Source organism: Clostridioides sp. ZZV14-6387, assembly GCF_020657835.1.
Lineage (GTDB): Bacteria > Bacillota > Clostridia > Peptostreptococcales > Peptostreptococcaceae > Clostridioides > Clostridioides difficile_A.
The window spans coordinates 1-57,671 of sequence record NZ_JAGWCW010000007.1 but is presented as its reverse complement, the minus strand read 5'-3'; the positions used below and the strand labels follow the sequence as shown (position 1 = coordinate 57,671).

Below are 57,671 nucleotides of genomic sequence, written 5' to 3'. Positions count from 1 at the left end.
GGAATACCCAAAAAATATAAAAATTTTAAAAAAGTAGGGGGTGACTCCATATGTTAAACATGAATTTACAATTATTAGCATCTAAAAAAGGGGTAGGTTCTTCTAAAAATGGTAGAGATTCTATATCTAAAAGATTAGGTGTTAAGAGATTCGATGGGCAATTAGTAACTGCTGGAAGTATAATAGTTAGACAAAGAGGAACTAAAATACATCCAGGAACTAATGTTGGAAAAGGTAGCGATGATACTTTATTTGCATTAGTTGATGGTACTGTTAAATTCGAAAGAAAAGACAAGAAGAGAAAAAAAGTTAGTATATATCCAGTAGCAATAGCTGAGTAATATACATAAAAGGAGTGTTGAGGCACTCCTTTTTCTTATAGTACTGATGAATTTATAATAGTGTTTTTGGTAATGCTAATTAAAAGTTTTTAATTAAGTAGGTGAAGAATTTGTTTATAGATAAGGCAAGAATATTTGTTAAGGCTGGAAATGGTGGAAATGGTTCGGTAGCATTTAGAAGAGAAAAATACGTTCCAGCTGGTGGACCAGATGGCGGAGATGGTGGTCGTGGAGCAAGCATCATATTTGAAGTTGATTTGGGTCTTAGAACGCTAATGGACTTTAAGTATCAAAAAAAATATCAAGCTCAAAATGGTGGGGACGGAAGCAAAGGTAAAAGAGCTGGTAAAAATGGAGAAAATTTAGTATTAAAAGTACCAGCAGGTACAGTAATAAGAGATGAGGCTACAGGTCTTATATTAGCAGATTTAAAGAAAGAAGGAGATACAGCTATAGTTGCAAAAGGTGGTATAGGTGGTAAGGGAAATCAACACTTTGCCAATGCAGTAAGACAAGCTCCAGCTTTTGCAAAGTCTGGTACAGATGGAGATGAAAGATGGGTAACTCTTGAACTTAAAATGATAGCAGATGTAGGTCTTTTAGGATTTCCTAATGTAGGTAAATCAACATTTCTATCTGTAGTAACTAAGGCCAAACCAAAAATTGCAAACTATCATTTCACAACATTGACACCAAATTTAGGTGTTGTCCAAACTAAGTTTGGAGATAGTTTTGTACTTGCAGATATACCTGGAATTATAGAAGGTGCTTCTGAAGGTATAGGATTAGGTCATGAGTTTTTAAGACATGTAGAGAGAACCAAGGTATTGATACATATTGTAGATATATCTGGACTAGAGGGTAGAGATGCTATTGAAGACTTTGACAAGATAAATGACGAACTTAGACTGTACAATGAAAAGCTTTCAAAGAGACCACAAGTTGTTGTTGCAAATAAATTTGATATATTAGAAGATGAAAGCAAGTTTGAGACATTTAAAAATGAATTAGAAGGCAGAGGGTATACAGTCTTTAAAATGTCTGCAGCAACTCGTGAAGGAATAGATGATGTAATAGCTTATGTCTCTAAACTTTTAAAAGAAGTAGAAGATGTAGAATTAGTTTCAGAAGAAGAAATGTACAGACCAGAGCTTGATATTGGTACTGAAGAAGAATTGAGTATAGATATTGAAGATGGAGTGTATGTAGTTACAGGTAAAGCACTTAGAAGAATAATGTATTCTGTAAATTTTGATGATATGGAATCTCTTCAATATTTCCAAAAAGCTATGGAAGGTCAAGGTGTGTTTGACAGACTTAGAGAGATGGGAATAGAGGATGGAGATGTAGTTAGAATTTACGAATTGGAATTTGAATTTTACAATTAATTTTAGTATAGAATTATAGAGGTGAGAATATGTTAAAAGGAAAACAAAGAGCGTATTTAAGATCTTTGGCAAATACTTTAAAACCTACTACACAAATTGGTAAAGAAGGTGTCACAGAAAGTTTCTTAGAGCAATTAGATGATATGTTAAGAGTTAGAGAATTAGTAAAGGTTACTATACTGGAAAATGCAGGCCTTGATGCTAAAGAAACTGCTAATGCTGTATGTGAAGCTTTAAGAGCTGAATTTGTGCAAGCTATTGGTTTTAAATTTACTATTTATAAAAGAAATGTTGAGGAACCTAAGATACTTTTCCCAGGACATGAACAGGCAAAAGCAAAGATTAAAAATAATAACGTTACAAAAAAAGGGAAACCAACTAAAAGAGCGGTTAGATAATAGCCTATATACTTTTAGGAAAATAAGTTAAAAAAATAGTGACAATTGGCAGAAATTGTATTATACTATTAAACATAAATTTAAATTAGCAATCTTATCAAGAGAGGCAGAGGGACTGGCCCTATGAAGCCCGGCAACCAGTATATTTTATTATACATTGGTGCTAAATCCTGCAGCAGTTATGCTGAAAGATGAGTATAAACCCGTCATATGGCTTGAGTTTATACTCAAGCTTTTTTAATTGGTATATTTATACATATAAATAATTTAATATAATCAAAATGATGGGGGTATGTAACAGTGAAGATAGCAATATTAGGGTATGGAACAGTAGGAAGTGGATTAATTGATTTAATAGAAAACAATAATTCAAAAAGAGATATAGAAATAGTTGGAATTTTAGTTAAAAATAAAGAGAAACATAAGTCTAAGAAGTATTTTGACAAGATAACAACAGATATAGAAGATATATTTGATAAGGATATTGATATACTGGTTGAATTAATTGGAGGATTGAATCCAGCTTTTGATTATGTGACAAGAGCGTTAAATAAAAAAATACATGTAGTAACAGCCAATAAGGACTTACTTGCAGAGAGAGGTAGTGACCTTATAGAATTAGCCAACCTAAATGATGTTAGTATTAAATTTGAGGCATCTGTGGCAGGTGGTATTCCAGTTTTAAAGCCATTGATAGAATCATTAGAAGGTAACAGTATAAAGAGTATAAATGCTATTTTGAATGGAACTTGTAATTTTATATTATCAAAGATGTATGATGAAGATTTACCATATGATGTAGCTTTAAAACAAGCTCAAGAATTGGGGTTTGCAGAAGTCAACCCAGATGCAGATGTTTTAGGATATGATAGTGCTAGAAAATTATCTATATTATCTACTTTGTCTTATGGAAAAATAGTATATTGGAAAGATTTATTACTAGAGGGAATAACTTCGATAGATGAAAAAGATATAGAATATGCAAAAAAATTAAAGTGTAAGATAAAGTTGGTTGCTAGAAGCAAGTATGAATCAGGAGAAGTAAGTGGATTTGTTAGACCAGCATTGGTTGATAACGATAATATGCTTTCAAAAATAGATAATGAGTTTAATGTAGTAATTTTAGTAGGTGATTCAGTAGGAGAACTTTCTTTTGTAGGTAAAGGTGCTGGAAGAGGGGCAACAGGTAGTGCTGTTTATGCTGATATCATAGATGTAATAGATAAGAGAAATGCCAATATAAAGTCATTCTCAAAAGGCAAATTGGACTTAAGTGGACTTATAGAAGATGAATGTAGTGCTGTAGTTAGATTTGATGGATATAATAAAGATGGAATTTTAAAATGTCTAGATAAATATGTAGATAGTTACGATATTATAGACGACGAAGAACTAGCAATTTTTGTAAATGCAAAGTCAGAACATGAAATTGATAGACTCTTGGAAGAGGTAAAAAGAAACAATTATAGTAAATCAGTCAAAAAATTATTAAAGATAGATTAATCTGTTTATATAGGAATTATAAAATTGAAGGTGAAGCAAAACAAAATATTTATTTTGTTTTGCTTCACCTTTTTAATATCTGGTGAATTAATAAGATAATAGAAAAATAAATACGTTACAATTAGCCAATAAAGAAATTTTCACTAGCTTCATTAATAGCTTGTTGAGTTACCCTTATATATCGCTGTGTAGTGGCCACAGAACTGTGATTTAAGAGCTCCTTGACTAACTCTAAGTTATTATTACTCTTTTCAAATTGAGTAGTAGCATAGAGCTTTCTAAAGCTATGTGTGCTTATATTATACAAATTTAAGTATCTGCAAATTATTCTTAACTGTTTTTGAATAGCTTTTGTTTTTATATTTACTAAGTAGTCGTTTGATTTAAGATTATACTTTCTTGCATGTTCATTTATAGATTCAATTATATTTTTATTAACTGGTCTATACTGTAATTTACCTGTCTTTTTTTCATTTATTTCTAACATGTTACCCTTAAAATTTCCTATTTTTAATCTTAAAATATCTGATATTCTTAGACCTAAATTAGCTTCTAACATTAGTGCCAATGCAACTTTAGGATTTTTTCTAAATCTTTTTTCAACGCCATTTTCACTATAAATAAAGCCAGTATGTAATAGTTCCATTATCTTTTTATATTCGTCTATCTCTATAGGTCTTGTTGCCATTTTCAACCACTCCTCTTATTTGATTTGTTAAGTTTGGGTCGGTATTTATTATATAATATAAATGAAATATTATATAATGGAAAAATATACCAATTAACTTATGCAAGCGTGATATATGTGATTAAGGAGAATTTTTTGAAAAATATTTACTAATAAAATTATAAAATTGTGATGAAATAACTGTGTTGTTAAACTAATTAAAAAGGTTATTAAAATTATGACAAATATAATAAAAAAATGGAAGTATTTAGTCAATTTTTGTGATTTTTATTTTTTTCGTAAAAATTTTTTAATGGAGAAAGTGTTTTTATATCTGATTAATTTTCCATCTGTAGATAAACTTTTCATATGTTTTTTAGCAATAAATAAAGCTGAGATTAGATAAATTATTACTACAATTTGAAGAATTGTGTCATAATAGCTAAGATAATAAAACCAAATTAAGTTATTATATATAACATTATATGTATCAGCAAAACTAGAAACCAATACAGTAGAGTTTGCAATAGGATAAAGTATAAATATGAAGAGAGCAGCTAAGATTCCATGAGCAAACTTACTTAGTATGTATAATTTTAAATCTATGTCTGTTTTTGATAAAAATGTACAGCATTGAGCTAGTATGGATAATCCACTAAATCCTATTAAAAAGCTAGCTAAAGATGCTCTTAGTATTTCTGGAGTACTTGTTATACTGGATACCTTATTGCAACCTATAGTAATTTCAAATAAACCACTTACAAATGCTTGACAGAGCTCTTTATTTACACCTAAAAATGAAAGGGGTAAATACAAAACTGATGCTATTAAAGATATTACATTAAAAAGTGATAGTATTTTAAATACTACTGAAAAAACAATTACAAATCCACCAACTGTGAGTAATGTGTTTACTCCATTAAATACAGCATTTCCAAATAGAACAAAAAATCCATTTCCACTTGAATTTCGAAGATTGATTATATTTTTTATGTTTGTTTTTAAATCTAATTTTGTCTTTGGAAGATTTTCATTACCATAATTTCTAAAAAAAAGACCAACCAATATAGTCCCTAGATAATGGCATAGAATCATTAAATAACCTAAATTTGAGTTTTGAAACATACCAGTGCCAACTGAACCTATTATGAATAAAGGTCCTGATGTAGAACAAAAAGAAACGAGTCTTTGTGCCTCATGTTTAGAAATTTGTCTATTATTTCTAAATTCAGAAGCCAAACTTACCCCTACTGGATAACCAGATACTGCTGATATTGCAAAAGCTAAAGCACTTTTACCTGAAACATTAAACACGAGTCTAGTTATGGGATTAATAATAAATCCTATAATATCCACTATTTTTAAATCGACAATCAGGTTTGCGCCAATTATGAATGGAAGTAGTGATGGAACTAGGACGTTAGACCATATAGAGAAACCCTCTCTTGCAGATTTTATAGCTTCATTTGGGTATAGGATAATGCCTAAAACTAGAACTCCAACTATAATAGCTGGAGCAAAAAAAGCAATAATTTTATTTTTTTTCATAATATCACCTATAAATTTGAGTTATAAGATATTATATTAAAAATAATAAAAATATATGAATGTAATGGCTTAAGATATATAATAGATATATATTACAAGAACGATTATCATATTGGAGGAAAAAATGTTTAATAGTATAGCTAGTAAGAAAGTTTATGAACAAGTGATTGAACAAATACAACATAAAATACTGAATGGAGAATTAAAAAAAGGAGATAAATTACTGTCTGAAAGAGAATTGTCTGAACAAATGAATGTAAGTAGAACATCTATTAGAGAAGCTATTAGAGTCTTAGAAACTATGGGAGTGATAGAAAGTAGACAAGGTGAAGGAAACTTTATATGTACAAATATAGAAAAAACTTTAATAGAACCATTATCTATGATTTTTAAACTTAATAATGGGACACTTGAAGACATATTAGAGCTTAGAATAATTTTAGAGATTGAAATTGCAAAACTTGCTTCAAAGAGAATAACTTCTTCTGAAGCTATAGAATTGAAAAATATAATAGATGAAATGAGGATAGAAACTAAGAGAAAAGATAATAACCAAACTTTAGTTTTGTTAGACCAAAAATTTCACAGTAAATTAGCTACAATAAGCAAAAATTATTTAATTCAAAGTCTTTTTATGACAGCATCAAAATTATTTGATGGATTTATAGAAGATGCAAGAGAAAAAATAATTGCAGAACCTTTAAATGAATATATATTACTTGACCAACATGAGGCTATATATAATGCAGTTGTAGAAAATAATTTAGAACTTGCATGTGAAAAAGCAAAAGAACATATGAAGTTTATAAGTAAAAACTATAGAAAAAATGAAAATTAAAAGTTTGTTATAAAATAAATTATTCTTGCAAATGGAATATAATGGTATTATCATATAAGTGTAAAACTGGTATGACCACATACCAATTTTATAGTTTATATAATGGGAGATTAAAAATGGTAAAGTTAAAAGTACCGTATTCAAAGCAAGGAATGATTTTAGAAATACCTGAGAAACGTTTTACTGGTGTTTTGGAAGCAAAATCGGATAATTGTATAGAACGTAAAACTCAAGAAGAAATTGTTGAAGAATCTATGAATAATCCAATAGGCTCTCATTCACTAGAAGTGCTAGCTAAGGGAAAAAAGAATGTTGTCATAATTACGAGTGACCATACAAGACCTGTGCCAAGTAAAATAACTATGCCAATTATATTGAAACGAATTAGGAAGGTCAATCCAGACATAGATGTGAAAATTATAGTGGCAACTGGATTTCATAGGCCAAGTACAAGGGAAGAGTTAGTTTATAAAATGGGAGAAGAAATAGTAGATAATGAGGATATAGTTATGCACATATCTACTGATGACGAATCTATGTGTAAAGTGGGAGTACTACCTTCAGGTGGGGATTTATATATAAATAAACTAGCATATGAGGCAGAACTTTTAATAGCAGAAGGATTTATAGAACCACATTTTTTTGCGGGTTTTTCAGGTGGAAGAAAAAGTGTACTTCCAGGAATAGCATCTGCAAAGACTATAATGTACAACCATTGTAGTGACTTTATAGATAGTGATAATTCAAGAACTGGAAAATTAAAGCATAATCCTATTCATGAAGATATGGTATATGCAGCTAAAGTTGCGAAGTTAGCATTCATACTGAATGTTGTAATAGATAAAGATAAAAAGATAGTTGCATCCTTTGCTGGTGATGTCGAAAAAGCACACACTAAAGGTTGTGAATTTGTAACAGAACTATCAAAAGTAAATTCCATAAAATCAGATATTGTTGTAACTACAAATGGAGGATATCCGCTAGACCAAAATATTTATCAAGCAGTTAAGGGGATGACAGCAGCAGAGGCAACTTGTAGGGACGGTGGAGTAATAATAATGATTGCAGCATGTAATGATGGTCATGGAGGTCAATCTTTTTATGAAAATGTAGCAAATGCAGATTCTCCAAAGCAACTATTAGAAAAAATTAGGAGTGTTGGTAGATGTGATACAATCCCAGACCAATGGGAGTTTCAGATATTAGCAAGAATATTATCTAAATATACTGTGATAATGGTAACGGATAAATGTAATCCTGAAATGATAAAGAAAATGCATATGAAGCATGCGTTTAATTTTAAAGAAGCTTTAGAAATGGCGACTAGTATAGTTGGTATAGATAGTAATATAGTAGTTATACCTGATGGAGTGTCAGTTATAGTTAAATAAAAAAGGAGTGTACTTTATGGAAATTTTGACATGTATAAAACAAGTACCTGGAACAACTTCAGTAGAAGTTGATGAAACTACAGGAGTACTAAAGAGAGATGGAGTAGATTCAAAAATGAATCCTTATGACCTATATGCTTTAGAAACAGCACTTAGAATAAAACAAGAAAAAAAAGCTAATCTAAAAGTACTTAGTATGGGGCCTCCTCAAGCAAAAAAAGTAATAGAAGAGAGCTTTATGATGGGAGCTGATGAAGGAGCTTTAATAAGTGATAGAAGATTTGGAGGTGCAGATGTACTGGCTACTTCTTATACTATATCACAAGGCATCAAGAAGATGGGAAAGGTAGATTTAATAATATGTGGGAAACAAACTACTGATGGTGATACAGCACAGGTTGGACCTGAAATAGCTGAGTTTTTAGATATACCTCATGTTACTAATGTCACAAAATTAATTGATGTCAAAGAGAAAAGTATAGTTGTTGAAATAGATATGCCAAACGATTTACAAGTATGTGAGATTGAATATCCATGTTTAATAACTGTAGAAAAAGATATTTTTCAACCAAGACTACCTTCATTTAAATTAAAATTAGATACTAAAGAAAGAAAAATACCTGTATATAACTTAGATGATTTTGAAGACAAAGACGAAAACAACTATGGACTTAATGGTTCTCCTACTCAAGTTGTAAAAATATTTCCTCCAAAGCCAAATACAGATAAAAATATTGTAAGAGGAAATGCAGATGATTTAAGTTCTGCACTCATAAATAAATTAGAGGAATTAAAATTAGTTTAAGGAGGATTAATAAATGTCAAAGATAATTGTAAATCAAGATAAAATAACTGATTTAAAAGGAGTATTAGAAATATGTCCTTTTGGTGCTATAGAAGAAAAATCAGGGATAGTAGAAATAAGTGCTGGATGTAAGATGTGTAAGTTATGTGTCAAAAGTGGGCCAAAAGGTGCATTTGAATTTATAGAGAGTTGCAAAGTACAAATAAATAAAGAGGAATGGAGGGGAATTGCAGTATATGTGGAACATCACAATGGAAGCATACATCCTGTGACATATGAGCTTATAGGAAAAGCTCGTGAGATGGCATCAAAGATAAAACAACCTGTGTATTGTGTGTTTGTAGGAAAAGATATAAAAGATAAGTGTAATAATTTGATTTCTTATGGTGTGGATGAAGTATTCGTATATGATGAGGATGAATTTAAAGATTTCAGGATAGAACCATATGCAAAAGCAATAGAAAATTTTATAAAGAATATAAAGCCAACAATAATGCTAGTAGGTGGAACTACACTAGGTAGGTCATTAGCTCCAAGGCTTGCTGCTAGATTTAGAACTGGTCTTACAGCCGATTGTACAATACTTGATATTCAATCAAATACTGATTTAGACCAAATAAGACCAGCATTTGGTGGAAATATAATGGCTCATATAAATACACCTAATAATAGACCACAATTTGCTACTGTAAGATACAAAATATTCTCAGTACCAGAAAAAGTGCAGAATGCTACAGGAAAGATTACTTTATGTCAAATAGAAAAAAAAGATCTAAGCTCTAAGATTAAAGTACTGAGTGTAAAAGAAAAAAATAAAGAAGTGGGTTTAGAAGAAGCTGAGGTAATAGTTGTCGCAAGTAGGGCAATAAAGAAACAAGAAGATATGGAGATGATATATAAGTTAGCTGATAAATTAAATGCTCAGGTAGCAGGAACAAGACCTGTAATAGAGGCAGGATGGATAGATGCCAAAAAACAAATAGGTCTTAGTGGTAGAACTGTAAAGCCTAAACTTATAATAACTTGTGGTGTATCTGGAGCTGTTCAATTTGTTGCAGGGATGCAAGGTGCTGATTATATAGTAGCTATAAATAAAGATGATAAGGCTCCTATACTTGATGTAGCGCATCTAGCTTTAATAGGTGATATTTATGATATTATTCCTAAATTGATTGAAAAGATAGAAAATAAAAAAGATGATAATCAAATATATATGGCATCAGCAGCCAAATAGGGGGATAGAAATGTACAAATTAATCGATAAAAAAGATATAGATTTTTTAATAGATACTTGTGGAGAAGAAAACGTAATAGTTGGAAGTGATATAAATGAAGATTTTTCACATGATGAACTTGGAGGGATTGAAAAATATCCTGAAGTTTTAGTAAATGTAGTTGAAACTGAACAAGTATCTAAAATAATGAAATACGCATATAAAAATAATATACCAGTTACACCAAGAGGTCAAGGAACTGGTCTTGTAGGTGCTGCTGTTGCCATAAAAGGTGGAATAATGATTAATCTGTGTAAAATGAATAAGATACTTGAAGTTGATTATGAAAATTTAACATTAACGGTAGAACCAGGAGTATTGTTGATGACAATAGGTCAATATGTTCAAGATAGAGATTTGTTTTATCCACCTGACCCAGGTGAAAAAAGTGCTACAATTGCTGGTAATATAAATACTAATGCAGGTGGGATGAGAGCAGTAAAATATGGTGTTACAAGAGATTATGTAAGAGGTCTTGAAGTTGTATTGCCAAATGGAGAAATTATAAATGTAGGTGGAAAAGTGGTTAAAAATAGTTCAGGATATAGTATAAAGGACTTATTAGTTGGCTCAGAAGGAACTTTAGGAATAGTCACTAAAGCTATATTAAAATTGCTTCCACTGCCAAAGAAAAGTATAAGTTTACTTATACCATTTCCAAATTTATCAATGGCAATCGAGACTGTTCCTAAAATAATAAAGTCAAAGTCAATACCAACAGCTATAGAATTTATGGAAAGAGATGTAATACTAGCAGCAGAAGAATTTTTAGGTAAGAAGTTTCCAGATAATACATCAGATGCTTATCTTCTACTTACATTTGATGGAAATAGCACTGAAGATATAGAAAAAGAATATGAAAAGGTAGCTAATTTATGTCTAGAAAATGGTGCATTAGATGTATTTATATCAGATACACAGGAAAGAAATGATTCTATATGGTCAGCTAGAGGGGCCTTTTTAGAGGCTATAAAGGCATCTACAACACAAATGGATGAATGTGATGTTGTTGTTCCAAGAGATAAGATAGCAGAGTTTATAAGATATACTCATGAGCTTCAAGATGAATTAAAAATAAGAATAAAAAGTTTTGGTCATGCAGGAGATGGAAATCTACACATATATATTTTAAAAGATGGTATGGATGATAATACATGGAAGACAAGATTAAAAGAAACTTTTGACTGTATGTATAGAAAGTCCAGAGAACTTAGTGGTCAAGTTTCTGGCGAACATGGTATAGGGTATGCTAAAAAAGAGTACTTACATGAATCAAATTCAGATGCTTATATGATGCTAATTAAAAATATAAAGTTAGCTTTTGACCCAAAAAATATTTTGAATCCAGGAAAAATATATTAAACATACCAATAATGTAATATTTTAAAATTTACTTTTAAATGACAACATAAATTGTAAAAGTTTTAGGATGGCAATATTTACTTAAATTTAGAAATTAGCATAATATTTAAGTTGATGTTGCCATCCTAAAAGTATGTGCAAATAGATTCAAATGAGATTATTGTGTTTATATAAAGTATTAATAAAATAGTTTTTTATAAATATTTTTTATTTTAAGAATCTATTTTACATAGACTGGATGAGTATAAAAATCCATAGGACCTTTTATTAAGTCTTTATTATTTTTATAATATACTGAGTCATATATATTTGTAGATTTTATATCATAATTTATGAGTGTTTTAAAAATTACATCATCTAATGAAAATGATATATTTGAAAATTTGTTTATTATTTCTATTTCAGATTTATTTTTTACTTCCTTTAGAACTTCTCTGCCTTTATCATTAAAAGCAAGTATTCTTACATAAGGAATAGCATCTATGTTTTTTACAAGTTGCATATCACTTTTTTTAATACCTAATAATATATTGTTTAAAGTTCGTTTAATTTTGGTTAAAGTATATCGTTTAGATTTAATTGATAATTGCAGTTCATATAAAGATTTAGATGTAAAAATATCTTTGTAGATTTTATTTTCTATACCTTCATTTACTTCAAAATAATCTTTTAAATTGTCTATATCTCTAAGTATAATGGTCTTTAAAGTATCAAAGAAAAAATCATCAAACATAGGCAAAAAGCCATTATCTATTTTTTCATTTAGGATACTATAAGTCTTTTTTGGAATAACATTTTTTAAGTGAAAAAGACTATTATTTTCTTTAAGTGAAGTTCTTATAGCAGTAGCAGAACAAATATTACTATTAATTTCTTCAGAATTGTATTCTGACTGAACTCTAGATATAGTAAATGGTTTTATATCACTATTTAGGTGAATAAGATTTTTTATATATTCTATACCAAGTATATTATTTGATGAATTTAATGTTTTTGATAATTGTTCTTTTGAATAACTCTGCATGAATTTATTTTTTTTGTATTGATGTATATAATCAAAAAGTGCATTAGTTCTAGCTGTTGGAAATAACATGCCCTCATCTAAATATTTTTTTAAGAATAGCTTAAAGTCATCTGGCTCACTTGCTAAAATTTCTGCAATATTGTAAAGAATTTCTGTATTTCCTTCTTCACTGCCAAAACATACAGAATCTATACAGTTTAGTGAATTTAAAATTGTTATGGCACCATGAGAAAAAATTTCAGCACTTTGGCAAGCAAATAGAGTTGGTAATTCTATAACTAAGTCTACACCATTTTCGACAGCAATTTTTGCTCTAGTATATTTATCAAATAAAGCTGGTTCGCCCCTTTGTAGAAAATTTCCACTCATTATTGCTACAGTATGTGTTGCATTTGTTTTTTCTATAGATTTAGATAAGTGATATATATGTCCATTATGAAATGGGTTGTATTCAACTATTAATCCAAGTACATTCATAAAATACTCCTTCTATCTTTAGTTATTTTTATATATATCTTAATTTATTAAAATGTATATAAAATTTAAATTTTTAATTATAAAACTAAAAAACGTAAAAAAAGTTATAAAAATGTAGAAATACTACATAATAAAAACCTAGTTAAATGTTATTAAAATAACTTTATTAGAGCTTTATATTATATTATTATAGCAAATGGGAAAGAATAATCTACATTAAGTTAATTTGTTAATAGATTATTAGGAAAATACACAAATTACCATACTATAAATATGATATAATATAAAAAAAAAGTATATACTTTTATATTAAAAGGTGATATATTATTTATGAAAATCGTTTAATGTATACAATAATATATCTATGACAAAATGATAAAAGATAGAGTTTTATTTAGACATTTATTACAAATCAAAATTTATTACATATTATTTATAAAAATCTAAGGAGGAAATAATAATGAAAATATTAGTATTAAACTGTGGGAGTTCTTCATTAAAATATCAATTAATAGATATGAGTAATGAAGAAGTTTTATGTATAGGATTAGTTGAGAGAATAGGAATAGAAGGTTCTATACTAAAACATGAAAAAGCAGGTAGAGATGATAAATACATTGTTGAACAACCAATGAAGGACCACAAAGATGCAATAGCATTAGTTTTAGAAGCTGTTGCTCACCCAGAATTTGGTGCAGTTAAAGAAATGAAAGAAATAGATGCAGTAGGACATAGAGTTGTACATGCTGGAGAAAAATTTGCTACTTCAGTAGTAATAACTCCAGAAGTAGAAGAAGCTTTAAAAGAGTGTATAGATTTAGCACCACTTCATAATCCAGCAAACATAATGGGAATAGATGCTTGTAAAGCTATACTTCCAGATGTACCAATGGTAGGAGTATTTGATACTGCTTTCCATCAAACAATGCCTAAATCTTCATATTTATATGGTTTACCTCATGAATTATATACTAAGTATGGGGTAAGAAGATATGGATTCCATGGAACTTCTCATAATTATGTATCTCAAAAAGCAGCAGAGATATTAGGAAAAGACATAAAAGATTTAAAAATAGTAACTTGTCACTTAGGAAATGGAGCTTCTATAGCTGCTGTTGATGGTGGAAAATGTGTAGATACATCTATGGGATTCACTCCATTAGAAGGATTAATAATGGGAACTAGATGTGGAGATATAGACCCAGCTATATTACCTTTCTTAATGAGAAAAGAAGGTTTAGATGCTGATGGATTAGACAAATTAATGAATAAAGAATCTGGAGTATATGGAATGACTGGAATTTCTAGTGACTTCAGAGATATAGAAGATGCAGCTAAAAATGGAGATGAAAGAGCTCAAGCGACATTAGAAGCTTATGTTAAAAAAGTACAAAAATATATAGGTGCTTATGCTGCTGAGATGAATGGATTGGATGTCGTAGTATTTACTGCTGGTGTTGGCGAAAATGGAAAAGCTATAAGAGCAGATATAGCTTCTAATATGGAGTTCTTAGGAATGAAGTTAGATAAAGAAGCTAATGATGTTAGAGGAAAAGAAACAATAATATCTACTGCTGATTCTAAAGTAAAAATGCTTTTAATACCAACTAATGAAGAATTAATGATAGCTAGAGATACATTAAGATTAGTAAAATAATTTAAGCAAACTTATGCCTATCAAGTAAAAATACTTGACAAACAAATGCTAGATTTGTATAATAAATTTGGTGATATGTTGAGGTGAACTTAATGAAAGTTAGCATAGAAAAAATAAATAGAAAAGAAACTGATAAAATAGACTTGAATTTTTGTGAAAAAATTGATACTATTAGTTATTGTGATGAGATTTACAAATTAGTATCACCTGTAAATTTAAAAGGGAAAGTGTCAAAGACTAATAAAGGTTTATATCTAGATATAGATGTCAATTTTACAATTGTTGACAATTGTTCAAGATGTCTTAAAGAAGTAGAGATACCACTAGAGTATTCTATACAAGGTTTTTTAGTAAAAGAAGAAGATTATGATGAAGATGAATTTGAGGAATTTGATCCTTTTATATTCGATGGCGAAGAAATCGACCTTATTGATATAATAGAACAGACATTAGATTTTAATGTACCTCATAAGGTTCTTTGTAGTGAAAACTGTGAAGGTCTTTGTCAAGTATGCGGAGCAAACTTAAATGAAGGAGAATGTTCTTGCAGTGAAATTACAAACGATGAGGAATACATAGATCCTCGTTTTGCTAAATTAAAAGATTTATTTAATTAAATTTTGACTAAGGAGGTGGCGTAAATGGCAGTACCAAAGCGTAAAACGTCTAAATCAAACACAAAAATGAGAAGAGCAGCTAACTCAAAGATGGAAGCAACAGGATTTGTAAGTTGCCCACAATGTCATGAGCCAAAATTACCACATAGAGTGTGTCCAGACTGTGGATATTATAAAGGTAAAGAAGTTGTGTCTAAGTAATAGCTTCTAAAAAACATGTAGAGTATACTCTACATGTTTTTTTTGTACATATAAAAATAAGATGATTTACTAGAGAAATAAGTGGATTTTATGCATATTAAAAAATAGAAAAATAATAATATAAGTATTGAAAATTTTTGTGTGTTACTATATACTACTATTAGTAGCTGGTACTAATTACAGCTATAAAATTTGGAGGGAACATGAAAAAGAAAAGTAAAGCCCAAAGACAAAAAGAGCTTATAGATATGCTAAAGACGGATCCTTTTTATACTGATGAAGAATTATCAAGTCTGTTTGATGTAAGTATACAGACTATAAGATTAGATAGAATGAGTCTAAACATACCAGAGCTAAGAGAAAGAGTCAAATCAATAGCAGAAACTCAGAGTTCAAAAGTAAAGACTTTAGGAGTAAAGGAAATTACAGGAGAAATCATTGATTTATCTGTAGGGCGATTAGGTATATCTATGTTAGAAGTTACACAAGACATGATTTACTCTAAGACTAATACTTTAAAAGATACGTATATATTTTCTCTAGCAGATTCATTGGCAATGGCTATAATAGATGCACCTAAAGTTATTATGAGAGTTGCAAATGTAAAAAGTTTTAAATTGATAGAACAACAAGATAGGCTTATAGCGAAAGCCGAAGTATATAGAAATATAGATAAAAAGCATTATGTAAAAGTTGTTATCAATAATAAAGCTCAAGAGCAAATATTTAGAGGAAAGTTTATCTTTGAAGAATTAGATTAGGAGGGTAATTATGAAAATAGTAATTGATGGAATGGGTGGAGATAATGCACCTAAATCTAATGTAGAAGGCGCAGTAAATGCTATAAAAGAATATAATGTTGATTTAATAATCACAGGAGATAAAGATTTATTAGAAAAGGAATTTTCAAATTATGAATTTGATAGAAATAAACTAGAGATAGTTCATACTACTGAGATTATAGAAAATGAAGATAAACCAGTAAAGGCTATAAGAAGTAAAAAAGATTCTTCTATGGTAGTAGCATTAAACCTCGTAAAAGAAGGAAAGGCAGATGCTATAATATCAGCTGGAAATACAGGAGCCTTACTTGCTGGTGGATTATTTGTTGTTGGTAGAATAAAAGGAATCGATAGACCTTGCTTATGCTCAGCAATACCGAATGTAAAGCGAGGAATGACACTTATAGCAGACTGTGGCGCAAATGCAGATTGTAAACCTAAAAATCTAGTTGAATTTGCAGCTATGAGCAATATCTATGCAAGAAAAGTTTTAGGTCTTGAAAATCCTAAGGTAGCATTAGCAAATGTTGGACTAGAAGAAGGCAAAGGCAATGATTTAGTTAAAAGGTCATACGAAGAAGTTAAAAAATTAGATTTAAATTTTATAGGGAATGTAGAAGCTAGAGAAGTTATAAATGCATACACAGATATAATCATATGTGATGGATTTACAGGTAATATATTACTTAAGTCTGCTGAAGGTGTAGCTCTTTCAGTTATGAGCCTTATAAAGGAAACTTTTATGGCTAGTACAAAAAGTAAAATAGGAGCATTACTTATAAAGGATGATTTAAGAAAATTGAAGAGTTTTATAGATTATTCTGAGTATGGTGGAGCTCCACTTTTAGGTCTAAATGGAGGCGTTATAAAAGCTCATGGAAGCTCTGATGCCAAAGCTATAAAGAATGCTATAAATCAAGGCATTAAATTTGCAAAAGGAAAAGTTGTTGAAGATATAAGTCAATTTATAAGCAAATATAATGAAGAAAATAAAAATAACGAAGATGAATAAACTCGTTTTGGAGGTTTAATATATAATGAATACAAAGGCTGGAATATTGGGAGTAGGAAGTTATTTACCTGAGAAATCATACGATAATTTTCACTTCGAAAAGATAATGGATACATCAGATGAGTGGATAAGTACTAGAACTGGTATTAAGGAAAGAAGATTTGCAGAAGAATCTGAAGCAACTTCTGACCTAGCATCTAAAGCTGCCCTAAAAGCGATAGAATGTGCAAAGTTAAGTGTAGAGGATATAGAGTTGATTATATTGGCAACAATTACTCCTGATATGTCTTTGCCTTCAACTGCATGTATAGTGCAAGATGCAATAGGAGCAGTGAATGCTACTGCATTTGATATATCAGCAGCTTGTTCTGGATTTGTATATGGAGTAACTATTGCAAAGCAATTTGTAGAAACTGGTTGTTATAAGAATGTACTTGTAATAGGAGCAGAAACTTGTTCTAAGTTTTTAAATTACGATGATAGATCAACAGCAGTATTATTTGGAGATGGTGCTGGAGCAGCTGTTATTGGACCTGTAAGTGAAGGTGGAATACTATCTACTCATATGGGGTCTGATGGTAAAGGAAAAGATTGTTTAAAAGTACCTGCTGGAGGTTCAAGACTTAAAGCAAGTAAAGAGACTGTAGAAGCTAATCTACATACAATAGAAATGGCAGGTAGTGATGTATTTAAATTTGCAGTTAGAAAGATGGCAGAAACTTCTTTAATAGCTCTTGAAAAAGCTAATTTAAATACAACTGACATAGACTATTTAATACCACATCAAGCTAATATAAGAATCATACAAGCTTCTTCTAAGAGATTAGAACTTGATATGAAAAAAGTTTATGTAAATATAAACAAGTATGGAAATATGTCTGCTGCATCTATACCAGTAGCATTAGACGAAGCTTACAGAGAAGGTAAGATTAAAAAAGGAGATAACGTAGTTTTAGTTGGCTTTGGTGGAGGTCTAACTTGGGGGGCTTCAGTTGTCAAGTGGACTTTATAGTAGAAAATATCTAAGATGCTTTAATTGACAAAATTAACTTTATATTAAGAGTAAGGTTGATTAATAATAAAAAGTTTACTTTTATGATTTCAAGTGAAGGAGAATTGTATGAATAAAATTTGCAAAATATTAAATATAAAATACCCAGTTATCCAAGGGGGAATGGCATGGGTAGCTACTGCATCATTAGCAAGTGCTGTATCTAATGCAGGAGGGCTTGGAATAATAGCAGCAGGAAATGCACCAAAAGAAGCTATAAAAAAAGAAATTATTGAGTGCAAAAAATTAACAGATAAACCTTTTGGGGTAAATGTAATGCTTATGTCACCATTTGTAGATGATATAATGGATTTGATTATAGAAGAAAATGTTCAGGTTATTACTACTGGAGCAGGAAATCCTGCAAAATATATGGATAGATTAAAAGAAGCTGGAACAAAAGTTATTCCTGTAGTGCCAACAATAGCTTTAGCTCAAAGAATGGAAAAGTTAGGGGCTACAGCAGTAATAGCTGAAGGTACAGAAGGTGGAGGACACATAGGAGAGCTTACTACTATGGTTTTGGTTCCACAAGTTGCTGATGCTGTAAGCATACCTGTAATAGCTGCTGGGGGCATTGTAGATGGTAGAGGTATTGCTGCATCTTTTGCATTAGGTGCTAGTGCAGTTCAAGTAGGAACTAGATTTATCTGTAGTGAAGAGTGTTCTGTACATTCAAACTACAAAAACTTAGTAATAAAGGCAAAAGATAGAGACGCGATTGTTACAGGAAGAAGTACAGGTCATCCAGTAAGAACATTAAAAAATAAATTATCAAAAGAATTTTTAAAGATGGAGCAAAATGGAGCTACTCCTGAAGAGTTAGATAAAAAAGGTACAGGTGCTTTAAGATTTGCAACAGTAGATGGAGATATCGAAAAAGGTTCATTTATGGCAGGTCAAAGTGCTGCTATGGTAAAAGAAATAACACCTTGTAAAGAAATTATAGAGACTATGGTAAATCAAGCAAAAGAGATTATGCCAGCAATAGAACTGTAAATCAGGAGGAGTAAGATGGGAAAAGTAGCACTAGTATTTCCTGGTCAAGGCGCTCAATATGTAGGTATGGCCAAGGATTTATACGAAAATAATGATGTTGCTAAAAATATAATAGATGAGGCTTGTGAAGTCTTAAAAATAGATTTAAAAAAACTTATGTTTGAAGGCAATGAAGAAGAACTTTCTAAAACTGAAAATACTCAACCTGCTATGGTTACACATAGTGTAGCTGTATTAAAAGCAGTACAAGCTCAAGTAGATTTAAAATATAGTGCATGTTTAGGCTTATCTTTAGGAGAGTATAGTGCATTGGTTGCAGCAGATGCAATTGACTTTAAAGATGCTGTATGCTTAGTCAAAAAAAGAGGTAAGTTTATGCAGGAAACAGTTCCAACAGGTGTTGGAGCTATGGCAGCAATTTTAGGTCTAGATAGAAGTATATTAGAAAATGTAGTTAAAGATATACAAGGAGGTATTGTAGAAGTAGCAAATTACAATTCTCCTGGCCAAATAGTTATATCTGGTGAAAATGAAAAGATAGAAGAAGCAATGGTGAAATGCAAAGAAGCAGGAGCAAAAAGAGCTGTTAAATTAAATGTAAGTGGGCCTTTTCACTCATCAATGCTAAAAGAAGCTGGAGTAAAATTAGGCAGTGAGTTAGAAAAAGTTAACATAACTAAACCTAAAATTGATGTAGTGGCAAATGTAAATGCAGATTATTATAAAAGTGAAGGGAAAGAACTACTTATAAAACAAGTAAGTTCATCTGTCCTTTGGGAAGACTCTATAGAAAGACTTTTAAACGATGGATATGATACTTTTATAGAAATGGGACCTGGAAAAACTTTAAAAGCATTCATCAAGAAGATAGCTTCTAACAAAAAAGCAAGTGTGAATATTTATAATATAGATGGTATAGATTCTCTTAATGAATTTGTACAAAATTATAGAAATGGAGAGATATAATGATAAATCTTACAGGACAAGTAGCAGTTGTTACTGGTGGCTCTAGAGGTATAGGAAAAGAAATAGCAAAAAAACTAGCATCTTTTGGGGCTGATGTAGTAATCAATTATACTTCTAAAGAAGATGAAGCACTAAAAACTAAAAATGAAATAGAAGGTATGGGTGTAAAGTGTACTTCTATAAAATGTGATGTGTCTAAATCTGAAGAAGTAAATCAAATGATAGATTCTGTTATAAAAGAATTTGGAAAAGTTGATATATTGGTTAATAATGCAGGTATAACTAAAGATGCTTTGCTTATGAGAATGAAAGAAGAAGATTTTGATAGAGTTATAGATATAAACTTAAAAGGTGTCTTTAATTGTACAAAAGCAGTTACTAAACCTATGATGAAAAAGAAGTATGGAAGAATAATAAATATGACTTCAGTAGTTGGAATTATGGGTAATGTAGGACAAACTAATTATTGTGCATCAAAAGCTGGTGTGATTGGATTTACAAAAGCTTCTGCAAGAGAATTGGCATCAAGAAATATAAATATAAATGCAGTAGCACCTGGATTTATAGAAACAGATATGACTAAAGTATTAAGTGATGATGTAAAAGAATCAACACTTGCAAACATACCAAAAAAATCTTATGGTAAACCAGAAGATGTAGCAAATGCTGTAGCATTTTTAGTTAGTGACATGTCAAGTTATATAACAGGACAAGTTATAAATGTAGATGGTGGAATGGTAATGCAATAATAAAAAATAATAATTTAAAAAGTAGAGAAATCTATTAAAATAAAAAATCTTAGGAGGTACACAATGTTTAATAAAGTTGTAGAAATAATAATAGAGCAATTAGGAGTAGAAGATAAAGAAATAACTATGGAAACATCATTAATGAAGGATTTAGAAGCAGATTCATTAGATGCAGTAGAAATAATAATGGCACTTGAAGATGAATTTGGTATAGAAATACCAGATACAGAAGCAGAAAACTTCAAATCTATAGGAGATATAGTTAAGTATATAGAAGCTAATAAATAGTCGAGCTTTAAAAAAGTGGAGGTATCCGATGAATAAAAGAGTAGTAATAACAGGACTTGGATGTGTTACGCCGTTGGGAACGGGAAAAGATGAGTTCTGGAGCAACATAAAATCTGGAGTATCTGGTATAGATAAAATAACTAATTTCGATGCTAGCACATATCAAACTCAGATAGCAGGAGAAGTTAAGAATTTTCATCCAGAAGAATATATAAGCAAAAAAGAATTGAAGAGATTGGATAAGTTTGCTCAATTTGCAATAGTATCTGCAAAATTGGCAGTTGAAGATGCAAACCTTGATTTAGATAAAACTGATAGAGAGCGTGTTGGTGTTATAATAGGTTCTGGAATAGGTGGAGTTGAAGCAATAGAAACTCAACATAAAATTCTTTTAGAAAAAGGAAATAAAAGAGTAAGTTCACTTTTTGTACCTATGATGATAGGAAATATGGCAGCTGGTCAAGTATCAATATTTTTAGGAGCAAAAGGACCTAACACTAATGTATGTACAGCTTGTGCATCAGGAACTCATTCAATAGGTGATGCTTTTAAAGTTATACAAAGAGGCGATGCAGATATTATGGTAGCAGGAGGTTCTGAAGCTGCTGTAACAGGTCTTGCATTTGCTGGATTCTGTAATATGAAAGCTATGTCAACTAGAAATGACGACCCTAAAACTGCATCAAGACCATTTGATAAAGACAGAGATGGATTTGTAATGGGAGAAGGAGCAGGTATTGTTATCTTAGAAGACTTAGAACATGCTTTAGCAAGAGGTGCTAAAATATATGCAGAAGTAGTTGGATATGGTTTAACTGCTGATGCATATCATATGACAACTCCAGCTGAAAATGGAGAAGGAGCAGCTAGGTCTATGAATATGGCTTTGAAAGATGGAAATGTTCCATTAGAAGAAGTGGATTATATAAACGCTCATGGAACTTCAACTTATTATAATGACTTGTATGAAACTATGGCTATAAAAACTGTATTTGGGGAAAAGGCATATGATTTATGTGTATCATCAACAAAATCTATGACTGGACATTTATTAGGAGCATCAGGTGCTATAGAAGCAGTTGTTTGTGCTATGAGTATAGAAGATAGTTTTGTACCTCCAACTATAAATTTACAAGAAGTTGGTGAAGATTTGGATTTAGATTATGTTCCAAATCAAGGTAAAGAAAAAAATGTTAGATATGTACTATCAAATTCTTTAGGATTTGGTGGACATAATGCTACAATTGTATTAAAAAAATATGTATAAATAAATCATATATATTAAATTTAAAGTCTCCTAAACTATTTTAGGGGACTTTTTTATTGAGATTTAATTCTAGCATATGTTGTAAATCATTTTGATATATTGTATTATTAGGTATTAAGAGGTTATTTATATATATGTAAGTTTCCATTCTACAATATACAGAAGGAGGACTAAAATTTTGAATTTTAGACTACCAAAGAAAAGATTACTAAAAAGTATAATTTTTATAGGTGTAATACTTATTAGTATTATTTTGTTTATAAATTACGACCAAAGTGGGCTGAAAGAAAGAGAAATTATAAATAAGGGAAAGTATATGTCTGAAAGTCTTGTGTCAGACAAGAAGTACAATGAAGCAAAAAAATTGGTTGAAAATTCTTTTGAAGCTATACCTGAAAAAAAATACAATAAAGTATATGATGAAGTGTGGAATATGTTAAAGACCATTTCATCTGTTCCAGATGGAACGAAGATAGTCATTGATTCATTAGAAAAAATGAGAATGTCAGATGAAAAGTTATCTGATGAGTGTAGATTTAATATAGAAAAAAGACTAGCATCAGTGTATATAATGGATAATAATTATTCTAAAGCAGTAGATTTAACTGTAAAGTCTATAAAATTGGCTGAGAAATTAGGGGATAATTATGAAAGAGCAAGACTAGATGTTGATTTGGCGAGCATACTTTTAAAGGTAGGTGCATATGAGAGAGCAGAGAAATTAATAAAAGATTCTTTTAAGATAGATGTTTATGAAGGTGAGAAAAATGGAATGGTTAGATTATATGCTCTTATAAATCTAGCAGAAATATATGTAGAATTAGGAGAATATGATAAAGCTATTGAAACTTGTAGTAATGTAGTGGACTATAAAAAGTTTGTAAATACAGATGATTACAATGATTTTGAGATAATGGCATCAATAATGAAGGCAAATGCATATATAGGAAAAAATGATACATCAAAGGCAAAGTCTTCTTTAGCAAGAGCTGATTCTCTTATAAAGTCTGATAAAACAGTTCATATATTAGATAAAGATATGTATTATTATATGGCAGTGGGGAATTTAGAATATAAAAGTGAAAATTATGATTCTGCATCAGATAATTATAAAAAAAGTTTAGAAATATCCACTAAAAGAAAGTTAACTCAAGAGAAAATAAAAAACTTAGAGAAAATATTAAATATATATGAAAAACAAGGAAATGTAAATGCTGTAAATAAATATCAAAAGATACTAATAAATGAATATAAAGAGAACAAAAGTATAAGAGATTCGGAGACCAGTTTCTATATAATTGATAAAGTATCAAATGAAAGTGCATTATTTGAAAAAACTAAAAAAGAAATCAAATATTATAAGATATTATTTACAGTGATTATAATTGCTATATTAGGGTCTACTTTTTTATATAATAGACTCAAATATTTTAAAGCACAAAATTTACATGATGGTCTTACGAATGTTTATAATCGAAAAAGTTTTGATATTATGTATGAAAAATACAGGGAGAAAGACAATAATTTTGCACTTGTAATGATAGATATTGACAACTTTAAACTTATAAATGATAATTATGGACATAAATTTGGGGATATTGTTATAAAAGGTATAACGAATACTATCTCTGTTATGTTGGAGCAAGAAGATAAAGTATTTAGGTATGGAGGCGAAGAGTTTTCTGTGCTGATAAGAAATAAATCTGGTGAAGAAGTAGTAAATATAATTGATAATATAAGAATTGCAATTGCCAATAAAAAATGGGGTGAAGATGTAACTGTAACTATAAGTGCAGGTGTAGCTCATATTTCTGATAGTAAAAATGTGCTAGAAGAAGCTGACAAAAATTTATACAAAGCAAAACAACTTGGTAGGAATAAAGTAGTATATAAGTAATTATATACTATATAAATAAGAGGTATAAGCATGAAACAATCAATAGCTATAGTAACTGATAAAATAACCAAATTATCATCTTTTTTAGAAGAAAATATACGTTTAGTTTTAGGCAATTACATTGATATAAATCATTATTATTTAGAAAATTTAAAAGATGATGATAAAATACAAGGTGACTTTGTGTTGGTAATGACTGACGATAGATTAAATAGTATGAGAAAACATTTGGTACAAGATAGCAAGATTATAGTGGTAAGAAGAACTCTTAAAGAAAATGAAATTTATGGATTATTTTCAATCCCAAATGGAACAGAAGTATTGGTTGTAAATGATACTAAAGAAACCACTTTAGAAACAATAAGTTTATTTTACAAGATAGGAGTAAAAAATTTAAAGTTCACTCCATACATTGAAGGAAAAATTTATAAAGACATAGATATAGCTATAACACCTGGAGTAAAAGAAAGAGTACCAAGTTATATAAATAAAGTAATTGACCTTGGGAATAGATATATTGATATATCTACTTTTATAGAAATAATAAATGGACTTAGAATTGATGTTAAGGAAATACGTAAAAACTTAATGGCTTATTCTGAACGTTTAATAAGTCTAGATAATGGAGTCAAAGATAATTATAGACAATTATTTCTAAAAATGGAAGAACAAGATGTCATATTAAACTTATCAAAAGACGGAATAATATTTACTTCAGCAGATGGTGTTATAAATACGTTTAATAAAGAAGCTTTAAAGATTTTAGGGATAAATGAAAATCCCCAAAGTAAAAACATAGAAGAAGTTATATCTAAAGATTTAAGTATTCTACTTGAAGACAAAGAAATAGTTGATGAAGTAGTATTTACAAATAAAAAATATATAAATGTAAATAAAAAAAATATATTTTCTATGGGGAATAAAGCTGGTATATATTATAATTTACAAGAGATAACATATATAAAAAAATTAGAACAAAATCTCACTAATAAATTGAGAGAACAAGGACAAATAGCCAAATACACATTTAAAGATATAAAGACTAAAAATAAAAATATGATAAAGTGTATAGAATTGGCTAAAAAAATATCTAAATCAGACCTTTCTGTATTAATAATAGGGGAAAGTGGTACTGGTAAAGAATTATTAGCTCAATCCATCCATAATACCTCTAATAGAAGTAATCAACCATTTATAGCAGTTAACTGTGCAGCGGTTCCAGATAGTTTATTAGAAAGTCAGTTGTTTGGATATGAAAAGGGTTCTTTTACAGGAGCTTTAAAAGAAGGAAAAAAGGGGCTCTTTGAACTTGCAAACAATGGGACTATATTTCTGGATGAAATAGGAGATATGCCTCCATTGTTGCAAACAAAATTACTTAGAGTACTTCAAGAGAAGCAAGTTATGCCTATAGGTTCTCATAATGTTATAAATATAGACGTTAGAATTATAGCAGCAACAAATAAAAACTTACCAAAGATGATTAGAGAAGGTAAATTTAGAGAGGATTTGTATTATAGACTGAATGTATTGCCAATAGATGTGCCATCATTAAAAAATAGAAAAGAAGATATAATAACGCTTATGAATTTCTTTTTGAAACATAATATAAGGCTTTCACCTGAAGTTGTAACTATTTTAGAAAAATATAATTGGCCAGGAAATATAAGAGAGTTACAAAATGTCGCTTCTTATGTAAGTCTAATGTGTGATAGTATGGTCTTTAAAGATGACTTACCACCATATATAAAGACAGATATTTCTAATTATGAAGATGGATTTGGTTATACAAAAAAAGAACTTGAGGATATATTAAGAGTCTTATATGAAAGAAGAGATTCAGCTTCTGGAGTTGGAAGAGGATTTATAATCGAGAAACTTACAGAGGAAGGAATTGAGATTTCTGAAAATAAAGTTAGAAAAGTGTTATCTTATTTAAGTGAGTGTGGATATATATCATCTAAATCTGGTAGATGTGGAAGTCAACTAACTCCAGAAGGTATAAATCTTTACAATAAAATGACTTAAGTATATTGATATTAAAATAAGCTATTCTGGACATAAATATTTGAATAAGTGCAAACTTTTACACTTATAAAATTTAAACTATATTATAGTAGATATATAATGTTATACATTTTAAAGGTTTTAAATTAAATATTAATAGGGTGAAAAAATAGGTTTAGATAGGTAATAGGTTATTATAAAATAACCCATTACCTATTTTTATTTTCCAAAAGATTGTATATAAGATAAACAATAAAAAATATAGTCAGCAAAAGCACTGAAAATACTAGATAAAAAATAAATATAAATAATTATAAATCTTGGCATGTATATTGCTAATTATAGAGATAAGACGACAAAATAATTGGGAGGTTTAGTTATGAAATATAAAACAACAGGGACTTGTGCTACAGAAATTGAATTTGAAGTAAAAGAAAATAAAGTTACAAATGTAAATTTTATTGGTGGATGTGATGGAAATTTAAAAGGACTAAAAATATTAGTTGAAGGTATGAATATAGAAGATGTAATTAAAAAATTAAAAGGAATTGAATGTAAGACAAAACCAACATCTTGTCCAGATCAACTTTCTCTAGCATTGGAAAATTATATAAATATAAAATAAATACACAAAACAATCGATTAGTTAGGAGCTTGATTATGAAACCAATAATAGGGATTTTAGGAAATTTAATAATAATGGAGAATGGAATGTTTCCAGGTCTTGAAAGGTCATATGTAAATAATGATTACATAAATGCTGTACTAAAAGGTGGAGGTAGTCCAGTTATAATTCCAGTAAATACAGATAAAGAAGTTATAAAAAAACAGATTGAGATGGTTGATGGAGTTTTAATATCTGGAGGTTGGGATGTTAATCCTCAATTATATGGAGAAGAAACAAGAGAAGAAACCACATTTATATATCCAGAAGTGGATGAGTTTGATTTAATAGCTATAAGTATAGCATTAGAACTTAAAAAACCTATATTAGGTATATGTAGGGGGCTACAAATATTAAATGTAAGTTTAGGAGGAACTTTATATCAAGATAATAATCTTATAGAAGGAAGTTATATAAAACATACACAATCTGCAAAGAGATATGTAGCTACTCATAAAGTAGATGTTAAAGAAGGTAGTATTTTAGAAGGAATCTTAGGAAAACAATTACTTACAAATAGCTATCATCATCAAAGTGTTAATGAGCTTGGAAAAGGATTAAAAGCCATAGCCTATTCAAAAGATGGTATAATAGAAGCTATTCAGAAAGAGGATGAAAATTTTGTAGTAGGAGTACAGTGGCATCCAGAAATGATGGTAGAGTACTGTAACAAGATGGAAAAATTGTTTGAATATTTTATAAATATTTGTTCAAATTTATAATATACCTTGGGGGGATTGAACATGAACGAAAAGAATAAAATGGGATTAATAAGTATTATACTTTTAGGTATTAACGCAGTTGTAGGAGCTGGAGTTTTCCTATTACCAGGAGATGCAATGAAATCATTTGGTGTAGCAAGTATATTTGTATATATGTTTGATATGTTATTGGTTTTATCAATGGCATTCTGTTTTGCTGAGGTGGCAGGTAAATTTAATAAAAATGGTGCGGCCTATGTATATACTAAAGAAGCTTTTGGAGATTTTTGTGGCTTTGAAGTAGGTCTTATGAAATGGGTAATAGGATGTATATCTTGGGGAGCATTAATAGTAGGTTTTCCTACATCATTGTCAGCAGTATGGGCTCCAGCAGGCGACCCTCATATACAGAAAATTATAATTGTAGCTATGATAGTTGGTCTTACAATTATAAACTTATTAGGTGTATCTTTATCAAAAATTGTACAGAATGTTATAACTGTAGGTAAACTAATTCCATTAATATTATTTATAGGAATAGGTATATTCTTCATAAAAGGAGTTAATTTTACTACTTCAACAATGGTACCTCCAGGAGCTGGGGTAACAGAGTTTGGGGCAGCAGCACTTTTAATGTTTTATTCATTTACAGGATTTGAATCTATAGCAGTTGCAGCAGAAGATATGGAGAACCCTAAAAAGAATATACCAATAGCAATTATAAGTGTAATAGTAATTGCATCAATAATATACATATTAAATCAAGTTGTATGTGTTGGTATACTAGGAGATTCATTATCTAGTACATCTACACCAGTCGCAGATGCTGCAAGAATATGTTTTGGAAATATGGGTGCGGGATTGGTAACTTTTGGTACACTGGTTTCTGTGGGAGGAATTTGTATGTGTGGTGCTTTCGTAAATCCAAGAAGTTGTGTAGCTTTGGCTGATGATAAAATGCTACCTAGAATATTTGCAAGAAAAGATAAAAAAGGTACACCATATGTAGCAATAATAGCCACTATGATAATTACTATACCAATAGCTTTATCTGGAAGTTTTGCTGAATTAGCAGCAATAAGTGCAGTTGCTAGATTTATACAGTATATACCAACATCTTTATCAGTATTAGTATTTAGAAAGAAAAGACCAGAATTAGTAGGTACTTTTAAAACTCCATTTGGAGCAGTGATTCCTTTAATTGCAGTATGCGTTGGGACTTGGCTGTTATTCCAGGCATCTATGCATCAATTAATTATGGGATTAGGAGCATTAGCAATTGGAGTACCATTATATTTTATAATGAAGTCTTATAACAGAAAAATTTATGGAGAAGAATTAAAGAAAATAGTTTAATTGTATTATAAAATTTAATTGAAATAAAGTTGGATATTGGCAGAAAATTAAATATATATAAATATGTATAAGGTTATATTAAAATATTATTGATTTTTTATTTTAGTATAACCTTGTATTGTTATTAATACATGAAAAATATTGTAATAGGCTAAAAACAATAGTATTATGTTTATAGATAAAAAACTTGTTAGGAGGTAAATTTATGCCAACAATAACTTTAAAAAATGGTGTGGACATACTTATTAGAGAGGCAGTAAAAGAAGATGCTCAAAACATTATAGATTTTTATAATGAAGTAGGAGGGGAAACTCATTTTCTCTCATTTGGAAAAGATGAATACAAAGTATCATTAGAAGAACAAGAAAATGCTATAGAAGCAGCAAAAGCATCTGATAATTCAGTAAAACTGATTGCATTTATAGATAGTGAGATAGTTGGTATTGCGACAATTGATTCTAATCAAAAAGCAAAAGGAAAGCATGTTGGAGTATTAGGAATTGTTGTAAAAGAAAAATATTGGGGAATTGGATTGGGAAAAAGACTGATGTTAGACCTTATAGAATGGTGTAAATCAAATGGAATAACTAAGAAAATAACTCTTGTTACTAATGAAGAAAATCATAGTGCTATAGGATTATACAAAAAGGTTGGATTTGAAGTAGAGAGTATATTAAAGAAAGAATGTTATTATAATGGTGTTTATACAGATTTAGTAGGAATGTCACTTTTATTAGGAATATAATTAGTGTACATTTTATCTCGAAAAAAGTATATTAAGTATGGTATAATTAAAAAAGAATATAACTTAATATAATTTTGGAGGACGAATTATGAAAAATCTGTGTAAAATATCAGATGATTATTTAAACAGCAAACTGAAGTATTTAAAGTTATTATCAAAACAATATCCAAGTATATCAAAAGCAAGTACAGAAATAATAAATTTAGAGGCTATATTAAATCTTCCAAAGGGAACAGAACATTTTATAACAGATGTACATGGCGAATATGAGCCATTTGTGCACGTATTAAAAAATGGTTCTGGTGTAATAAAGAGAAAAATAGAAGAATTGTTTTCAAATACAATAAGAGATAGCGAGAAAAAGATGTTGGCAACTCTTGTATATTATCCTGAACAAAAGTTAGACCTAATAATTAAGCAAGAGGAAAATATAGATGATTTTTATAGAATAAATATTTATAGACTTATAGAACTTTGTAAGTATGCTTCTAGCAAATATACTAGGTCCAAAGTTAGAAAACTTTTGCCAGAAAATTTTAAATACATAATAGAAGAAGTTTTACATGAGCATGTCAAAAGTGAACATAAAGAAGAGTACTATAAAAGTATAGTTGAAACAATAGTCAACATAGGGATAGCAAAAGAATTTATAATTGCTATTTCTACAGTCATACAAAAATTAGTTGTTGATAGATTGCATGTAATAGGAGATATTTACGATAGAGGTCCAAGACCAGATATAATTGTCGACAAGCTTATTGAACATCATTGTGTAGATATTCAATGGGGAAATCATGATATATTATGGATGGGGGCAGCATCAGGTGAAAAAACTTGTATAGCAAATGCTCTTAGAATATCAGCTAGATATGCTAATTTAGACATTGTAGAAGACATATATGGAATAAATCTATTACCTCTAGCAACTTTTGCTATAGATACATATAAGGATGACCCTTGTAAAGAATTTATTCCAAAGATTAATGACCAAAGTGTAACAATAACAGAAAAGTCGTTGATGGCTAAGATGCACAAAGCAATAAGTATAATCCAATTTAAGCTTGAAGGTGAAGTTATAAGAAGAAGACCTGAATTTGAGATGGAACATAGACTTTTGCTTAATATGATAAACTATGATGAAGGTACAATTACTTTAAATGGAAAGACATATAAATTAAAAGATACTTATCTGCCTACAATAGACAAAAAAGACCCATACAAATTAACAATAGAAGAAAAAAATGTTATTGATAAATTGGTATCCTCATTTAGAGGTAGTGAAAAATTACAAAAACACGTTTCGTTTTTATTTTCTAAAGGAAGCATATATTTAAAGGCAAACTTAAATTTACTTATTCATGGATGTGTACCATTAAATGAAGATGGAAGTTTTATGTCTATGAATATAATGGGAAAAGAGTATAAAGGTAAGGCTCTTATGGATAAAATGGAATCTCTAGCAAGAGAAGGGTTTTTCTTTAAGGATAAGGCAGAAGAAAAGTTATATGGTATGGATATTATGTGGTATTTGTGGACTGGAAAATGTTCATCATTATTTGGCAAAGATGATATGACAACATTTGAAAGATACTTTATAGCAGAAAAAGAGACTCATAAAGAAAATAAGAACCCTTATTTTAAGCTTAGAGAAAATGAAATGGCTTGTAAAAGAATATTTGAGGAATTTGATTTAGAACTTAATGAATCACATATAATAAATGGTCATGTACCTGTAGAAAGTAAAAATGGAGAGAGTCCAATAAAAGCTAATGGTAAAATTCTTGTTATAGATGGTGGTTTTTCTAGAGCGTATCAAAAAACGACTGGTATAGCTGGATACACTTTGATATATAATTCTAGAACTCTACAATTAGTATCACATGAACCATTTAATTCTGCTGAGGAAGCTATTGCAAATGAAAGCGATATTTTATCGACAACTGTTGTAGTAGAGCATAAGGCAAAGAGAAAAATGGTGAGAGATACCGATGAAGGAGTAAAAATACAAGAAGAAATAGAAGATTTAAAGCTACTTTTAATGGCTTATAAAAAAGGACTAATAAAAGAAATGTAATTATTATAGAGACACTTCATATTTGAAGTGTCTTTTTTATTGAGTAATATCTTATAAAGATTAATAATAGTAGTTTAATAGAGTCTATGTATTAAGTGAATCCAAAAGAAATGGAGTCATTTTTTTATTGATAAATATTATTTTAAAAAATATATATGTTTTGGTAATATTCCTTGTCCTTTATAAATAGAATTATATAAACAAAGGAGGAGGACAAGAAATGAATAAACTTTCTGATGAAATAATAAACTCTCTTTCTACAACTATAAGAGAAAAGGTAGAAAAAATCTCAAACAATAATCTAAATATAGAAGAAATTAGGTTACGCTCACAAAAACCATTGATACTAAATGCAAACTCTAAGGATTATTTTTATAATCAAAAAACTATGACACTCGATTTAAATCAACAAGACTCATATGTAGTGACAAGAGAAGATGTAGAGCAAACTTTTCAAATAATATGTAAATACTCAATACATTCATTTATGGATGATATAAAAAAAGGATTTATAACTTTGAGAGGAGGGCATAGAGTAGGATTAGTTGGGAAAGCAATAGTAGAAGATGGACAAGTCAAAAATATAAAGCATATATCGTCTTTAAATATAAGAGTATCAAGAGAAATCATTGGATGCTCAAATAAGATTTTAAGTCATATCATAAATGGAAAAAATCAGATTAATAATACTCTGATAATATCGCCACCTCAATGTGGAAAAACAACTTTAATAAGAGATATAGTAAGGAATTTAAGTAATGGTAATGAGGATTATGGGTTTAAAGGCTTAAAAGTAGCTCTAGTGGATGAGCGTAATGAGATAGCAGGTGCTTATCTAGGAGTTCCACAAATGGATGTTGGGATAAGGACTGACATAATAGAAACTTGCCCAAAAGACTTGGGGATTACGATGCTTTTAAGGTCTATGTCGCCAAATGTTATTGTGACAGATGAGATTGGAAGTGAAAAAGAGATAAAGGCATTATATACAGCATTAAATGGAGGGATAGGACTAATAACTACTGTACATGGAGATTCGATAGAGGATATACAAAATAGAAAAGAATTAAATAGGCTTCTAGATAAAGAATTATTTAAAAAAGTTATAATTCTTTCTGCAAAAAGAGGTGCTGGAACAATTGAAAAAATTTATGATTTAGAAGAAAAGAGATGGTATTTTGCAAATTAAGATAATTATTATAGCTCTTTTAATAGGAAGTAGTTATTTGATAGGTGAACACATATACAAGACTTATACTCGTAGACATAAACAATTAAATGATTTAATAAGAGTTTTAGAAATATTAAGGATGGATTTATCTTTCGGACTTTATACATTGGAAGAGATTTTTAAGAGGATAGGTGGTAATAAAGAATTTTGTTTTTGGAAGTTTTTTCTTCAAGTATCAGAAGAGCTTCACAATGAACAAGGCAAAACTTTAGAAATGATAATATTAGAAAATCTTGATGTTTTAAACAAAGAGACTTATCTAGGTAATAAAGAAATTGAGGAGTTAAAAAATCTAATACTTACTTTAGGTAAAAGTGATATAGAGTCACAACAAAGAATGATAGATTTATCTATAGAAAATTTAAAAAAACAGACTTATGAGACAAAAGATGACATAAACAAAAAAGGTGTATTGTATAAAAAATTAGTCACATTTATAGGCATAGGTATATGTATTATATTGATTTAAATATGGGGAGGTTTATTATGGAGATATCATTGATATTAAAGGTTGCAGGCGTTGGGATTCTAATATCAGTATTGAATATGATATTGGAAAAAACAGATAGAAAAGATTGGGCAGGTCTTACTACATTGGCAGGTGTGATAATCGTATTGGGAATGGTAATAACAGAAATAAGTGATTTATTTAATACTGTAAGAACAATGTTTCAACTTTACTAAAGGGAGGGAGTAATTTGGAAATAATGCAATTAATAGGAATTGCAATCATTTCAACTACACTCTGTTTAGTAATTAAAAAAGATAGACCAGAAATAGCAAATTTCATAGCTATAATAACTGGAGTAATAATACTATTATCAGTTATGTTTAAGCTGAACTTTATAGTAGATAGCATACAAGATTTAGCTAATAAAGCTAATATCCCAACCATGTACATATCATTAATAATAAAATTAATTGGGATAGCATATTTAATGGAATTTGCAATACAACTTTGCAAAGATTGTGGGGAAGGAAACATTGCTTCTAAGTTAGAGTTTGGAGGAAAAATAATAGTGATGTCAATGTCTTTCCCTATACTTCTATCCATTGTAGAAATGGTAGTGAACATAATTCCATAGTTGTGTATCTTAAGATAACTATAGGTATATTAAAGAGATTTCGTTGTATTGAGGTTTATAGAGTGAAGAGAGGCATGGTTGCTTATGAAAAAAAGATTTTTACCAATGATTATAGGTTTTGTATTTACTTTCTTTTTTATAAATATCTTTGCTATTATGATATTCGCCAATGAAGTACCAAGTAGTGAAGATAAGGAATATGGTGAAACAAAAAATAGCATAGATAAATATATAGATGGGCAGTTAGACAAGCTAGATATAAATGAAATACAAGACTATATAAATAAGGAAATAGTTATTAATGATGTTAATTTAAAATCGTTTGTAAAAGATTTAATTAGTGGCAAAAAAAATATCTTAGATTTATTTAATAAAGATGGATTGAAGATATTGATGTTTGACGAATTTAAAGCAAGTTTAAAGGTAGTAGCAGTGATTTTAGTACTGGCTTTATTATCATCAATTTTAAAAAGCTTAGAAAACTCTTTTTCATCAGGTGCAGTAAGTCAAATCGCAACATATATAATATTTATCACAATGGTATCACTCACACTTGTTGGATTTAAGGATGTATTACAGATTTGCTATGATGCAATAGACCATACTGTAGGTCTCATGCAAGTTATAATGCCAATATTAATAACATTTTTACTTTTAATTGGATTTCCAATAACATCTACTACTTTGAATCCTATCTTTATAGGAGGAGTAACATTTATAAACGTATTTTTCAAGAACTTTTTATTTGTATCAATTACTGTTGCATTTGGTATTTTAATAATAAACAATTTATCAAAAAATATAAGGTTAAAACGATTTTTCTCCTTTGTAAAGCAAATAAATTATGTTTCTATTGGGGCGATGTTTACCGTTTATTTAGGACTTGTATCTATACAAGGATTGTATGTAACTAGTTTTGATAAATTCAGTGTCAAGACTGCTAAGTTTGCTATAGGTAATTTTATTCCTGTTGTTGGAGGATTTGTATCTGATTCTGTGGATATTCTATTATCTTCATCTCAGCTTATAAAAAATATATTTGGAGGAATAGGGCTTATCTTACTTGTTGGAATTTGTTTACTTCCAGTTATAAAAATTTTATCAGTAATAGTAGTGTACAAGTTAGCTGCAATAATTGTAGAGCCAGTTGGAGAAGATGGAATATCTAATTTTTTAAATGAAGTTGCAAATCTAATGATAATAATGCTAGCATCAGTAATTGCCATAACAATAATGTTCTTTGTAACTGTGGCTATCTTGACATCGATAAGTGTCGTAAGTCAAGGATAATATATATCAATATAAAATTGCATCGAATTTAAAGTTTGTAGAGAGGAGGAAGCTATGTTAGAGGGCATAAAGGCATGGATTGTTAGTGTTTTAATAGGAGCATTTATAGTAAATATAGTAGATATGATTTTACCAAGTTCTAAGATAAAACCTTATGTCAACTTAGTTTTAAACTTTATGTTTGTATTTATTGTAATAACTCCAGTAGTAGGATTTTTTTCAAAAGATATGAGCTTAGAAGATAGAATCTTGAAGTCTATGGGTAACTACAACAAACAATATGTAGATAGTACAAATGCTTTAGCAAAAGAAACTGGAAACAATAGTTTATCTAAAGGATATGAGGATGGTTTAAAAGAAGTGCTTAAATTGAAACTTGATGAGTATGGTTACGATTTAGAAGATATAGAGCTTAACGGAGCAAATATAAATAATATAAAAATAAAAGAAAAAAATGATAGTACAAAAAGTAATGGCAATATTGATGAAGAAAATAAAAATAATAGTACTAAAGAGGATGAAGAAAACATAAACTCTAATGACAAAGAAAATTCTAAACAAGTTTTTAAAAAAGGTACAGAATATGAACTGAACCTAAATGAAAACAAATTAAAAAATGACTTAATAAAGGTGCTTGATGTTTCTATAGAAGATATACAAATTGATAAATAGGAGTTGGGAGAATGTTGAAAAACTTAAATGACAAAGATAAGAGAAAGGTATATTCACTAATAACTATAGCTGGAATCTGTGTGGTGTCATTAGTCTTATTGTCTTGTTTTCCTAGTAGCAAAAGCGATAAACAAGTTGGAAAAACAGAGGCTAACAAAAATACTGAAAAACAAGTTACTAAAGAACAAGAAAAAGATGATTTGGAATCAAAGTTAACAACAATACTATCTAAAATTGATGGTGCAGGGGATGTTGATGTAATGGTTACATTTGAATCAAGTGAAGAAATACAACCTGCTTTTAATTCAAATCAAACAACAGAGACAACAGAGGAAAAAGATGCACAAGGAGGAGAAAGAACAGTTACGACTTCTAGTGAAAATAAAACAATGATAACTTCAAATTCAAGTGACCCTGTAGTTATAAAAACTACAGAGCCAAAGATAAAGGGAGTGATAGTAGTAGCAAGTGGAGCTAATGACCCAAGTGTGAAAGAAACACTTTATAGTGCAGTACAAACATCATTACAAGTGGCTGGACATCAAGTAGAAATATATTCTAAATAAATACATATAACCGGGGGGATAAATGAATGAAGTTTAATTATAAGGGAAGAGGATTTGTAATAATAACTTTAACTGCAATGTTGGTTGTAGTAGGAACAGTGAATTATCAATTGAGTAAGAAATCTTTATTAGAAACATCAAAAGAGTTTAAGGCATATGAAGAAGCTCAATTACAGAAAAATACTGACGATAGTGATAGTAGTAAAACAGAGGATTCTAGTAATGTGAATAAACAAGATGCAAAAGAAAGTGCTGATATAGAAATAGTTGATAGTAAAGCTAGTAAAGTAAAAGAAAAGGTAACTGAAACAAGTAAAGAAATAAAAGAACAACTATCATCTGAGAAAAACATGAAAAAAGCATCTTATATTTTAGATATGAAAATGAATAGAGAAAAGCAAAGAAATGAACTAGTTCAAGATTTAAATGAAATGATAAATAATCCATCTACAACAGAAGAATCTAGAAAAGAAGCTTCTAATATGAAATTAAATATAGTTAAAATTCAAGAAAAAGAACTTCAAATAGAAAATCTCTTGAGTACAAAAGGATATGAAGAAGCATTAGTTTATATAAGTGATAGTAAAGTCAATGTAGTGGTAAATGAAGCTAAATTAGATAAGAAAGATGCAGCAAAAATATTTGACTTAGTTGCAGAACAAGCTAATGTAAAGTATGAAAATATTAAACTTACAAATAATAATAAAAAGTAAAAAATAAACCTCAGAATTAACTGAGGTTATTTTCTTGCAAAGTAGACTTGTATTTGGTATTATTATACTTATAAAAATAGTTCCTTAAAATCAGGAGGTAAGTTTTAATATGGAAGATAATAAGTTTGGACAAGTAAAAATATCTAATGATGTAATAGCTACAATAGCTGGTCTAGCAGCATTAGAAGTTGAAGGCATAGAAACTACAGCAACATTAACAGATAAGTTGTTAAAAAATAATGGAGTAAAAATACAAATAGAAGAAGAGGATGTTAATTTAGATGTAATGGTTATGATAAAATATGGGATGTCAATACCAGATACAGCTTTTAAAGTTCAAGAAAATGTAAAAAATACTGTTGAGACAATGACAGGACTGAAGGTTTCTCAAGTAAATATACACATTCAAGGAATCAGCTTTAAGAAAGATAAAGTTGATAAAGAAGAAGCAAAAGCAACTAAGAAAAATTAATATTAGCCCTCTGAAAAGTCAGAGGGTTTTTTGTTGGCATTTGATTTTTATATAGATAATTAAACTTAAAGGAGAATTTTGATTGATGAAAAAAGATAGGGCACAAAAGAGTACAACAAGAGAATATATAATGAAACTTATATACCAGATAAATATTAATAAGGAAGATTTTGAAACTTTAGATGATAAAGTAGATATTTTTTTAAATGATAATTCAGAACATATTATAAATAGATATGAAGAGCTTGCACTTCAGTATTCAAATAATGCAAATTTAAAGCTAGAAGATACTAAGCTTGAAGATGTTATAGACAGAAACTATATAAGCAGAGTATGCAAAGCACTAAAAGAAAATCATGATAAGATAGATGAGTTAATAAACAAGCATGCTAAAAACTGGACAGTAGATAGAATGCCAAAGGTAGATGTGTCTATACTTAGATTATCTGTATGTGAAATAGCTTATTTGGACACTCCTAATAAAGTGTCAATAAATGAAGCTGTAGAGCTTGCAAAGATATATTGTGATGATAAGTCTCCTAAATTTATAAATGGTATATTGGGAAGTGTTGTTGATGAAATCGGTAAATAATATAATAATTGGAATTGATACTAGCTGCTATACTACTTCTATAGCAGCTATCTCTTTAGATAAGAAAGTTATCTTTAATGAGAAAATAATGCTAGAAGTAAGAGAAAATACAAAAGGACTAAGACAAAGTGAAGCTGTATTCCAGCATGTAAATAATTTAGGGCTTTTAAGTGATAGAGTAAAGTCATTTAAAGATAAGTTTAATATAGAAGGTGTCTGTTCAACTATAAGACCTAGACCAGTTGAAAACTCATATATGCCTGTATTTAATGTAGGATATAATTTTGGAAAGTTATTATCAAGTATATATGGTTGTAGATTTTATGAGACTACTCATCAAGAAAATCACATTGAAGCAAGTTTATTAAATAGTAAGTTAAAAAATAATAATAGATTTATTTCTGTTCATATGTCTGGTGGCACTACAGAGATACTTTTAATAAACAAAATGGATGATAATTATAATATATTGGATAGTAGCTTAGGTGCAATTACCAGAATAAGTAATAAAAAAGATGATAAAAGTAAGCTATACAATAATTTTGGATATAATATAGATATAATTGGAGGAAGTAAAGATATTAGCTTTGGTCAACTTATAGATAGAGTAGGAGTTAAGTTGGGGTATAAGTTTCCTTCAGGAAAATATTTAGATGAAAATGCTTTAAATTGTAACTTTAAAATAGAAAGTGGTCTGAAAACTTCTGTGAGAGATGGATATATGAATTTATCTGGATTAGAGAATCAGGTAAACAAGATTATAAAAGATAATAAAGATAATACTAATCAAAAAGAATATGTATCTAAATTAGTATTAGATTCAGTAGTTAGAAATATGTTTAAATCTTTAGTTTATTTATGTGAAACTTATAATGTAGATGAAGTAGTTTTTGCAGGTGGAGTTTCTGCAAGTAGGTATATTCTTAAAGAATTAAGTCTAAAATTAAGAAAAAAACATATAGAAGCTCATTTTACAGAACCACAATATTCAACTGATAATGCTGTTGGGTGTGCTATAATAGGATTGAATAGCTTTTTAGGAGAAAGAGTATGAAACTAAGAGCTTTAGATATAAGTGAAGCAAACTCATATATTAAAAGAATTTTAATAAACGACCCAATACTTTCTAATCTTAAGGTTAAAGGAGAGATTTCCAATTTTAAGGTTCATAGTAGTGGGAATGTATATTTATCACTTAAAGATGAAACATCAAAGTTAAACTGTGTAATTTTTAAAAGTAATTTTAATCGTAATCTAAAATTAGACAATGGTGTGAAAGTTATAGCTAGTGGATACATATCGGTCTACGAAAGAGATGGTGCGTATCAATTATATATTAATGAAATTGAAATAGAGGGAATAGGGAATTTACACATAGAATTTAATAGATTAAAAGAAAAACTTGCTAAAGAAGGTTTATTTGACTCTAAATACAAGATACCTATACCTAAAATGCCAAACTCAATTGGAGTTATAACATCTCCAACAGGTGCTGTTATAAGAGATATAATAAATGTTATAAAAAGAAGATACCCTAAAATTAATATAAAGCTTTATCCAGTAACGGTTCAAGGAGATAAATCAGCAGAAGAAATATGTGAAGCAATCAGATTTTTTAATCATATGAAGAATGTTGATACACTTATAATTGGTAGAGGCGGGGGTTCAATAGAAGAGCTTTGGTCTTTTAATGATGAAATGGTAGCAAGAGAGGTTTTTAATTCTCAGATTCCAATAATATCAGCAGTTGGGCATGAAACTGATTTTACTATTTGTGACTTTGTATCTGATATGAGAGCACCAACACCATCCGCAGCAGCAGAGATTGCTACTCCATCGTTAGATGATATAAATTACAAACTTGGAAATATAAAAAGTAGAATGAGTAAGTCTCTTACAAATCAAATTGAGCTAGACCAATACAGGTTAGAATCAGCATTTAACAAGATAAATAACTATTTAGATTCTTATACAATAAAAGATAAAGTTATACAATTAGATAAAATATATGATAAAATAATTTTTGGAATAGAAAATAATTTGAAATTGGAAGATGAGAAACTAATAAAGATTGGAGCATTACTTCATAATTTAAGTCCATTAGCTACTATGGATAGAGGTTATAGCATAGCCCAAAAAGATGGAAAAGTAATAAACAGTATAAAAGGATTGAAAACAAAAGATAACATAGACATAGTCTTAAAAGATGGAAATCTGGAATGTATGATAGATAAAATTGAAAATAAAGAGGTATAGTATGAATTTAACTTATGAAGAAGCTTATAAAAGATTAGAGAGTATATTAAATGAACTAGAATCTAAAAATGCTAGCTTAGATGAATCTTTAAGCTTGTATGAAGAAGGTATAAGCCTTTACAAACATTGTAATAAGCTTTTAGATGATGCTAAATTGAAAATAAGTAAATTTAATCAATTAGGAATAGAAGAAGATTTTAAAATTGAGGAGGAATAAAATTGGAATTTAAACAATGTCTGAAAGAAAAAGCAAGTTTTATAGAAAATGTACTTAAAGAATATATGCCTAAAGAAGAAGGGTATCAAAAAACAGTTATTGAAGCTATGAACTACAGTTTAAGTGCTGGAGGCAAGAGATTAAGACCAATACTTACATTAGAAGCTTGTAAAGTAGTTGGAGGTAATGAAGAAGAAGCTATTCCTTTTGCTATGGCCATTGAAATGATACATACATATTCACTAATACATGATGATTTACCAGCTCTTGATAATGATGACTTAAGAAGAGGTAGACCAACAAATCATAAAGTATATGGAGAAGCTATGGGTATTTTGGCAGGCGATGCTTTATTGAATTATGCTTTTGAAGTTATGCTTTCAGGTTCAATCAATAAAGAAAATCCAGAAAAGTATTTAAAAGCTATAAATGAAATTGCTAAAGGTGCTGGTATATATGGCATGATAGGTGGTCAGGTAGTAGATGTAGAAAGTGAAAATAAACAAATTGAAAAAGAAAAATTAGATTATATACATATGAATAAAACTGCAGCAATGATGGTGGGTTGTATGAGAGCAGGAGCTACTATCGGTGGAGCAAATTCAGAACAGATGGAAGAAATAACTAAATATGCAAAAAATATCGGATTATCATTCCAGATAGTAGATGATATACTAGATATAGTGGGAGATGAAGCTAAATTAGGTAAGAAAGTTGGAAGTGATATAGAAAATCACAAGTCAACATACCCATCACTTTTAGGTTTAGATAAATCTAAAGAAATTGCATATAATTTGATTGATGAAGCAAAGAAAAGTATAGAAAAATTATCTGACGATGTAGATTTTTTAAAGGGATTGGCTGAATATATAATAGATAGGGAATACTAAAATATACAGCTAAAATCGAGGAGGGAAAAATGGACTTTTTTTCGGAGATTTTTAACAATGGGGCTTTGGGAATAAGTCTGATTGCTTGTTTCTTAGCACAATTTATAAAAATATTTACTGGCAAGGAAAAAAGAATTGAGTTATCAAGAATACTTATTTCAGGAGGTATGCCTAGTTCCCATAGTTCTTTTGTTACAAGTTTAGCTACAGTGGTAGGTATTGAAAAAGGGTTTAATTCTACTGATTTTGCTATAATTACTGTGCTTGCCCTGATTATAATGTATGACGCAGCAGGTGTTAGACGGGCTGTAGGTAAGCAAGCTATCATATTAAATCAAATAGTAGCGGATATACAGCATGGAAAGCATATAGAGCAGAAGAAATTAAAAGAATTAATAGGTCACACACCACTAGAAGTTTGGTTTGGAGCTTTACTTGGGATAGTAACAGCTTTAATATTGATGTAAATTTAAAATTTACAAAATAAAGGTGAGGATAATATGTATAAATATTTAGATAAAGTAAATTCTCCAAAGGATATAAAAAATATGAGCATAGAAGAAATGGATTTACTTGCAAAAGATATAAGAAAATTTTTAGTAAAATCTGTTTCTAAGACAGGCGGGCACTTAGCTTCTAATTTAGGAGTAGTTGAGCTAACATTAGCACTTCATAAAGTGTTTAACAGTCCTAAAGATAAAGTCGTATGGGATGTAGGACATCAATCTTATGTTCATAAAATAGTTACTGGAAGAAAAGATTATTTTGTATCTTTAAGACAATTTAATGGACTAAGTGGTTTTCCAAAGGAGAGTGAAAGTCCTCATGATATTTTTGACACAGGACATAGTAGTACATCTATTTCTGTAGCTACAGGTATTGCCTGTGCTAGAGACATAAAAAAAGAAAACTACAGTGTTATATCTGTAATTGGAGATGGTTCTATAACTGGAGGTATGGCACTTGAAGCTTTAAATCAATTAGGATATATCAATACCAATATGATAGTAATTCTTAATGATAATGAAATGTCCATAGATAAAAATGTTGGTGGAATGTCTAAATATCTGTCAAGTATTATAAGAAACTCAACAGTTGAAAAAATGACAGATGAAGTTGATAAAATTTTAAATGTTACACAAACAGGTGAGATTTTATCTAAGACTGCACATAGATTTAAAGATAAGTTAATGTATAGCTTTTCGCCTCAAGATTGTTCATTTTTTGATTCATTAGGTATAAAATATTATGGTCCTATAGATGGTCATAATACTAAAGAATTAATAGATACATTGAGAAAGGCTAAACATAAAAAAGGGCCTGTACTTTTACATGTAATTACGAAAAAAGGAAAAGGGTACAGATTTGCAGAAGAGCAACCTGATAAATATCATGGAGTATCAAAGTTTGATATAAAGACAGGAGTAACATCTTCAAAAGTTAAGTCTATGTCAGTTAGTGTTGGAGAAAAACTGGTTGATATGGCTAGTAATAATGAAGATATAGTAGCAATAACGGCTGCAATGCCATCTGGTACTGGGTTAAATTTATTTGAAAGAGCATACCCAAAAAGATATTATGATGTTGGTATAGCTGAACAACACGCAACAGGGTTTGCAGCAGGTCTTGCAAAAAGTGGGATGAAACCTTATTTTGCTGTATATTCATCGTTTTTGCAAAGAGCATACGACCAAATTATTCATGATGTATGTATAACTAAAAAGCCAGTTACTTTTCTTATAGATAGAGCTGGACTAGTTGGAAATGATGGAGAAACTCATCATGGTATGTTTGATTTAAGTTACTTGAATTCTATTCCAAATATTGTAGTAATGGCACCAAAAGATACAAGAGAGATGGAACTTATGATGGATTTATCATTAAAGCTAGACTATCCATCAGCAATTAGATATCCAAGAGGAAATAGCTATTACTTGGACAAGGGAGAATATAAAGAACTTGTATTAGGAAAGTATGAAGTATTAGATGATGGACAAGATACAGTTATACTTTCTATTGGAAGTATGGTGAAACATGCTTTAGAAGCTAAAGAACTATTGTTGAAGGAAGGAATAAATCCAACAATAGTTAATGCTAGATTCTTAAAGCCAATGGATGAAGATATGTTGAATATTTTATTAAAGAATCACAAAAATGTAGTTACAATAGAAGATAACATTGTAACTGGAGGGTTTGGAAGTAGAATAAACAAGTTTATTATAGATAATGAGTATAAGGTAAATATACTCAATATAGCAATACCAGAAGAATTTATAAAGCATGGTAATGCAGATGAATTATATGATTTTGTAGGACTATCACCAAAAGGTATTGCTGATAAAATAAAAAAGTTAGTTATTAAATAAAAAATTAATGAAAATATTATAAATTAAGACTGATATAAAATATAAAATTTATCAATTAAATAAATATCAGGTGTGTTACTTTAAGCTACTTTAGTTATTATTAAAGTAGCTTTTAACAGAAAGGTAATTTTATGAAAAAGAGAATAGATTTATTGTTAGTAGAACAAGGTCATTTTGAAAGTAGAGAAAGAGCTAAAAAAGCAATAATGGCTGGTCTAGTTTTTGTTGATAATCAAAGATGTGATAAGGCTGGTACAGAAGTAAAAGAGGACTGTAATATAGAAGTAAAAGGAAATCCAATACCATACGTTAGTAGAGGTGGTTTAAAGCTTGAAAAAGCTATGAAAAACTTTGATTTAACTATTGATGGAAAAGTATGTATGGATATAGGTGCATCTACAGGTGGTTTTACAGATTGTATGTTAAAAAATGGAGCAATAAAAGTATTTTCTATAGATGTTGGTTATGGGCAACTTGCTTGGAAATTAAGACAAGATGATAGAGTTGTGTGTATGGAGAGAACAAATATAAGAAATGTGACAATAGAAGATACAAAGCAGTTTGCAGATTTCGCATCAATTGATGTGTCTTTTATATCATTAAAACTAGTACTTCCAAAAGCTAAGGAGTTAGTACGTCATGACGGAGAAATTGTCGCTTTAATTAAACCACAATTTGAGGCAGGAAGAGAAAAAGTAGGTAAAAAAGGTGTAGTTAGAGAAAAATCGACACATATAGAAGTCATAAAAATGATTTCTGACTTTTCTGTTGGAAATGGATTTGAAATTTTAGGATTAGACTTTTCTCCAATTAAAGGGCCAGAAGGAAATATAGAGTATCTAATTCATCTGAGAAATGGAAATGAAGGTTATGAGTTTGATAGTAACACATACGATAATAAAATAGTGGAAGTCGTTGAGGCTTCACATAATTTAGACAAATAGGCTAAAAGGGGGCTTAGACTTGATCCTCGAATTATATATGAAAAATTGTGCTTTAGTTGAAGAGCTAAGGTTGAGTATTGATAAAAATTTAAATATACTTACAGGTGAAACTGGTTCAGGAAAATCTATAATAATAGATGCGCTTGGACTTTGTCTAGGTGATAAATATGATAGGTCTTTTCTAAGAAAAGGAACAGACAAGGGACTTGTTGAAGCCGTATTTTTATCAGATAATATATATCTAAAAAAAATACTAGACGAAAATGATATAAGTATAGAAGATGATAATTTGTTAGTCATAACTAGATTGATATATTCAGATGGAAAGAGCACTGCTAGAATAAATGGAAGAACTGTTAAAGTATCTCTTCTTAGAGAAATCGCATCAACACTTATAGATATACATGGTCAACATCAAAATCAGGCTTTATTTAATAAAGACACTCATTTGAAATTTCTAGACCTTTTTGGAGAGAATGAATTAGAAAAATTCAAAGTTGCCTATAAAAAAGTGTACAACAAGTATAGTGAAGTAAAAAAGGCTTTAAATTGTTTAACAGAAAATAAGGATGAGATGCAAATTCAAAGAGAAATAGATTTGTTAAAATTTCAAATAAATGAAATTGAGGTAGCAAATTTAAATAAGAATGAATATGAAGATTTATTAAAACAAAGAGAAGTTTATAGAAATAGTGAAAAGATATATAATAACTTGAATTTAAGTTATAGCAAGTTACATAATGGTGAGTATAATGTTATTGACCTAATAGGTCTTGCATCTAAAGAACTTAATGACATATCAAAATATGATAGTGTTTTGAGTGAATATAGTGATACTGTAGAAAGAATTATGTATGAGTTACAAGATATATCTAGTGATATAAGAAATTACAAAGATAATATAGACTTTGAGCCTTATGAATTAGAGCAGATTGAACTTAGAATTGATGAGATTAACAATTTAAGAAGAAAATATGGAGATAGTATAGACGATATATTTGAGTATTATGAAAAGATAAAAGATAGATTAGACGAGATACTAAATAGAGATGAAAGAGTTGAACAGTTAAAAAGTCAACTTATGAATATAGAAGAAGATTTAAAAATAAAAGCTAATAAATTGACTAAAGCAAGAACAGAAGTAGCAACTACTTTAGAGAAAATACTTCTTGATGAATTAAAAAGCTTAAACATGAAAAATGTAATGTTCAAAGTTAATTTTGAAGAAGGCCCATTTACTTTAAATGGAATAGATGATATTGAATTTATGATATCTTTTAACTTAGGAGAAGATATTAAACCTATATATAAAGTTGCATCAGGTGGTGAGATGTCTAGGTTTATGTTGGCATTTAAGACAATCTTGGCTGATATAGATGATATTGATACATTAGTGTTTGATGAAATAGATACAGGTATAAGTGGTATAGCAGCACAAATTGTTGGTGAGAAATTGAGTGATATAGCAAAGAAAAAACAAATAATATGTATAACACACTTACCTCAAATTGCGGCAAATGCTGACACTCATTATTGTATAGAGAAAGATACTTCAAATAATAGGACATTTACTAATGTTAGTAAATTAAATCAATCTCAAAGAAAAAATGAAATTGCTAGGCTTATAGCAGGTAATAATATAACAGAGAAAACTATCGAACATGCAAGTGAAATCATTGAAATGGCTAAAAAATGCTAGTGAAGAAAGGTTGTTCTAAATAGGTGTAAAGAATTTTCTATCTGAATACTTTACATCTATTTTTTATGATTAAATTATTTAGTGAATATATTAAAAATATAAAATTTAAAAGTTATATCAATTTGTAACTTTGAAATTTTTAGATGCTTAAGTATAATATTATGTATAAGGTATTAGTGAGGGGGGCATAAATTGAATAAAAAAAATACTATGCACTTAATTTTTACAATTGTAATTTTTATTTTATTATGGTATATGATATTGACAATGAATGAAATTAACAAAAACATAGAAAACTATAATAATAAATTAGAGTATTTGTCACAAGAAATTATGAATACCAAGTCAGATATTAGTAATACGATAAATGAAGAAATGTCAAAAAGCTATATAACTAAAAGTATTGATTTAAAAGTTAAAAAGCTTGAAAAAGAAGAATGTACTATTGAGGTAGATATTCAATTGAGTAAGTTGGGTAAAAATGGCAAGGTATTTTTTATGTATAAAGAAGATAATGATAAATGGAATGAGATTGAAATGACAAAACACGGAGAATTATCGTATACTTGTGAGATGAAAATAAAGACAGGTAATGAATATGACTATAAAGTAGTTACAAATGGGACCATATCTGAAAGCTCAGATGTACAAAAGCTAACTACATCTGATTATATGCCTGAACAACCTGTATTTAATTCTGGAATAAGGGACAATAAAGAATATTTTATTGAAATAATAGAAAATAGTAATCTCTTAAATCATGAAAGTGAAAAGTCAAAAAATAAAGTCTATAATAGTATCAAATTGAAGAAAGTAGATATTATTGTAAATGAAGGGAAAAAAGATACTGTGTATAAAGCAAAATCTGTTAAAATATCAGATGCTGATAAAGATAATAGTCCAAATGAAAGTCAAGTAAATTATGAAGCAACTTTCCCTAAAAGGGATATTGGTAGTATAGTCTATATTAAAGCCAAACTTACATACAATAATGGAGTAGAGTACATAAAGGATATAACTGAAGATATAACTATGAGTTTACAAGATTTGGAAAAATAAATACATATACAAATAAATTTGGTCAATAAAATAGAGTATAAATAAAATTGCAGTAGTTTTATTTATACTCTATTAGATAAATTTATAATTTTAATTCCATATATCTAGCGCCTTCAATGGGATTATAAGTATACGGTTCTATATCATAGAAACCAAGTTTTTCATATAGTCCTTGAGCACTTTTCATGCTTGGAAGAGTGTCTAATCTCATATAGACATATCCAATTTCTTTAGCTTCTTTAACAATTTCTTCTAATAGTATTTTTCCTATCTTTAGTCCTCTAAATTGATTTCTTACAAATAATCTTTTTAATTCACATACTTTGTCTTCAAGCTTTTTTAAAGCAACACAACCTGCTAAATTTTCATCGACAAATACTAATATCAATGAACCTGAAGGTTTTATATATTTTCCTGGAAGTGTTTTTAATTCGTTATTAAAGTCTTGAAAACATAAGTCTATATCTAGAGAATTTGAATATTCAGTAAATAAAATTTTTACATTTTCAAGATTTTCTAAGTCTTCTTCTTCAACAAATTTTAAACTTATATTTTGAGCCATTTTATCCATCATTATATAAATATGTTTATATAATGATTTCACCTCCTTGATAGATGTATATTTTGTTAATATCAATTAGATTTTAATACCATTACTTTTTCACCGCCATAGTCAAGTTCTCCATTAAACTCAAATCCAAAATCTTTATAAAGCTTGATAGCTGTTTTGTTGTTATCAAATATACTAAGATACAATTCATCACAATTATATTCTTTTTTAAGAAGGTTTATAAGAAAATCTAAGGATGCTTTTCCATATCCTTTGCCTTGATATTTTGAATCAATCATAAATCTATCAAGCCAAACTCTATCATCTTCTAAGCGACCATACATAGCGAATCCTATTAATGAATTTTCATCATATATTCCTACAGGTATCCAAGCCGTTATAAATTTAGATTCAGCAATAGAAAGTGCATTACTTTCTATATAATCTAATTGACTTTTATCTACAGACAAATCAACTAAATCACGCCAATTATTTACGTCTGCAATTCTTACATTTAATTTCAAGATATTACCGCCCTTCAAACTTTTTCTTACAATATAATACTATCATATTATATATTAAAAATCACTTAGTAAGATGTTTAATAAGGTTTTTAAATGAATAAATTTTCTGGAAAAAGGAATTATAAATACATAATAATACAGCATAGGAGTAGATGAACATATGAACAAATCAAATAAAAATTTAAAAAATATTTGGATAATATTAGGAGCTGTATCGATTTTTATGATGGTTATAATCTTTCAAAATAAGAATTGTAATATAAATAAAGAGACTCCAATAGAAGCTTTTACAATTAAGAATCATGATAAAAAATTTGTATATCCACTTGGCAACATAGTTGGAGTAAAAGCCAATACAGATGGTGTATTGGTCTTAGGATATGAGGAAGAAGATGTAGATTATATTGGAGGTATACAAATTGGCGACAATATAGTAAAAATAGATAATAAAAGGATAAAAAATGGTCAAGATGTATCAGAAATTCTAAATAAAGCTAAGAAAAGTAAAGTTGAAGTTACTTTTGAGAGAAAAAATAAATACAAGACAGAAGTAATAGAAACTAAAAAAGAGAATGGTAAATATAAGCTTGGTCTTTGGGTAAGAGATAAGATATCTGGAATTGGAACTATGACTTTTTATGACCCTAGCATGGAAAAGTTCAAAGCAATTGGTCATGCCATAAAAGATTCGGATACTAATGAACTATTAAAAATAAAACAAGGATATATATATAAGCCAGAAAAGCTAAAAATAGTAAAGGCTAGTAATGAAAAAATAGGTAAAATAAAAGGCGACTTTAATGATAGCAATTTAATGGGTAATTTCTCGAATAACTCAGAGTTAGGTATAAGTGGTAATATCACAGAGAAACAGAATAAAGAATTTAATTTAGCGAATAAAGAAATGCAATTGATAGAAGTTGGCCGCCCACAAGATGTAAAAATAGGAGATGCAGTCATTCTTTTTGAAGATAAAAATAAAAATATAACAAGCTATGATATAAAAATAGAAAGTATAGTATATGATAAAGGAAATTATAGAGATATGGTAATAAAAGTAGTAGATGATAAGTTATTGGAATACACAGGAGGTATTGTGCAGGGGATGAGTGGAGCTCCAATAATACAAAATAATAAAATTATTGGTGCAATAACTCATGTTTTTAGAGATAATCCGAAAAAAGGATATGGTATTTTTATAGATGAAATGATAAAATTGTAGGTGAGGCATTAAAAAATTTTATTATTTTATCAATTATCTAGAAGGAATATAATTTTGAAGTGTCGAATATGCATTAGAGTAGATAATTAAGAGCAATTGTGTAAAAAGTTTAGTTTTCTGTAATAAGAAGATGTTTTTTAATGGGGGGATTTTTAGTGGAAAAAATCAAAATAGTTTTAGCAGATGACAATAAGGATTTTTGTCAGGTATTAAAAGAGTATTTGTCTAATGAGGATGATATCGATATATTAGGCATAGCTAAGGATGGAATTGAAGCATTAGACTTAGTAAAAAAGACACAACCGGACTTATTAATATTAGACGTAATAATGCCACATCTAGATGGATTAGGTGTAATTGAAAAATTGAATACAATGGATATACCTAAAATGCCAAAAATAATAGTACTATCAGCAGTAGGTCAAGATAAGATAACTCAAAGCGCAATAAATCTAGGAGCAGATTACTACATAGTAAAGCCGTTTGATTTTGTTGTGTTTATAAACAGAATTAGAGAATTGGTTTCTAATAGAGTTGCTCAAGTTGAGCCAAAGCCTAGACCAGTTCAAGAAACTCAAATGACTAGAAGTGATTTCGTTAAGAATGTAGGGAATATAGAAACAGAAATCACAAATATAATACATGAAATAGGAGTACCAGCTCATATAAAAGGATATTTATATTTAAGAGAAGCAATAAAAATGGTTATTGATAATGTTGAGCTTTTAGGTGCAGTAACAAAAGAGTTATATCCAAGTATAGCTAAAAAATTCAATACAACACCAAGTAGAGTTGAGAGAGCGATAAGACATGCGATAGAGGTTGCGTGGAGTAGAGGAAAAGTTGACACAATAAATCAACTATTTGGATATACAGTACACAATACTAAAGGAAAACCAACTAACTCGGAATTTATAGCAATGATTGCTGATAAATTAAGACTAGAGCATAGTATGGTTAAATAAATAGACACAAAAAGTAGGGCTTTTTAATTAAGGCATTGGCGATAAATATGTATTACAAGTAGCGAAATGGTATAACCAGTAGGGTTATACTGTTTCGCTATTTTAATAAGTATAAAATTTTTTCTTTATTTTTTCTTTACTATTCGTTCAATATATTAATATAATAAATTTATTTATACTATACTTATAGTATATGTCTTTATAAGTTACAAAATGGAAGGAGTTTATTTTTTAAGAATGAATGTTGAATAAAATATAATAAACTTTATATTTTAAAGAATATTGTTGAATGTGTTAAATAAAAAAATAATAGAATATAGTATTATAAATGCCAAAGATGCAAAACAAACTTAAAACATTTATTTTATTGTTAAGTAATGCTATAATATAATGTGATTTTAATAATGATAGTGGAGGTTTAAAAATGAGAGTCGAGGCCCCTATAAAAGTAGATCGAAAAACCAAAAAACTTGCTAAAAGAGTTGAAAGTGGGGAAATAGCAGTTATAAATCATATCGATATAGATGAAGTTGCTGCAAACTCTTTAGTAGAAGCTAAAATAAAACTTGTCATAAATGCGGCTCCTTCTATAAGTGGTAGGTATCCCAATAAAGGTCCAGGGATATTAACTGAAAATAATATACTAATAATTGATAATATTGGAGAAGAATTATTTGAAGAATTAAAAGAAGGAGAAACTATAGAAGTTGTAGATGGAAAGATATATAGAGAAGGAAAATTTTTAGGTGCAGGCGAAGTTTTAGACAAGTATGAAGTTTCACACCAAATAAAGGCTGCTTATGAGAATTTAGCTGTAGAATTGGATAGATTTATAGATAATACTATAGATTATGCTAAAAAAGAAAAAGGATTTATACTTGGAGAAGTAGAAATTCCAAAAGTGAAAACTAATTACGCTAATAAACATGTATTGATAGTTGTGAGAGGTCAGGACTATAAAGAAGATTTGAGTACAATGCTTTCTTATATAGAAGAGGTAAAGCCAGTCTTGGTTGGTGTTGATGGTGGAGCAGATGCTTTAATTGAGTTTGGATATACTCCAGATGTAATTGTAGGAGATATGGATAGTGTAAGTGATGAAGCTTTAAAAAAGGCTAGCGAAATAGTAGTACATGCTTATACAGATGGAAGGGCTCCAGGTCTTAAGAGGGTTCAGGAATTAGGCCTAGATGCAATTGTATTTCCTGCACCAGGAACTAGTGAAGATATAGCTATGCTTATTGCTTATGAGTATAAGGCTGAGTTAATAGTAGCAGTTGGAACACATTCAAATATGATTGATTTCCTAGAAAAAGGTAGAAAAGGTATGGCAAGTACTTTTCTAGTTAGGCTTAAAATAGGTTCAAGACTTATAGACGCTAAAGGTGTCAATCTGTTATACAGAAGTAAATTAAAAATAAAGTACATATGGGCATTAATAGCAACAGCTTTGTTCCCTGTATTGGTAGTCGCATCACTATCACCAGGTGTTCAACAATTTATACAACTAATGCAATTAAAATTTAGAGTATTATTACAGATGTAAATTTTAGGAGGATAAATATGCATATTAATATGAAATATTATATAGTCACTATAGGTGCTATATTTATAGCTTTGGGTATAGGCATGTTAGTAGGATTTAATTTAAATAATAATCAACAATTAAGTGAACAACAAGCAAATATAATAAATGATTTAGATGACAAGTTTAATATTTTAAAAGAGAAAAATGATAAACTTGATGGTGACTTAGCAAATGTAAATAAGGATTATGAAGAAGCAGTTAATTTTATAAATAAAAATGTAGATAAGATTTTAGCTGGTTCATTAAATGGTAAAAGCATAGGAATAATATCAGCTAATGAAAATGATGATTATACAAAAAATATAGAAGACATAATAAATAAATCTAATGGAAATATTGCCTTCAATATAGTATTAAAAGAAAATATAACAAATCCAGAAAAGTTAAAAGAAATCTCAACTAAATTAGGTGCAGATATAAAAAATGCAAGCGATGCTGTCAATTATATAATGGATACCCTTAAAAAAGAAGATGCAAGTGATATTCTGACATATCTTCAAGAACTAGATGTAATAAAGTTTAACTCTCTTGGTAATACATATCTAAAATATGACTCTGTTGTAATAGCTGGTGGAAATGATGCAAAAGATAGTGCAAAACAGTTTGAAAAAATAGAAAAATTTGTAGTTTCAAAACTTAAATCAGAAAATAAATATTTAGTAGAAGTTCAAAATACAGGAGTTAAAACTTCTTATGTAGAACTATATTCTAAAAACAAGGTTGCAACTGTAGATAATATTGATGAAGGAATAGGAAGTATATCTCTAGCTATTCTTTTACAACAAGGAAACATAGTTGGTAACTTTGGTAGATTAGATACTGCAACTTCATTGTTGCCATCTATTAAATAGAAATAATTTTAAGGAGAGAAAAAATGGATTCTTATATAAGTATAATAATACCAGCTTATAACGAAGAAAGTAGAATAAAATATACATTAGATAGTATAGTGGATATTAAACAAATAAACGAGATAATAGTTGTTGATGATGGTTCAATTGATAATACTGCTAAAGTTGTATCTGAATTAGAGAATGAAAAGATTAAATTTTTTAAGTTAGATAAAAATAGAGGCAAAGGATATGCTTTAAATTATGGTATTAAGTTAGCAATGAAAAATGCAGATATTATAGGATTTCTAGATGGAGATTTAGGAAGTTCTGCTAAAGAAGTTGAAAAATTAATAGTACCTATATTAAATGGTGATGCTGATGTTACTATAGCTAAGTTTCCTCCTGCAAAGAAAAAAGGCGGTCTGGGATTTGTAAAAGGTTTAGCTAAAAATTCTGTGTTTGAGATGACAGGTGTTGAGTTAGATGCGACTTTATCAGGTCAAAGAATATTTAAAAGAGAAGTTTTAGAAAAGTTTGATGAAATACCTTTTGGATATGGAGTAGAAGTTGGTATGACTATTGATATCTTAAAGTATGGATTTAAAATTAAAGAAGTATTAGTAAATATGACTCATAATGAAACAGGAAGAAATTTAAAAGGGTTTATTCATAGAGGAAAACAGTATTATCATATAAAAAAGGTTTTAGGACAAAAAAAGAAAGAATGGAGGTAATATCTTAGTGGAAGATTATATACTTTATACCATTTTATTATTAACAGGATTATTTGGAACCTATGCTGTAATACCACTATTTAAAAATCTATTAATAAATGGAAATATACTTAGACCAAACTATAAAAAAGATATGATACCAGTAAGTATGGGAATTGTTTTTTTGCCTATGGTTGTAATTAATGGGATAATACTTACTTTCTTTACTACAGAATATAGGGATTTAACATATATATTTATGTTTATGTTTGGTATGATATCGATGTTCTTTGCAGGGATATTAGATGATATTATTGGAAATAGGGATGTAAGTGGATTAAAAGGACATTTTAAAAGTTTATTTAAAGGAAGTCTTACAACAGGAGGTTTTAAAGCATTATTTGGCGGATTTGTAGGACTTATAGTTTCTGTTGCTATATCAAAAGATATAATTGACATAATAATAAACACACTGATAATAGCTTTATCAACCAACTTAATGAATCTCTTGGATTTAAGACCAGGAAGAGCAATAAAAGTATATTTATTTATAATGGTGATTATATTTTTGACATTAACAGGTTTTGTTCAAGTGCTTCCATTACTTATAGTGCCAAATGTGCTTGCGTATTTTAATTATGATTTAAAAGCAAGAGCAATGATGGGAGATACTGGTTCAAATGTTCTTGGAATATCTATTGGAATTATGATTGCTTTTGGATATTCATTTAATGTTAGATTGGGATGGTTAATATTTGTAGTTATTATGCATATATTCACTGAGAAATACTCATTAACTAAGATAATAGAAAAAAATAAATTATTAAATTTTATAGATAAATTAGGAAGGTAACATTATGATAAGTAAAAGAGTGGGGATTGTTGAATCAATAGTAAGCCAAACTGAAACGCTTGATGATATAAGAGTGAATATAAATGGGGAAGTGCAAAGGGCATACAATTATCCAAAGCTATCTGGAACTATAAATGTAGGAGATGAAGTAGTTTTAAATACAACAGCAGTAGAACTGAGTTTAGGTACAGGTGGATATCATTTTGTAATAACTAATTTAAATAATTTAGAATCTACTTTAACTGAAGGTGGTCATATAATGAAACTTAGATATACACCTCTCCAAATAAAAGTTGATTCTATTGAAGAACAAGAAAGTATTTATCATGATGAATTTGGAAAGTTTAAAGGATTAGAAGGTCTTTCTGTTGTAGTAGGAACTCTTCACAGTATGTTGACTCCATTTGCAACTTCATTTAAAAGAAGTAATCCCAATAAAAAATTAGTATATATAATGACTGATGGGGCATCTCTTCCAATATATTTAAGTAAAAACGTGGACACTTTAAAAGAAAAAAAATTAATAGACAATACTATAACGATAGGTAATGCATTTGGTGGAGATTATGAATGTATAAATATATATACTGCACTAATTACAGCTAAAGAAATATTAAAGGCAGATGCAGTATTTGTAAGTATGGGACCAGGAATTGCTGGAACAGGAACAAAATATGGATTTACAGGAATTGAACAAGGTCCAATTCTCGATGCTGTAAAAAAACTTGGTGGAAGAGCAATAGCAATTCCAAGAATTAGTTTTGCGGATAAAAGAGAAAGACATCAAGGTATTTCACATCATAGTATGACCGTATTTAAAGAGATTGTAAATGTAAATATAGATATACCAATAACTATATATGATGATGAAAAATTAAAGTTTATAAAAGAACAAGTAAGCTCAAATGGTTTAGATAAAAAGCATAATATAATTTATATAGATAATAATAAAACAAAAGAGGACTTAGAATATTTTAATCTAAAAGTAAAAAGTATGGGAAGAAATTACGAACAAGATGAGGCATTTTTTAAAGCTGCAAGCACAGCAGCATATTACTTAATGGAGGTTTAAGATGGTATTAGAAGAAAAAACTATTAGTAGTGATAGGGTTTATACAGGTAAAGTAATTACTTTAAAGGTCGATACTGTTGAAATTCCAGGGCAAGGATATCAAAAAAGGGAGTTAGTAGAAGTTGGTGGAGCAGTAGGAATAGTTGCAGTTACAGATGATAACAAGATTGTACTAGTTAAACAATTTAGAAAGCCTATAGAAAAGCCAATTTTCGAAATTCCAGCTGGTAAGTTAGAAAAAAATGAAAGTCCAAAAGAATGTGCTGAGAGAGAACTAAAAGAAGAAACTGGGTATAGTGCAAAAAATATTAAATTAATACATAAATTTTTCACTTCAGCAGGTTTTTCCAATGAGATAATGTTTGTATATTTAGCAACAGGGCTTACTCCAGGAGAGAATAATTTAGATGCAGATGAGTTTTTAGATGTATATGAAGTTGAGCTTGAAGAGGCATATAATATGGTATTAAAAAATGAGATTGAAGATGCAAAGACTTCTATTGGATTATTATTAGTAAAAGATATGTTTAAAAATTAATATTTATAAAAATGAATAACCCTTTGTCCTAAAGCATATTATTTTATAAAGGACAAGGGGGAATAAAATTGAGAAGAACATATAGAAGAAATGATTTTAGAGAATTGAATAGACAAATAATTATTATAGGATTATTGTTTATGATGTCTATTGTTATTGGGTCTTACATAAATAAAATCTTGCCAGGTTCTAGTGACAATATATTAAACAATATAAATCCTGCTGTAGAGTATTATAATCTAAATCTAAACATAAAAGAGACAGTTATACAAAATTTGAAGTCAGATGGAATTTTTATGGGCTCAATAGCTCTGTTAAGTCTATTTGTAGTAACGATTCCAGCTGTAATAGTAGTTTTTGTATTAAAAGGTATGTCCATAGGATATACAATAAATAGTTTTATATTAGCATTAAAGTTTAAAAGCGTAAAAATGATTTTAATAATATTATTTAAAAATTTGATTATTATTCCATGTGCAATCATACTAACATTAATTAGTATAAGCTATTTCAAAGAGATGGTTTATGAATTTAAAAAGAACAACAGAAAAAATATGCAATTTTTAATTAAGAGGTATATACTAAATATTATAATTATAATAGCACTATCATTGGGGTTGCAATTAATATTAAATACTGCAAGTATTGGTATTATTAAGTTCCTAGTTAAATAAAGGAGTTTATAATGGATATTATAGAGGGATATATAGAT

General features: G+C 28.9%; 61 protein-coding genes and 1 riboswitch (1 of these 62 running past the window's edge). Of the genes, 56 read left to right on the top strand and 5 right to left on the bottom strand.

All coding sequences use genetic code 11. The features are described from left to right. The 5 genes from KGF38_RS06240 to KGF38_RS06220 form a co-directional block, all read left to right on the top strand. Positions 1-37, top strand: partial view of a ribosomal-processing cysteine protease Prp gene (locus KGF38_RS06240; protein ID WP_021383819.1) — the 3' end only. Its footprint begins 281 nt before the window's first position; only the last 37 of its 318 coding nucleotides appear in the window; its start codon lies beyond the left edge, outside the window; it ends in the stop codon at positions 35-37. 13 nt (positions 38-50) lie between these two features. Beyond that, positions 51-341: a 50S ribosomal protein L27 gene (gene rpmA, locus KGF38_RS06235; protein ID WP_003419086.1), complete on the top strand. Its 291-nt coding sequence runs from the start codon at positions 51-53 to the stop codon at positions 339-341. A gap of 110 nt (positions 342-451) precedes the next feature. Further along, on the top strand, positions 452-1,729 hold the full coding sequence (gene obgE / locus KGF38_RS06230) for a GTPase ObgE (protein ID WP_054269676.1): 1,278 nt from the start codon (positions 452-454) through the stop codon (positions 1,727-1,729). A 29-nt stretch (positions 1,730-1,758) separates the two neighbouring features. Then, entirely contained in the window at positions 1,759-2,127 is a 369-nt protein-coding gene (locus tag KGF38_RS06225; RefSeq protein ID WP_054269677.1) for a YhbY family RNA-binding protein, read from the top strand. Positions 2,128-2,218: 91 nt separating this feature from the next. Further along, positions 2,219-2,325, top strand: a riboswitch (SAM riboswitch). Positions 2,326-2,427: 102 nt separating this feature from the next. Next, positions 2,428-3,630, top strand: coding sequence for a homoserine dehydrogenase (locus KGF38_RS06220; protein ID WP_074178851.1), 1,203 nt, complete (start codon positions 2,428-2,430; stop codon positions 3,628-3,630). A 121-nt stretch (positions 3,631-3,751) separates the two neighbouring features. Here the strand turns inward: KGF38_RS06220 and KGF38_RS06215 are convergent, their stop codons facing one another. Further along, complete coding sequence (locus KGF38_RS06215) at positions 3,752-4,318, bottom strand: tyrosine-type recombinase/integrase (RefSeq protein ID WP_054269679.1); 567 nt, start codon at positions 4,316-4,318, stop codon at positions 3,752-3,754. A 267-nt stretch (positions 4,319-4,585) separates the two neighbouring features. Further along, positions 4,586-5,845: a nucleoside recognition domain-containing protein gene (locus tag KGF38_RS06210; protein ID WP_054269680.1), complete on the bottom strand. Its 1,260-nt coding sequence runs from the start codon at positions 5,843-5,845 to the stop codon at positions 4,586-4,588. Between the two features lie 124 nt (positions 5,846-5,969). Between KGF38_RS06210 and KGF38_RS06205 the strand changes: the two genes are divergently transcribed. The 5 genes from KGF38_RS06205 (at position 5,970) to KGF38_RS06185 (ending at position 11,515) form a co-directional block, all read left to right on the top strand. Next, positions 5,970-6,683: a FadR/GntR family transcriptional regulator gene (locus tag KGF38_RS06205; protein WP_054269681.1), complete on the top strand. Its 714-nt coding sequence runs from the start codon at positions 5,970-5,972 to the stop codon at positions 6,681-6,683. Positions 6,684-6,799: 116 nt separating this feature from the next. Further along, positions 6,800-8,074, top strand: coding sequence for a nickel-dependent lactate racemase (larA, locus tag KGF38_RS06200; RefSeq protein ID WP_074178853.1), 1,275 nt, complete (start codon positions 6,800-6,802; stop codon positions 8,072-8,074). Positions 8,075-8,090: 16 nt separating this feature from the next. Further along, a complete protein-coding gene (locus KGF38_RS06195; protein ID WP_054269683.1) occupies positions 8,091-8,879 on the top strand; it encodes an electron transfer flavoprotein subunit beta/FixA family protein in 789 nt (262 codons plus the stop codon). A gap of 13 nt (positions 8,880-8,892) precedes the next feature. After that, positions 8,893-10,113 carry an electron transfer flavoprotein subunit alpha gene (locus tag KGF38_RS06190; protein WP_074178854.1) on the top strand — a complete coding sequence of 407 codons (1,221 nt, stop codon included), beginning with the start codon at positions 8,893-8,895 and terminating at the stop codon, positions 10,111-10,113. Positions 10,114-10,123: 10 nt separating this feature from the next. After that, positions 10,124-11,515 (top strand): FAD-binding oxidoreductase, encoded by a 1,392-nt coding sequence (locus tag KGF38_RS06185; protein WP_054269685.1) that lies wholly within the window; start codon positions 10,124-10,126, stop codon positions 11,513-11,515. 220 nt (positions 11,516-11,735) lie between these two features. Here KGF38_RS06185 and KGF38_RS06180 read toward each other — a convergent pair whose 3' ends face one another. After that, positions 11,736-13,016 (bottom strand): nucleotidyltransferase, encoded by a 1,281-nt coding sequence (locus KGF38_RS06180; RefSeq protein ID WP_074178856.1) that lies wholly within the window; start codon positions 13,014-13,016, stop codon positions 11,736-11,738. A gap of 460 nt (positions 13,017-13,476) precedes the next feature. Here KGF38_RS06180 and KGF38_RS06175 point away from each other — a divergent pair, with 460 nt between their 5' ends. The 37 genes from KGF38_RS06175 to KGF38_RS05995 all read left to right on the top strand — a co-directional run bounded on the left by KGF38_RS06175 (position 13,477) and on the right by KGF38_RS05995 (position 48,101). Beyond that, complete coding sequence (locus tag KGF38_RS06175) at positions 13,477-14,673, top strand: acetate/propionate family kinase (protein ID WP_054269687.1); 1,197 nt, start codon at positions 13,477-13,479, stop codon at positions 14,671-14,673. A 92-nt stretch (positions 14,674-14,765) separates the two neighbouring features. Further along, positions 14,766-15,290 (top strand): YceD family protein, encoded by a 525-nt coding sequence (locus KGF38_RS06170; RefSeq protein WP_054269688.1) that lies wholly within the window; start codon positions 14,766-14,768, stop codon positions 15,288-15,290. A 24-nt stretch (positions 15,291-15,314) separates the two neighbouring features. Further along, positions 15,315-15,491: a 50S ribosomal protein L32 gene (gene rpmF / locus KGF38_RS06165; protein WP_003419113.1), complete on the top strand. Its 177-nt coding sequence runs from the start codon at positions 15,315-15,317 to the stop codon at positions 15,489-15,491. A 203-nt stretch (positions 15,492-15,694) separates the two neighbouring features. Then, a complete protein-coding gene (gene fapR / locus KGF38_RS06160) occupies positions 15,695-16,252 on the top strand; it encodes a transcription factor FapR (RefSeq protein ID WP_003419115.1) in 558 nt (185 codons plus the stop codon). A gap of 10 nt (positions 16,253-16,262) precedes the next feature. Next, positions 16,263-17,285 carry a phosphate acyltransferase PlsX gene (gene plsX / locus KGF38_RS06155; protein WP_054269689.1) on the top strand — a complete coding sequence of 341 codons (1,023 nt, stop codon included), beginning with the start codon at positions 16,263-16,265 and terminating at the stop codon, positions 17,283-17,285. Between the two features lie 25 nt (positions 17,286-17,310). Then, positions 17,311-18,297, top strand: a complete 987-nt coding sequence (locus tag KGF38_RS06150; RefSeq protein WP_054269690.1) for a beta-ketoacyl-ACP synthase III — start codon at positions 17,311-17,313, stop codon at positions 18,295-18,297. Between the two features lie 108 nt (positions 18,298-18,405). After that, positions 18,406-19,335 carry an enoyl-[acyl-carrier-protein] reductase FabK gene (gene fabK / locus KGF38_RS06145; RefSeq protein ID WP_054269691.1) on the top strand — a complete coding sequence of 310 codons (930 nt, stop codon included), beginning with the start codon at positions 18,406-18,408 and terminating at the stop codon, positions 19,333-19,335. 15 nt (positions 19,336-19,350) lie between these two features. Beyond that, positions 19,351-20,301, top strand: a complete 951-nt coding sequence (gene fabD, locus KGF38_RS06140; RefSeq protein WP_074178857.1) for an ACP S-malonyltransferase — start codon at positions 19,351-19,353, stop codon at positions 20,299-20,301. Beyond that, positions 20,301-21,050 carry a 3-oxoacyl-[acyl-carrier-protein] reductase gene (gene fabG, locus KGF38_RS06135; RefSeq protein ID WP_054269693.1) on the top strand — a complete coding sequence of 250 codons (750 nt, stop codon included), beginning with the start codon at positions 20,301-20,303 and terminating at the stop codon, positions 21,048-21,050. The genes fabD and fabG overlap by 1 nt, the downstream gene beginning before the upstream one ends. 63 nt (positions 21,051-21,113) lie before the next feature. Then, a complete protein-coding gene (gene acpP / locus KGF38_RS06130) occupies positions 21,114-21,338 on the top strand; it encodes an acyl carrier protein (protein ID WP_003419132.1) in 225 nt (74 codons plus the stop codon). A 28-nt stretch (positions 21,339-21,366) separates the two neighbouring features. Continuing rightward, positions 21,367-22,605: a beta-ketoacyl-ACP synthase II gene (gene fabF, locus KGF38_RS06125; RefSeq protein ID WP_074178858.1), complete on the top strand. Its 1,239-nt coding sequence runs from the start codon at positions 21,367-21,369 to the stop codon at positions 22,603-22,605. 178 nt (positions 22,606-22,783) lie between these two features. After that, positions 22,784-24,502: a diguanylate cyclase gene (locus tag KGF38_RS06120; protein WP_074178859.1), complete on the top strand. Its 1,719-nt coding sequence runs from the start codon at positions 22,784-22,786 to the stop codon at positions 24,500-24,502. Positions 24,503-24,532: 30 nt separating this feature from the next. Then, the gene (locus tag KGF38_RS06115) at positions 24,533-26,530 is read left to right on the top strand and encodes a sigma-54 interaction domain-containing protein (RefSeq protein ID WP_054269696.1); all 1,998 of its coding nucleotides are present in this window, start codon (positions 24,533-24,535) and stop codon (positions 26,528-26,530) included. 358 nt (positions 26,531-26,888) lie between these two features. Then, the gene (locus tag KGF38_RS06110) at positions 26,889-27,134 is read left to right on the top strand and encodes a TIGR03905 family TSCPD domain-containing protein (protein ID WP_054269697.1); all 246 of its coding nucleotides are present in this window, start codon (positions 26,889-26,891) and stop codon (positions 27,132-27,134) included. Between the two features lie 35 nt (positions 27,135-27,169). Continuing rightward, positions 27,170-27,895: a gamma-glutamyl-gamma-aminobutyrate hydrolase family protein gene (locus tag KGF38_RS06105; protein WP_074178860.1), complete on the top strand. Its 726-nt coding sequence runs from the start codon at positions 27,170-27,172 to the stop codon at positions 27,893-27,895. 21 nt (positions 27,896-27,916) lie between these two features. Next, positions 27,917-29,230 (top strand): APC family permease, encoded by a 1,314-nt coding sequence (locus KGF38_RS06100; protein ID WP_074178861.1) that lies wholly within the window; start codon positions 27,917-27,919, stop codon positions 29,228-29,230. Between the two features lie 205 nt (positions 29,231-29,435). Next, a complete protein-coding gene (locus tag KGF38_RS06095) occupies positions 29,436-29,975 on the top strand; it encodes a GNAT family N-acetyltransferase (RefSeq protein WP_054276247.1) in 540 nt (179 codons plus the stop codon). An 88-nt stretch (positions 29,976-30,063) separates the two neighbouring features. Beyond that, a complete protein-coding gene (locus tag KGF38_RS06090; protein WP_074178862.1) occupies positions 30,064-32,049 on the top strand; it encodes a fructose-1,6-bisphosphatase in 1,986 nt (661 codons plus the stop codon). Between the two features lie 220 nt (positions 32,050-32,269). Further along, on the top strand, positions 32,270-33,238 hold the full coding sequence (spoIIIAA, locus tag KGF38_RS06085) for a stage III sporulation protein AA (protein ID WP_054269701.1): 969 nt from the start codon (positions 32,270-32,272) through the stop codon (positions 33,236-33,238). After that, entirely contained in the window at positions 33,228-33,749 is a 522-nt protein-coding gene (locus KGF38_RS06080) for a stage III sporulation protein AB (protein WP_054269702.1), read from the top strand. The genes spoIIIAA and KGF38_RS06080 overlap by 11 nt, the downstream gene beginning before the upstream one ends. A 17-nt stretch (positions 33,750-33,766) precedes the next feature. Next, positions 33,767-33,964: a stage III sporulation protein AC gene (gene spoIIIAC, locus KGF38_RS06075; RefSeq protein ID WP_009888937.1), complete on the top strand. Its 198-nt coding sequence runs from the start codon at positions 33,767-33,769 to the stop codon at positions 33,962-33,964. A gap of 23 nt (positions 33,965-33,987) precedes the next feature. Next, positions 33,988-34,365, top strand: a complete 378-nt coding sequence (spoIIIAD, locus tag KGF38_RS06070) for a stage III sporulation protein AD (protein ID WP_003428424.1) — start codon at positions 33,988-33,990, stop codon at positions 34,363-34,365. Positions 34,366-34,449: 84 nt separating this feature from the next. Next, positions 34,450-35,655, top strand: coding sequence for a stage III sporulation protein AE (gene spoIIIAE, locus KGF38_RS06065; RefSeq protein ID WP_054269703.1), 1,206 nt, complete (start codon positions 34,450-34,452; stop codon positions 35,653-35,655). 54 nt (positions 35,656-35,709) lie between these two features. Then, positions 35,710-36,327, top strand: a complete 618-nt coding sequence (locus KGF38_RS06060; protein ID WP_054269704.1) for a stage III sporulation protein AF — start codon at positions 35,710-35,712, stop codon at positions 36,325-36,327. 11 nt (positions 36,328-36,338) lie between these two features. Next, the gene (locus KGF38_RS06055) at positions 36,339-36,893 is read left to right on the top strand and encodes a hypothetical protein (RefSeq protein WP_054269705.1); all 555 of its coding nucleotides are present in this window, start codon (positions 36,339-36,341) and stop codon (positions 36,891-36,893) included. Between the two features lie 26 nt (positions 36,894-36,919). After that, positions 36,920-37,606 (top strand): SpoIIIAH-like family protein, encoded by a 687-nt coding sequence (locus tag KGF38_RS06050; protein WP_054269706.1) that lies wholly within the window; start codon positions 36,920-36,922, stop codon positions 37,604-37,606. A gap of 109 nt (positions 37,607-37,715) precedes the next feature. After that, positions 37,716-38,078: an Asp23/Gls24 family envelope stress response protein gene (locus KGF38_RS06045; protein WP_021383951.1), complete on the top strand. Its 363-nt coding sequence runs from the start codon at positions 37,716-37,718 to the stop codon at positions 38,076-38,078. 85 nt (positions 38,079-38,163) lie between these two features. Beyond that, positions 38,164-38,670, top strand: a complete 507-nt coding sequence (gene nusB / locus KGF38_RS06040) for a transcription antitermination factor NusB (RefSeq protein ID WP_227832266.1) — start codon at positions 38,164-38,166, stop codon at positions 38,668-38,670. Continuing rightward, on the top strand, positions 38,654-39,724 hold the full coding sequence (locus tag KGF38_RS06035; RefSeq protein ID WP_227832265.1) for an O-sialoglycoprotein endopeptidase: 1,071 nt from the start codon (positions 38,654-38,656) through the stop codon (positions 39,722-39,724). The genes nusB and KGF38_RS06035 overlap by 17 nt, the downstream gene beginning before the upstream one ends. Beyond that, on the top strand, positions 39,721-40,926 hold the full coding sequence (gene xseA / locus KGF38_RS06030) for an exodeoxyribonuclease VII large subunit (RefSeq protein WP_227832264.1): 1,206 nt from the start codon (positions 39,721-39,723) through the stop codon (positions 40,924-40,926). The genes KGF38_RS06035 and xseA overlap by 4 nt, the downstream gene beginning before the upstream one ends. Before the next feature lies 1 nt (position 40,927). Then, the gene (gene xseB, locus KGF38_RS06025) at positions 40,928-41,143 is read left to right on the top strand and encodes an exodeoxyribonuclease VII small subunit (RefSeq protein WP_003419178.1); all 216 of its coding nucleotides are present in this window, start codon (positions 40,928-40,930) and stop codon (positions 41,141-41,143) included. A gap of 2 nt (positions 41,144-41,145) precedes the next feature. Next, complete coding sequence (locus tag KGF38_RS06020; protein WP_054269710.1) at positions 41,146-42,033, top strand: polyprenyl synthetase family protein; 888 nt, start codon at positions 41,146-41,148, stop codon at positions 42,031-42,033. A 29-nt stretch (positions 42,034-42,062) separates the two neighbouring features. Then, positions 42,063-42,500, top strand: a complete 438-nt coding sequence (locus KGF38_RS06015; protein WP_021383959.1) for a divergent PAP2 family protein — start codon at positions 42,063-42,065, stop codon at positions 42,498-42,500. Positions 42,501-42,533: 33 nt separating this feature from the next. Beyond that, positions 42,534-44,399 (top strand): 1-deoxy-D-xylulose-5-phosphate synthase, encoded by a 1,866-nt coding sequence (dxs, locus tag KGF38_RS06010; protein ID WP_227832263.1) that lies wholly within the window; start codon positions 42,534-42,536, stop codon positions 44,397-44,399. A gap of 131 nt (positions 44,400-44,530) precedes the next feature. Then, positions 44,531-45,343, top strand: a complete 813-nt coding sequence (locus KGF38_RS06005; RefSeq protein ID WP_054269712.1) for a TlyA family RNA methyltransferase — start codon at positions 44,531-44,533, stop codon at positions 45,341-45,343. A 19-nt stretch (positions 45,344-45,362) separates the two neighbouring features. Beyond that, entirely contained in the window at positions 45,363-47,042 is a 1,680-nt protein-coding gene (gene recN / locus KGF38_RS06000; protein ID WP_054276254.1) for a DNA repair protein RecN, read from the top strand. Between the two features lie 192 nt (positions 47,043-47,234). After that, positions 47,235-48,101 carry a hypothetical protein gene (locus KGF38_RS05995; RefSeq protein WP_054269714.1) on the top strand — a complete coding sequence of 289 codons (867 nt, stop codon included), beginning with the start codon at positions 47,235-47,237 and terminating at the stop codon, positions 48,099-48,101. Between the two features lie 82 nt (positions 48,102-48,183). On the opposite strand, the gene KGF38_RS05990 is transcribed toward KGF38_RS05995, so the two are convergent. Together KGF38_RS05990 and KGF38_RS05985 are read right to left on the bottom strand one after the other, a co-directional pair. After that, positions 48,184-48,675: a GNAT family N-acetyltransferase gene (locus tag KGF38_RS05990; protein ID WP_227832262.1), complete on the bottom strand. Its 492-nt coding sequence runs from the start codon at positions 48,673-48,675 to the stop codon at positions 48,184-48,186. Between the two features lie 59 nt (positions 48,676-48,734). After that, complete coding sequence (locus KGF38_RS05985) at positions 48,735-49,175, bottom strand: GNAT family N-acetyltransferase (protein ID WP_054269716.1); 441 nt, start codon at positions 49,173-49,175, stop codon at positions 48,735-48,737. Positions 49,176-49,335: 160 nt separating this feature from the next. Here KGF38_RS05985 and KGF38_RS05980 point away from each other — a divergent pair, with 160 nt between their 5' ends. From KGF38_RS05980 to KGF38_RS05940, 9 genes are all read left to right on the top strand, one after another. Beyond that, entirely contained in the window at positions 49,336-50,397 is a 1,062-nt protein-coding gene (locus KGF38_RS05980; RefSeq protein ID WP_054269717.1) for a SpoIVB peptidase S55 domain-containing protein, read from the top strand. Positions 50,398-50,537: 140 nt separating this feature from the next. Continuing rightward, positions 50,538-51,362 carry a sporulation transcription factor Spo0A gene (spo0A, locus tag KGF38_RS05975; protein WP_021383996.1) on the top strand — a complete coding sequence of 275 codons (825 nt, stop codon included), beginning with the start codon at positions 50,538-50,540 and terminating at the stop codon, positions 51,360-51,362. 424 nt (positions 51,363-51,786) lie between these two features. Then, positions 51,787-52,908 (top strand): putative cytokinetic ring protein SteA, encoded by a 1,122-nt coding sequence (gene steA, locus KGF38_RS05970; protein WP_054269718.1) that lies wholly within the window; start codon positions 51,787-51,789, stop codon positions 52,906-52,908. 17 nt (positions 52,909-52,925) lie between these two features. Next, a complete protein-coding gene (locus KGF38_RS05965) occupies positions 52,926-53,801 on the top strand; it encodes a copper transporter (RefSeq protein ID WP_054269719.1) in 876 nt (291 codons plus the stop codon). Positions 53,802-53,824: 23 nt separating this feature from the next. After that, on the top strand, positions 53,825-54,517 hold the full coding sequence (locus tag KGF38_RS05960) for a glycosyltransferase family 2 protein (protein WP_054269720.1): 693 nt from the start codon (positions 53,825-53,827) through the stop codon (positions 54,515-54,517). A gap of 7 nt (positions 54,518-54,524) precedes the next feature. Continuing rightward, a complete protein-coding gene (locus tag KGF38_RS05955) occupies positions 54,525-55,349 on the top strand; it encodes a hypothetical protein (RefSeq protein ID WP_054269721.1) in 825 nt (274 codons plus the stop codon). 4 nt (positions 55,350-55,353) lie between these two features. Then, positions 55,354-56,421 (top strand): DUF3866 family protein, encoded by a 1,068-nt coding sequence (locus tag KGF38_RS05950; protein WP_227832261.1) that lies wholly within the window; start codon positions 55,354-55,356, stop codon positions 56,419-56,421. Between the two features lies 1 nt (position 56,422). After that, the gene (locus tag KGF38_RS05945) at positions 56,423-56,959 is read left to right on the top strand and encodes an NUDIX hydrolase (protein WP_054269723.1); all 537 of its coding nucleotides are present in this window, start codon (positions 56,423-56,425) and stop codon (positions 56,957-56,959) included. A 68-nt stretch (positions 56,960-57,027) separates the two neighbouring features. After that, positions 57,028-57,633, top strand: coding sequence for a stage II sporulation protein M (locus KGF38_RS05940; RefSeq protein ID WP_074178869.1), 606 nt, complete (start codon positions 57,028-57,030; stop codon positions 57,631-57,633). Positions 57,634-57,671 lie beyond the last annotated feature (38 nt).

What these genes read in the sequence shown, in the direction of transcription:
- rpmA (WP_003419086.1), top strand. Translation starts at nt 51, where the DNA reads ATGTTAAACATGAATTTACAATTATTAGCATCTAAAAAAGGGGTAGGT.
- KGF38_RS06225 (WP_054269677.1), top strand. Translation starts at nt 1,759, where the DNA reads ATGTTAAAAGGAAAACAAAGAGCGTATTTAAGATCTTTGGCAAATACT.
- KGF38_RS06215 (WP_054269679.1), bottom strand. Translation starts at nt 4,318, where the DNA reads ATGGCAACAAGACCTATAGAGATAGACGAATATAAAAAGATAATGGAA.
- KGF38_RS06210 (WP_054269680.1), bottom strand. Translation starts at nt 5,845, where the DNA reads ATGAAAAAAAATAAAATTATTGCTTTTTTTGCTCCAGCTATTATAGTT.
- KGF38_RS06205 (WP_054269681.1), top strand. Translation starts at nt 5,970, where the DNA reads ATGTTTAATAGTATAGCTAGTAAGAAAGTTTATGAACAAGTGATTGAA.
- larA (WP_074178853.1), top strand. Translation starts at nt 6,800, where the DNA reads ATGGTAAAGTTAAAAGTACCGTATTCAAAGCAAGGAATGATTTTAGAA.
- KGF38_RS06195 (WP_054269683.1), top strand. Translation starts at nt 8,091, where the DNA reads ATGGAAATTTTGACATGTATAAAACAAGTACCTGGAACAACTTCAGTA.
- KGF38_RS06190 (WP_074178854.1), top strand. Translation starts at nt 8,893, where the DNA reads ATGTCAAAGATAATTGTAAATCAAGATAAAATAACTGATTTAAAAGGA.
- KGF38_RS06185 (WP_054269685.1), top strand. Translation starts at nt 10,124, where the DNA reads ATGTACAAATTAATCGATAAAAAAGATATAGATTTTTTAATAGATACT.
- KGF38_RS06180 (WP_074178856.1), bottom strand. Translation starts at nt 13,016, where the DNA reads ATGAATGTACTTGGATTAATAGTTGAATACAACCCATTTCATAATGGA.
- KGF38_RS06175 (WP_054269687.1), top strand. Translation starts at nt 13,477, where the DNA reads ATGAAAATATTAGTATTAAACTGTGGGAGTTCTTCATTAAAATATCAA.
- KGF38_RS06170 (WP_054269688.1), top strand. Translation starts at nt 14,766, where the DNA reads ATGAAAGTTAGCATAGAAAAAATAAATAGAAAAGAAACTGATAAAATA.
- rpmF (WP_003419113.1), top strand. Translation starts at nt 15,315, where the DNA reads ATGGCAGTACCAAAGCGTAAAACGTCTAAATCAAACACAAAAATGAGA.
- fapR (WP_003419115.1), top strand. Translation starts at nt 15,695, where the DNA reads ATGAAAAAGAAAAGTAAAGCCCAAAGACAAAAAGAGCTTATAGATATG.
- plsX (WP_054269689.1), top strand. Translation starts at nt 16,263, where the DNA reads ATGAAAATAGTAATTGATGGAATGGGTGGAGATAATGCACCTAAATCT.
- KGF38_RS06150 (WP_054269690.1), top strand. Translation starts at nt 17,311, where the DNA reads ATGAATACAAAGGCTGGAATATTGGGAGTAGGAAGTTATTTACCTGAG.
- fabK (WP_054269691.1), top strand. Translation starts at nt 18,406, where the DNA reads ATGAATAAAATTTGCAAAATATTAAATATAAAATACCCAGTTATCCAA.
- fabD (WP_074178857.1), top strand. Translation starts at nt 19,351, where the DNA reads ATGGGAAAAGTAGCACTAGTATTTCCTGGTCAAGGCGCTCAATATGTA.
- fabG (WP_054269693.1), top strand. Translation starts at nt 20,301, where the DNA reads ATGATAAATCTTACAGGACAAGTAGCAGTTGTTACTGGTGGCTCTAGA.
- acpP (WP_003419132.1), top strand. Translation starts at nt 21,114, where the DNA reads ATGTTTAATAAAGTTGTAGAAATAATAATAGAGCAATTAGGAGTAGAA.
- fabF (WP_074178858.1), top strand. Translation starts at nt 21,367, where the DNA reads ATGAATAAAAGAGTAGTAATAACAGGACTTGGATGTGTTACGCCGTTG.
- KGF38_RS06115 (WP_054269696.1), top strand. Translation starts at nt 24,533, where the DNA reads ATGAAACAATCAATAGCTATAGTAACTGATAAAATAACCAAATTATCA.
- KGF38_RS06110 (WP_054269697.1), top strand. Translation starts at nt 26,889, where the DNA reads ATGAAATATAAAACAACAGGGACTTGTGCTACAGAAATTGAATTTGAA.
- KGF38_RS06105 (WP_074178860.1), top strand. Translation starts at nt 27,170, where the DNA reads ATGAAACCAATAATAGGGATTTTAGGAAATTTAATAATAATGGAGAAT.
- KGF38_RS06100 (WP_074178861.1), top strand. Translation starts at nt 27,917, where the DNA reads ATGAACGAAAAGAATAAAATGGGATTAATAAGTATTATACTTTTAGGT.
- KGF38_RS06095 (WP_054276247.1), top strand. Translation starts at nt 29,436, where the DNA reads ATGCCAACAATAACTTTAAAAAATGGTGTGGACATACTTATTAGAGAG.
- KGF38_RS06090 (WP_074178862.1), top strand. Translation starts at nt 30,064, where the DNA reads ATGAAAAATCTGTGTAAAATATCAGATGATTATTTAAACAGCAAACTG.
- spoIIIAA (WP_054269701.1), top strand. Translation starts at nt 32,270, where the DNA reads ATGAATAAACTTTCTGATGAAATAATAAACTCTCTTTCTACAACTATA.
- spoIIIAC (WP_009888937.1), top strand. Translation starts at nt 33,767, where the DNA reads ATGGAGATATCATTGATATTAAAGGTTGCAGGCGTTGGGATTCTAATA.
- spoIIIAD (WP_003428424.1), top strand. Translation starts at nt 33,988, where the DNA reads ATGCAATTAATAGGAATTGCAATCATTTCAACTACACTCTGTTTAGTA.
- spoIIIAE (WP_054269703.1), top strand. Translation starts at nt 34,450, where the DNA reads ATGAAAAAAAGATTTTTACCAATGATTATAGGTTTTGTATTTACTTTC.
- KGF38_RS06060 (WP_054269704.1), top strand. Translation starts at nt 35,710, where the DNA reads ATGTTAGAGGGCATAAAGGCATGGATTGTTAGTGTTTTAATAGGAGCA.
- KGF38_RS06055 (WP_054269705.1), top strand. Translation starts at nt 36,339, where the DNA reads ATGTTGAAAAACTTAAATGACAAAGATAAGAGAAAGGTATATTCACTA.
- KGF38_RS06050 (WP_054269706.1), top strand. Translation starts at nt 36,920, where the DNA reads ATGAAGTTTAATTATAAGGGAAGAGGATTTGTAATAATAACTTTAACT.
- KGF38_RS06045 (WP_021383951.1), top strand. Translation starts at nt 37,716, where the DNA reads ATGGAAGATAATAAGTTTGGACAAGTAAAAATATCTAATGATGTAATA.
- nusB (WP_227832266.1), top strand. Translation starts at nt 38,164, where the DNA reads ATGAAAAAAGATAGGGCACAAAAGAGTACAACAAGAGAATATATAATG.
- KGF38_RS06035 (WP_227832265.1), top strand. Translation starts at nt 38,654, where the DNA reads ATGAAATCGGTAAATAATATAATAATTGGAATTGATACTAGCTGCTAT.
- xseA (WP_227832264.1), top strand. Translation starts at nt 39,721, where the DNA reads ATGAAACTAAGAGCTTTAGATATAAGTGAAGCAAACTCATATATTAAA.
- xseB (WP_003419178.1), top strand. Translation starts at nt 40,928, where the DNA reads ATGAATTTAACTTATGAAGAAGCTTATAAAAGATTAGAGAGTATATTA.
- KGF38_RS06015 (WP_021383959.1), top strand. Translation starts at nt 42,063, where the DNA reads ATGGACTTTTTTTCGGAGATTTTTAACAATGGGGCTTTGGGAATAAGT.
- dxs (WP_227832263.1), top strand. Translation starts at nt 42,534, where the DNA reads ATGTATAAATATTTAGATAAAGTAAATTCTCCAAAGGATATAAAAAAT.
- KGF38_RS06005 (WP_054269712.1), top strand. Translation starts at nt 44,531, where the DNA reads ATGAAAAAGAGAATAGATTTATTGTTAGTAGAACAAGGTCATTTTGAA.
- KGF38_RS05990 (WP_227832262.1), bottom strand. Translation starts at nt 48,675, where the DNA reads ATGATGGATAAAATGGCTCAAAATATAAGTTTAAAATTTGTTGAAGAA.
- KGF38_RS05980 (WP_054269717.1), top strand. Translation starts at nt 49,336, where the DNA reads ATGAACAAATCAAATAAAAATTTAAAAAATATTTGGATAATATTAGGA.
- spo0A (WP_021383996.1), top strand. Translation starts at nt 50,538, where the DNA reads ATGGGGGGATTTTTAGTGGAAAAAATCAAAATAGTTTTAGCAGATGAC.
- steA (WP_054269718.1), top strand. Translation starts at nt 51,787, where the DNA reads ATGAGAGTCGAGGCCCCTATAAAAGTAGATCGAAAAACCAAAAAACTT.
- KGF38_RS05965 (WP_054269719.1), top strand. Translation starts at nt 52,926, where the DNA reads ATGCATATTAATATGAAATATTATATAGTCACTATAGGTGCTATATTT.
- KGF38_RS05960 (WP_054269720.1), top strand. Translation starts at nt 53,825, where the DNA reads ATGGATTCTTATATAAGTATAATAATACCAGCTTATAACGAAGAAAGT.
- KGF38_RS05950 (WP_227832261.1), top strand. Translation starts at nt 55,354, where the DNA reads ATGATAAGTAAAAGAGTGGGGATTGTTGAATCAATAGTAAGCCAAACT.
- KGF38_RS05945 (WP_054269723.1), top strand. Translation starts at nt 56,423, where the DNA reads ATGGTATTAGAAGAAAAAACTATTAGTAGTGATAGGGTTTATACAGGT.